Below are 57,671 nucleotides of genomic sequence, written 5' to 3'. Positions count from 1 at the left end.
CTCGTGCACAACGCCGGGTATTTTCCGCTGACACCGTTCGCCGAGATTACCCCTTCCATTCTCGACCGAACTCTGGCGGTCAACCTCTCGGCGCTGTTCTGGCTGACCCAGGCGGCCTTGCCGATGTTCCGCCGTCAGGGTCAGGGTTGCGTGCTGGTGACTTCATCGGTCACCGGCCCACGAGTAGCCTACCCGGGGCTGAGCCATTACGCGGCGTCAAAAGCCGGGGTCAACGGTTTCATCCGCAACGCGGCACTGGAACTGGCCGGACACAACGTGCGGGTCAATGGCGTCGAGCCGGGCATGATCGCGACGCCAGCCATGGGCAATCTGGGGGACGACCAACTGAACGAAAATATCGCCAGTCGAGTGCCCCTGGGACGGCTTGGCAAGGCGGCGGATATTGCCGGAGCCATGCTGTTTCTAGCATCGGATCTGGCAACTTACATCACCGGACAGACGCTGGTGGTCGATGGCGGCTCGACCTTGCCAGAGGTTTGATATAGCGTTTTTTCATGCTGAAAGGGGGCTTTGAAAAGCCCCCTTTTTCATCCAGAGAGTCAAGCCGCCCCCACCGCCTGTTGCAAATGACTGGAACGAAAATCCTTGGGTGACAACTCGAACTGCTTCTTGAACGAGCGGCTGAAATGCGCCGAGTCGGTGAAGCCCCACTTGTAAGCGATGGAGGTGATCGATTCGCTACGCAAGAACGGATTGGTCAGGTCATCGGCGCTGCGCTTGAGCCGCGCCCGTTGAATGTAGCGACAGACGCTATCGTCCTGCTCTTCAAACAACCGATACAAATGCCGCACTGAAATGTTCAATCGATTGGCCAGCCCGACGGGACTCAAGCCCGGCTGGGTCAGGGACTCGTCGATGACTTTCTGCACATAACTGCGCAGGTTGTTGCCCTGCAACGAAGTAACGTCATCCCCCGACACCTGATCCTGATCGAATGCCGAACCCAGCAACGATACAAAAGCCGATTGCAACGCCTCACCCTCACCGACTGCGCCCTCGCCCACCCACGCGTCCTTGCACAGCTGATCCACCAGCACATGCAGCATCCGCCCACAGGCCTTGCTCGAGGAAATCTTGCCGAACGTCCGGGACTGGCTGCCAAGCTGTTTGCACACTTCGTTGCGGGACAAGGAGACCGAGACATGCTCGATCAGCCCGAATGGGCTGATTTCAATGGAACCTGCCGAGTCCATCAGCAGCAGGTCCCCGGGAGCCAACTGGATGCTCTGTCCGTACTGGGTGATCTGGCAGTAACCGCTGCGCTGGCTGACCAGGAAACAATCCTGTTCGTTGTCGTGATCGGCGTTGGGCTTGTCGCGCTTGATAAGCCCTGCGTTGGTACGCAAGTTCGCCAAGGACAGACCGCCCCGGGAACACTCGGAAACCTCACCAATGAACAGCGAACGGTTGTAGGCCAATTCTGTGTCGAAATGACCACAGGCTGCTCGCAGATCCCGGGTCCAGGTTTCCAACCCGTCTTGCACAGACTGATGGATGCTCATGGGGCTCTCCACAATGGCTTTTTGTTTTTGTTGCGCAATAGTTAACATGTTATCTATATGCGCGCAACAAGTACGTGTCTGCCAAAGTGGGTAGCACTAATGATGCCAAAATCGCGAATCAGAACGTGCGCAACAGGCGCTGCAATCCAGTCAACGTGTCAAGCAGCCAAGTGCGTTGATCACGGCTCAAAGCGATGTAGCGACGAAAGGCCGGCATGCGGTTGACCACCTCGCTGCCACCCATATGCTCCAGCCGTACGCACCACTGATGCCCTTGCAGATCGATGCGCAAGCGTTTGAAGTCCAACGGCATCAAGGCCTGGTGCAGCGCACTGTCCTCCTGCAACCTGGCCTGCAACCTGGCTAATAGCGCGGCGTCTCCAGCACGCTGCCGACAGCGGATCCCGGTCCGTCGAACAGCCCCGCTATGGTGCAGTTCGAAGCTCGCCGCGCCCTCAGTCGAGGCAGGCACCCGGATCACGAACTCGGTCATGACCAGGTGCATCAACAGCTGCGACTCGGTGCGCTCGACGATCTCCAATTGCAGGCTGCCATCGTCCAGCGAAGCCCGGGCCGCTGTCGGCTCTGTCTGCTCGAAACTGGCCAGACCGAGGTTGCGCCGCAGGTGCTCGAGCGTCACCCCAGGTCGATAACCGGCTGGGGCGCGTCTGGCGCTGAACAGCTCAGACAGTTTTTGCAGCATGGTCGATATACCCGTTGTCAGGGTGCCCCGGTTCATTGGAGAACTCCTTGGCCAGCACTTCTTCCACCGAAGCAGGCTTGAATGGATTGATCTTCTGCACGACTAACGTCCAGAACAGCGCGTACACCGCGGTGCCACCAAGCATCACCGCGAACGGGACATAGATATCCGCGGGGTTCATGCCGGGCGGCGTGATAAACCACATGCCCAGCAGGATGCCGACGCTGGAAAGGATCTGTGGCAACGGGAAGAAGGGCGAGCGATAGGCCCGTGGCAGATCGGGACGACGGATGCGCAGCATTACCACCGACAGCGTCACCAGCAGATAGGCAAAACTCCAGGCACAAACGGCGGCCAACACCAGATGCATGATGTTGTCAGTGTTACCGCCCAGATACAGCGCATGCAGGCAAGGAATCAGCATCGCCACCAGAATGCACAGCAGCGGCGTCTTGAAGCGTGGGTGCAAGTAGGTGAAGACCTTGGGCAATGCGCCGTCGACTGCCATGCCGTAAAGAATCCTCGGCACACCCGCCATCAGCGTATTGATGGTCGCCGCCCCGGCAAACAGAAAGCCGATCCCCAGCCACATCGGACCGATATTGCCCATCACCTGCTCGGCGAACTTTGGAATGGCCATCGGTGTATCGAGCAGATGCACGCCACCGGCGGCATCAAGCAACACGTTCTCCACTTGACGCTTCATTGCCGCGCCATAGATGAACATGCACGACGCAACGCTCAACAACCCCAGAATCATCGCCTTGGGCATGACCTTGGCCGATTGGCGCAAGTCCGGCGCCAGAGGGGTGACGAACTCACAACCGACGAACATGAACATGGCCATGCCCACCAGCGACAGGATGGTGATCAGGTCAGTACCCACAAGGGATACACCGAACCAGCCATCCAGTTGCACCGCTGGCGCCGCGATCAACCCCATCACGCCAAACACCATCAACGTGGTCCACATGCCGAAGGTCAGAATGATCTCTGCCCTGCCGAAGGCGCTGACGCCGAAGGCATTGAGAATCCCGAACACCACGACGAACCCAACCCCAAGCAACCAGGAACCACCGGCAGATTCTGCCAAGGTATTGAGGTGCTCGAAGTTCACCAGGGCCATGACCCCGGAAAGAATGGTCTCGGCAGTGCCTGCGAACACATGCACGATCAGGTAGGCCGACAACGTGCCAGTGATAGCAAAGAAGCGGCCCATGCCGCAATTGATGTAGTCGTAGACCGAACCGGTAGTCGGCAGGATCGATGCCGCTTCAGCGAAGGTGGTCGCCTGGGCCAACATCATCACCACGGCAATCAGCATGGCCACCGCGAAGGCGCTGCCGCCGATGCCAAAGCCCATGGTCGCGGTGAGAATCACCGGGCTGGCCATGATCAGACCAATGGTACTGGCGAGCGCAGTGGGAAAACCGACCGTGCCCCGGTTCAAATGCTCGGTGAGTCTGTCATTGATCGACATAGTGCAGATCCTCGAAAGCGGATTTTTATAGTGGATGTATCGAGCCGTTCAAGGAGCTGGCGATAAAGCCCTCCCCAGCCAGTCCCTGAGCGAAACGGCGCCGTGTGCAGAGTGACTGTGCTCCTCTGCCACCCAGATCGTCTTGCCCATGTCTGCCGCCGTTCTTGTTGCTCCCTGCCATGCTTCACCGCGTGGCTGACAGGATCAAATGCCTGGCACGCAGGTGAAAGACTTCCCCCATCTCCAGTCGCCCTAATGCGCACTCGACCTATCGAACTGTCCAACAAAAGCTGGGGAAAACAACAATGGAGCAAACACTGAAAGCACGAGCGCTGCCCAAGGCCGTTGGTTTGGGGATCGCGCTCTTGATCGCCGACTCGTCGGCCCAGGCGTACGAGCTGTATGCCGATAACGACACCAAGGTCACGGGCAACTTCCTCGCGGTCTATGGGATGTTCAACAGTCGCAAGAACTATGACGGCACCACAGGCGGGTCTAGCTGGCGCGAAGGATTTATCAAGTATGGCTTGAGTGTCGAGCAAACGCTCGGCGGCCTGGGCAGCGCCTACGGCACGGCCAATCTGGTCAGTTCCGGCACCTGGGGCGATGGCGATGCCGCGGGCATCACCGACGGTACCGAACGAACCACAAAGTTTGATGAAGCCTTCGCCGGCTGGCGTTCCGGCGACCTGTTCCCGGTACTTGGCAAGGATGGCGTGGATGTGTCGTTTGGGCGCCAGGTCATTACTCTCGGTGACGGTTTCATCATCAACGACGACGGCCTGAACCTGGGTAAAGGTGTGGCGGATGGTGAGTTCAACCGAGGTGGTGCCTATTATCTCGCGGCGCGCCACGCATTCGACGAAACGGCCGTCCTGCGCCTGGGCGGCAAGGAAGGCGTGCACGGCAGCCTGATGTGGATCAAGTCGGACAACCGCGCCCAGGCCAAGACCGAGATGGCCGCCAGCACCCTGGAATACACCGCCGCGCCAGGTACCCTCGGGCTGACGTATATTCACGGCATTGACGTCGATGATCGTTATGCCAGCGACTTCCAGAAGCAACGTGAAGGCATGAACATCTATAGCCTGCGGGGCGCTGGCAATGCCGGAATAGAGAACGCTCACTTTTCCTTCGAATATGCCTGGCAGGACAAGGACGCCGGCCCGGAAAAAGCCTGGTACACCGAAGCCGGCTACACCTTTGCCGACCTGCCATGGTCGCCGGACCTGACGTACCGTTACAGCCGCTATTCCAAAGATTGGGATTCGATGTTCAACGGTGTCAACCGTGGCTACGGCACCTGGTTCCAGGGCGAAGTGGCCGGTAATTATTCGGGCCCGTTCAACAGCAACACCGCGATCCAGCATGTGGCGCTCAAAGTCAAACCACTGGAGCCAGTGACCGTTGGCGTGCTGTTTTTCGACTACAAGACCCTGCACAAGAACAATGCGCTGGACCTCGATGGTCGTGAACTGGACCTGTATGCCGAATGGGCGGTGAACGAGCACCTGATCGTCACCCCGTTGGTGGGCCTGTATAAGCCGGAAAAGGATGAAAGCAACGGCGGTAATCAGGTTGGCGGCAACGGCACTAATGTCTACAGCCAACTGACCGTGGCCGTGCCTTTCTAATCCATGTCAGGAGCTGCCTGGCGCAGCTCCTGACGCGGTTTACTGTTTGTGCTGATGCAACATCGTCTGAATCTGATGAGTCGCCTGGCGGGTATTTTCCGCCAGTTTGCGCACTTCATCGGCCACCACTGAAAACCCGCGCCCGACCTCCCCCGCCCTGGCCGCTTCGATGGCGGCGTTCAAGGCCAGCAAGTTGGTCTGGTCGGCGATGCCTTTAATGACTCCTACCACCGTCGCGATCTGGCCGTAGGTCGCCTGATTCTGCTCGAGCATTCGTTGATGGGTGGCCTCGGCTGAACGCTCATCGCTAATGTCGCGCACCGCGCCGATCACTCGGGTCAAGCGGGCCTGCTCGTCACGGGCTGCGCGACCACGCTCGCGACACCAGATGTAACCTCGGGTCTTGTGGCGCATCCGGTATTCAAAGACGTATTCACCACTGCCGTGGGTTGCGAGGATTTCCCGATCGAAGATCGCCATGATCTTCGGCAGATCGTCAGCATGGGTGATGTTGACTTGAGCATCCCAACCGTCGGGCAGCTCGTGCGGGGCATACCCCATGAGGAGGCGGAACTGACTGGAAAACCGCATGCAACTGGCTGGATCCTGCACATCACCGTTGACCACGGTGATGTCCCAGCAACCCTCGGTCAGCGTCGACTGCAACAGCTCCCAGATCTGCTCCTCCTGCCGGTGCTGGTGGGACAACTGCACGTGCAGGCTTAACTCGGCCTCCAGCGCCTGCTCGCGGAGCCGGGTCTGTTCCAGCTGTTGGCGAAGCGTTTCAAGCGCCTGCTCGCTGCGCTCCAATTGGCAGGCCTGGCCCTTGGACAGCTCCTCGGCGACCCGCAGACGTTGCACGATTTGGTTTTTTTCTTGTGTAAACCGTTCCAGTTGCAAGGCCTCGGTGAGCGCCTGCTGCTGTTTATGTTTCTTGAAGAACATCAGCCTGTCCTTTGTTCATCGAGTCGAGACACTGGATCTGATAGCAAACGGGAGATGATTGCTTGTACGTGGCTGCTGAGGCGTTTGCTCCTGTCTGCCACACACAAAAGGCCTTCCTGTAGCAGCCATCGTGCATCTGTAGGATAGCGATACTCTCTCAACCCGCCGATACTCGTCCTCAGGCCCTGCCCACGTCAAAACGACGTTTCGGTCCTTAATGACTTCGTGACGAAAACAATAAAAATGTCGCACAGAGGTACATACGAATGAGCCGTCATGATCATGGTCACGCCAGCCTCCTAGAGGCGTTCAGTGCAATGACACTGGAGCTTCAGCGCCTGGCACAGGACAAAGACATCGAGCATTTCCACCACGCCGCGCTGGGCTGCATCAACCAGTTGTTACCCTTCGACAGTGCCTGGTGGGGGCGTGCGGCGCTGATTGAAGGGTTGCCTGAAGAACACAACTCCTATCTCTACAAATTGCCCCGCAGCTATCTGTCGGACTGGCAATCGATTCGCCACATCGACGTGACCGTCGGCAGGGTCCACGACATCCCCGGGCAAGCGGTCATCGTCGACATGCGCGACCCTTCCAACGGTTCCGGACTCAACTGGCTCGGCGAATCCTATGGTATTGGCGAATTGCTGTGCATTGTGTACGTCGACCCACAAACCCACCTCAGCGATCACCTCACGGTGTATCGCGCTCCCGAAGCACCGCGCTTTTCCGATCAGGATTGTCGGTTGCTGAACAACCTCATGCTTCATCTGGTTGCTGCGGTATCGGCCAACCAGATCCGCACCCTTGTGGCCATGCGCGAAACCCTCACCCGCCCGCGCAATCTGGCGCTCGCCGTATGCGACCAGCGCGGCACACTGCACTGCGCGGAACGTGGTTTCGTCGACTTGCTGCTGACCGAGTGGACGGACTGGACCGGCCCTTGCCTGCCGGTGGCAATGGACGCTAATGGGTATGAAGGCAAGTATCTGCAGATCGAGGCCTCGACGGTCGGTGATCTGTTCTTGCTGGCAGCCCGCAGCCGCACTGTGCTGATGCAATTGAGTCCACGAGAAAACGATGTGGCTCAAGGCTTCGGCGAAGGCAAGACCTACAAGGAAGTCGCCCGCGATCTGGGCATGTCACCCAATACCGTGCGCCACCACATCCGCGCCATCTACAGCAAACTCGGGGTCAAGGACAAAGCCCGAATTGCCCATCTGCTGCACGCCCCGCCTGACTGATCTACCCCGCTGACTCGCGCTGACTTTTTAGCTGCCTTTTTGACAGCCACGGGACACTTTTGCCCTTTTTTCCCTATGCCACGTAGGGGCGATCCGTTCGCCGCACAACAACTCAAAGAAGAGACGCAATGCCCATGACCAGTACCTTCAACCGCAACACTGCACTGGCTCTTATCAGTGGTCTGTCGAGCCTGCATGCTGGCGCCGCCGACCTCAACGCCCGGGATTTTTTCGGCGCCCCTTCGGGCACCACCCTGGGCGTGCTGTATTTGCCGGCAAGCCGCGCCAATGATTTCCACGGCCCCGCCGACAGCACGGGCAAGGCCGACCTTAAGGTCAACGCCGTGGCTTATCGCCAGGTCTTTTTCACCGACATCTGCGGCACCCTCTGCACCCCACAATTCATCGTGCCCTTCGCCGACATCAGCGCCCACCTGCCAGGTGCCAGTCAGCACACCGGAGAAAGCGGTTTCGGTGACCCTCAGGTCGGCGGCACCCTGTTCTTCATCAACGACCCCACCTCGCGCACCTACAGCGGGTTGCTGACCCTGATTACCCTGCCGGTGGGCGAGTACCACAGCACAAATCCCGATGTGTCACCCGGTGCCAATCGCTGGGGGGCAACCTTCGTTTACAACTACACCCAGGGCATCGGTGAAAAATGGGTGCTGGAAGCCAACCTCGAAGCCCAGCTCTATGGCAAGAACGACGACTACTTCAGCAATGACCTCAAACAGGACCCTCTGTATCGCTTGCAAGCTTTTGCCTCTTATGACTTCACGTCGAGCACCTATGGCGCGTTGCGACTGATCCACGCCGATGGCGGCGAGTTGCGGATCAATGAACAACGCATCGATGACACCCACAAGCGCTACACCCAGGTGGGTTTCGAAGTCGGTCACTGGCTCGATAAACAGAATCAGTTGATGTTCAGCCTCTCGCAGAACGTCGTCACCGACAACGGCTACCACGGTACCGACGCATTGCTGCGTCTGGTCCATGTGTTCTGAATTCATTCATCGGAGCTTGAACATGAACACCCAGACCAAACCGCTGACCAATCACCGCTCGCTCGCATCATCCCAACTGGCATTGCTGGCAGCCATTGTGTTGTTCGCCGCCATCACCCCGACCATCCTCATGACCGCACCGGCTGTGGCGGCGCAACTGGCAACTCAATGGCAGCTGAGCCCGTCACAGATAGGCAATCTGTTCTCCACCGAACTCGGTGCCATGAGCCTGGCCACCCTGCCCGCTCTCTGGTGGCTCAAACGTATCGACTGGCGCCGCGCCGCATTGCTGGCCGGGATACTGTTCATTGCAGCCAACCTGCTCTCGATGCTTGCCCACGATTATTCGCTACTCCTGGCATTGCGCTTTTGCAGCGCCCTGGCCGGCGGTTCACTGATGATCATCTGTCTGTCCAGCGCCGCCTCGACGTCCAACCCCGATCGCGTCTATGGCTTATGGGTGATGGGGCAACTGGTGGTCGGGGCGATTGGCTTGAGCATCCTGCCACGCCTGTTCGAACACTACGGGCTGTCAGCCTGCTACTTGATCCTTGCAGGGCTGATGACGGTCTTTTTGCCAATGACCCGTTACTTTCCCCAAGGCAGCCCGCCGACTGAGAAAACCGCCGAGCGAGTAGCCCTCGCCTCGAAGTGGAAGGCGGCACTAGGCATTCTTGCCATCCTGAGTTTTTACATCAGCCTGAGCGGCGTCTGGACCTTTATCGGTTCCATCAGCACCCACGCCGGCCTCTCTGTCGAGTCCAGCGGCGAGATTCTTGCCGTTGCTACGGTGACAGGCATTGTCGGTGCGGGTTGTGCCTCGCTGATCGGCAATCGTCTGCCACGCCTGCTGTTGTTGCTGCTGGGTTACGGGCTGATGGCAGGCTCGGTGCTGCTGTTGCTGGGCCAACCTGAAATGCTGCGCTTTGCTTTGGCTGCGCTGCTTTTCAAGTTCACCTGGACCTTCATTCTGCCGTTGATTCTGGCCTGCCTGGCCGACCTCGACCGTTCCGGAAAACTGATGAATGCCTCCAACCTTGTGATCGGTGGTGGCCTCGCCATCGGCCCGACAGTGGCTGGCCGGCTGATCGAAGCCAGCGGCGGTTTCCAATCGCTGCTTATCGGAGGGGCCTGCATCACTTTGCTGTCCCTGGGGTTGATTCTGAGCTGCCGCCCTAGCGCGTGAGTGGTCCTTTTACCCTAAAGAAAATGGAAAGAACGATGAGCCGAAAAAGTGCGTTTTTCTTCGACGAACTCAGCCTCTGGCACAGCGCCGGACTGCACGCCTTGACCTTGCCGGTGGGAGGTTGGGTGCAACCGCCTGCCGCTGCCGGCCACGCAGAATCGCCGGAAACCAAGCGCCGTCTGAAGAGCCTGCTGGACGTTTCCGGCCTGACCCGACACTTACAGGTACGAAGCGCCAATGCGGCAGCAGATGAGGATCTGCTACGGGTTCATACGCCTGACTACCTGCAACGCTTCAAGGCCATGAGTGATGCCGGCGGCGGCGAATTGGGGCCGAACGCTCCCATTGGGCCCGGCAGTTATGAAATAGCCAGGCTGTCCGCCGGACTGGCCATGGCAGCGGTCGATGCCGTACTGTCCGGCGAGGTCGACAATGCCTACTCTCTGTCACGCCCACCGGGTCACCACTGCCTGGCCGACAGCGCCATGGGTTTCTGCTTCCTGGCCAATATCGCCATCGCCATTGAAGCCGCAAAAGCACACCGTGGCCTGGGCAAAGTCGCGGTGATCGACTGGGATGTGCACCACGGCAACGGTACTCAATCAATCTTTGAGGAACGCGGTGATGTGCTGACCATTTCGCTGCATCAAGACAGCTGTTTCCCCGCCGGTTACAGCGGTGAAGCCGATCGCGGCCGCGGCGCGGGATTGGGAGCGAATATCAATATTCCGTTGCCCCCAGGCTGCGGTCATGAGGCTTATCTCTATGCGATGGAGCGTATCGTGATTCCGGCGCTGGAGCGCTTCGAGCCCGAGTTGATCATCGTTGCCTGCGGTTACGACGCCAACGCCGTCGATCCCCTCGCCCGGATGCTGTTACACAGCGACTCGTACCGGCAGATGACTCGCTGCGTGCGCGAAGCCGCCGAACGGTTGTGTCAAGGCCGTCTCGTTCTGGTGCATGAAGGCGGGTACTCCGAAGCGTATGTGCCGTTTTGCGGGTTAGCGACCATTGAGGAATTGGCTGGCATCAGGACTGAAGTCACCGACCCCATGTTGGAGTTTGTGCAGCTGCAGCAACCGAAGGAAGCGTTTGCGGCATTTCAACGGCACTTGATCGATGAGTTGGCCGTAGCACGCTGAGCCTTGGCGCTGACAATGTTGCAGCGCAGTTCAACGGCCCGAGCGTGACGCAAAAAAAAAATCCGATGCCATTACCGGCATCGGATTTTTTTACCCCAAGATCAAACGGTCAGCAGTTGCTGATCAGTCGTTTCAACACGGTTTTGAACGTTTCTATCTGCGTCTCGCTGAATTCGGCAAAGACTTTCTCTTGTTGCGCCTGAGCGATCGCCCAAAGGTCTTCGGTCTGCTCGATACCGGCAGCCGTCAGACGTACACCGTTGTCATCGTCGTTCACCAACCCCTTGCGTTTGAGGTTGGCGACGGCCTCATCGATTTCCCGAACAGGCATCGCCACCTCACGCAATAGATCGTTGGGGTTCAGCCTTGCGTCACTTTCCAGCACCATCAGCATGCGCGCCTCGCTGGTGCGCAGGCCGGTGGACAGTTGCCGTGGCTGGTAGCTGGACTGGTAGGCCCGCACCGCCTGGGTCATCAGGTAATACAGATTATGGCTGAGGCGCCCCTGAAAATGGCTGCTCGGCGGCTGGCTTTCATCGCGTTTAGTCATGCGGGTATGGGGCAAGACCATGGAATAGGCGCCCTGGTGATAGAGCAAGGGCGAGCGACCGAAATCATCGAACGCCACCACCTTGCCGATCATGATCCAGTGATCGCCGCCATCCACCTGCTGGTACTTCTCGCAGTGAAAACGCGCCGAGCAATCGGCGAACACCGGTGCCCCGCCCTCGCCCGGTTCGAACTCGATCTCGGCGAAACGATCTTCCTTGGGCCGGGCGAAATTATTGGAAAGGTCAATCTGGTCCGCCGCCAACACGTTGACCGCGAAATGGCTGGCCTGCTCGAACACCTCGTGGCTGTTGGAACGCTTGTCGATGCTCCACAGCACCAGCGGCGGATCGAGGGATACCGAGTTGAAGCTGTTGGCGGTCACCCCGACTTTGCGCCCGGATGCGCTGGCGGCAGTCACCACCGTCACCCCGGTGGCGAAATTGCCCAGCGCCCGGCGAAAGGCCCGTGGGTCGAAGGTCGTTTCAGTAGCTGCACAAACGCTGTTATCAGACATGCAAGACTCCCGGACTGCTTTCAGGAGCAGTCCTGATTGTTGTTATGGGGACGCGGTGACGATCTGGTTCAGATCATGCTCGGGTCGGGCTCCAGCCCCATCAGCTCGCGGCCGAGGATCTGCGCGCAGACGTCGTAGTCGGTGTAGGCATGGGCCCCGGTCATGTGCGAGTCGCGGAACAGACGTTGCATCTCGTTGTGCTCGAACCAGGCATTGCCGCCGGCGGCCTCGAACAGACGGTCCACTGCCTGGATGCACATCTTGGTGGCGTAAGCCTGGTTGGTGCGCCAGAACGCCAGGGTTTCGCGGCTTGGGTATTCATGTCGTTCGCTGTGCTCGGCATGCTCCTGCCAGGTTTTTTCGAGAAAGGCCCGGGCCGCTGCAACCTGATGGGTCGACTCGGCCAGGCGCATCAATGCCGGGGTCGCGGCACCGACCGCCGCACCGGTGTAGGCACGCACGCGGGTTTTGGTTTTTTCACGGAACACCTCCAGCATGCGCTCGGCGACACCCAGGCTCACCGTGGAGAAACCGCTGGCAAAGTAAGGACGGTATGGCGAGTAGAAGATCTTGCTGTCCGGGTACAGACCGAAACCGGCGGACTTGCCTTCCATCATGTCTTTGGCTTTCTGGATGCGATGTTCCGGTACCAGCACATTGTCGATGATCAAAGTCTTGGTGCCACTGCCTTTCATGCCAGCGGCGAACCAGTCGTCACGGATCTGGTAGTCGCTGCGCGGCAGCACCGCGAAACAGTAATCCTGGGTCCCCTCGGCATTCTTGCGACGGAAACCGACAATCGCCCACTCGGCGTGATCGCAGCCACTGCTCCAGCCCATTTCACCGCTGAACAGCACGCCACCGTCGGTCTCTTCGGTACGGCCGAAAGGCGCGATGCTGCTGCTGGCGGTGGCATCCGGGTCAGTGCCCCAGACTTCCTGCTGCAATTTGGCTGAGAACATGGCCAGTTGATGACTGTGAGTACACAGCAGACTCATGGCCCAAGCCGTGCTGGCACAAGAGCCTGCAAGCAAGGCAATGCAGTCGGCGAATTGCGGTAGCGATATTTCCATGCCGCCGAACTTCTTCGGCTGAAAGGCACGGTGCATGCCGATGCTTTTGAGCAGCGCAATGTTCTCGTCGGGGACCTTGCGGTTCCGCTCGGCCTCAAAGGCATTGGCAGCGATGGTTGGCAGAATGGACTTGAGGTCTTCGAGGAGCGGGTTTGGCTTTTTCATGGACGGCCCTGCTTATTATTGGATGTCCGCCCGGTGCCCCGAATCGAGGCACGGCGCCGGATACAGGGCCAGTATGGAACCCGCCATCGCGGTAGAAAATGCACCTTCCAGAGCCAAGATTGTACTTTTCAAAGGCAACGATCCAATCATTCTGCCCACACTTGAAGCCGTTCTGGCACCCACGGGCATGTAGCACGGCAGGCACAGTCAAGCCACGCATGCCCCCACGGATTAACCTCGGGTTTTTCTCTTGTTCGCGATCAGGAAAACCCCCATGAGCGATATTGCGCTGCTGCCTCAAGTTGAAGCCTTCCTCCGTCGAAGCCATGCATTGTTTATCGACGGCGGCTACGTCCAGAGCCGTTCCAGCCAGACACTGGAAGTGATCAACCCTGCCACTGGCAAGGTCATTGCCCAGGTCGCCAATGCCGATCCAGCCGATATCGACGCGGCGGTGGAATCGGCCAAACGTGGCTTCAAACAATGGTCCCAGGCCACACCGGCGACGCGGGGCAATGTGCTGCTGAAACTGGCGGACTTGCTGGAGCGCAACCGCGAAGAACTGGCACAGATCGAAACCTGCCAATCGGGCAAGATCATCCAGATTTCCAGGGCTTTCGAAGTCGATCAGGCCGCTCACTTTCTGCGTTACTACGCTGGCTGGGCGACCAAGATCAGCGGCCAGACCATCACCCCGTCATTGCCCTCCTTCGCCGGCGAACGCTATACCGCCTACACCTTGCGCCAACCCGTCGGGGTGGTGGTCGGCATCGTGCCGTGGAACTTCTCCACCATGATCGCTATCTGGAAACTCGCCTCGGCGCTGGTGACCGGTTGCAGCATCATCATCAAACCCAGTGAGTTCACCCCGCTGACCATCCTGCGGATCGCCGAACTGGCCATTGAAGCCGGTCTCCCGGCCGGCGCACTGAACGTACTGACAGGGGGCGGGCTGGTTGGCAAAGGGCTGATCGAACACCCGGGCACCGACAAGGTGTCGTTCACCGGCTCGGTGCCGACCGGCATTGCCGTCGGTCAGAGCGCCATGGGTGCCGGCCTGACCCGCGCCACCCTGGAACTGGGCGGTAAAAACTCGGCGGGGTTCCTGCGCGACGTCGATCTGGATAAAGCGGTCAACGGCATCATCGAAGCCGGCTTCCTGCATTCCGGGCAAATCTGCGCCGCTGCCGAACGGTTCTTCGCCCATCGCTCACAGATCGAGCCAATCATGGACAAACTGGCCCAACGTTTGAGCACGCTGAACATCGGCTCGCCCCTGGACGAGCGCACCGAATTCGGCCCGGTGACCAACCGCCAGCATCAACTCAAGCTCGGCGCGTTTTTCGACAAGGCTCGTGCTGAAAACAACACCATCATCTGCGGTGGCAACCTGATCGACCGCCCCGGCTGTTATGTCGAACCGACGGTGATCCTCGCCAACACCGTCAACGACTCCCTGCTCAACGAAGAAACCTTCGGCCCGGTCGCCACCTTCTACCCCTACGACACCGAAGACGAGCTGCTCGAACTGATGAACAACACACCATACGGCCTGAGCGCGAGCCTGTGGACCAACGATTTGTCCAAAGCCATGCGCATGATCCCGAGCATCGAAGCCGGCACCGTCTGGGTGAACATGCACACCCTCCTCGACCCGGCAGTACCGTTCGGCGGCATCAAGTCTTCAGGCATCGGCCGTGAATTCGGCGGCGCGTTTATCGACGACTACACGGAGCTGAAATCCGTGATGATCCGCTATTGATTCGGAGGATTCCAAAGTCACCAGTGGATCCACTAAATCGTTAATAAACAGAATCAGTTTGACAAAACCTCAATAAATCACCATTAATGGATCCACTAAATAACAACAAACAACCTTGGAGAATCTCCATGTACCCCAAGAACACCTGGTACGTCGCCTGCACGCCCGATGAAATCGCTGGCAAGCCATTGGGCCGTCAGATCTGCGGTGAAAAGATGGTTTTTTACCGCGGCCACGAGGGTAAGGTGGCGGCTGTCGAGGACTTCTGCCCTCATCGCGGCGCGCCGCTGTCCTTGGGCTATGTGGAAAACGGTAATCTGGTGTGCGGCTATCACGGCCTGGTGATGGGGGGCGACGGCAAGACTGTGGAAATGCCCGGGCAGCGGGTTCGCGGCTTCCCGTGCAACAAGACCTTTGCCGTGGTCGAGCGCTACGGCTTTATTTGGGTCTGGCCCGGCGATCAGGCGTTGGCCGACCCGGCGCTGATCCATCACCTGGAATGGGCCGTCAGTGACGAGTGGGCCTATGGCGGCGGCCTGTTCCACATCCAGTGCGACTACCGCCTGATGATCGACAACCTGATGGACCTGACTCATGAAACCTACGTTCATGCGTCCAGCATCGGCCAAAAGGAAATCGACGAAGCGCCGCCGGTAACCACGGTCGAAGGCGACGAGGTGGTCACCGCCCGCCACATGGACAACATCATGGCCCCGCCCTTCTGGCGCATGGCCCTGCGCGGCAACAACCTGGCCGACGATGTGCCGGTGGACCGCTGGCAGATCTGCCGCTTCACCCCGCCCAGCCATGTGCTGATCGAAGTCGGCGTGGCCCATGCCGGCCATGGTGGTTATCAGGCTCCCCAGCAGCTCAAGGCATCGAGCATCGTCGTCGACTTCATCACGCCGGAAACCGAGACCTCGATCTGGTACTTCTGGGGCATGGCGCGCAACTTCAATCCGCAGGATGAAGCCTTGACCGCGAGCATTCGCGAGGGACAGGGCAAGATTTTCAGCGAGGACCTGGAGATGCTCGAACGCCAGCAACAGAACCTGCTCAGCCATCCCGCGCGCAATTTGCTCAAGCTCAACATCGACGCTGGCGGCGTGCAGTCGCGTCGCGTTCTGGAGCGCCTGATCGCCAGGGAGCAAGCCCCGCTGGAGTCAATGGCATGATCGAAGTGCTGGTGGTATCGCGCAACAACGAAGCCCACGACATCTGCAGCTATGAGCTGGCCAGTGTCGATGACCGACCGCTGCCGGCCTTCAGCGCCGGTGCGCATATCGATGTGCACCTGCCCGGCGGCTTGATCCGGCAATACTCCCTGTGCAACCACCCCGAAGAACGCCATCGCTACCTGATCGGCGTGCTCAAGGACCCAACCTCCCGCGGTGGTTCACTGGCCATGCACGAGCAGATCCACCCCGGCACGCGCCTGCCGATCAGTGAACCGCGCAACCTGTTCCCGTTGGTCCATGAGGCCAGGCGCAGCCTGCTGTTCGCTGGCGGTATCGGGATCACGCCGATCCTGTGCATGGCCGAACGCCTGGCACACAGTGGCGCGGATTTCGAGCTGCATTACTGTGCCCGATCACGGGACCGTGCAGCCTTTGTCGAACGCCTGCAACGCTCGCCTTTTGCCGACCGGGTGTTCCTGCATTTCGATCAGGAACCCGACACCGCGCTGGACGCGGCCAAGGTTCTGGCCACGCCGCTGAACGACGTTCATTTATATGTGTGTGGCCCCGGCGGCTTCATGCAGCACGTGTTGGACACGGCCAGGAAGCAGGGCTGGCAGGAACAATACCTGCACCGCGAGTACTTCGCCGCCGCGCCCGTCGACACTGGCGCCGATGGCAGTTTCTCGATCAAGCTCGCCAGTAGCGGTCAGGTCTTCGAGGTGCCGGCCGACAAGAGCGTGGTGCAGGTGTTGCAAAACCAAGGCATCGAGATCGCCATTTCCTGTGAACAAGGCATTTGTGGCACTTGCCTGACTCGGGTTCTGGAGGGGGTGCCGGAGCATCGCGACCTGTTCCTCACCGAGGATGAACAGGCCTGCAACGACCAGTTCACCCCTTGCTGCTCGCGCTCGAAAACGCCGCTGCTGGTACTGGATATCTGATAAACCGCGCTTATTCCGAGCGGAGAATGACCTTCATCCGCTCCTCGGCCGTCGCTGAGCCGAAGACCTCGGCGTAGCGCAACGTGGCGTTGGCGTGTTCGCGCATGATCGCTTCGGCACGCGCGCCCTGGCGGTTGACCAAGGCATCGAACACCGAATGGTGTTGCATGTGGGCATAGTTGAAGCGTCGGTATTCCCGGACCATATCGTTGCGGTCCACAGCCAGGGCGGTCACCGAAGCGAAGGGCAAATGATCGTTGCGCGCCAGGGCATCGGCGATCGCCGGGTTATGGCTGCCTTCGACGATCACCTCATGAAAACGCATGTTGAGGTCGTGATAGACCTCCAGGTCTTCTATGGTCACGTACCCTTTATCGAACAGCTGATCACCCTGCATCAGGCACTGTTCGAGGGTCGCCCGGGCTTCGTCCGAGAGCCCGCGCTCGGCGGTCTGACGCGCCGCCAGGCCTTCGAGTACGCCCCGTACTTCGACCGCACCGGCAATGTCATCGGGGCTGACCGAACGCACCTGAAACCCGCGCCCGCCAAAACGCACCAGCAAGCCTTCCTGCTCCAGCGTGCGGAACGCCATGCGCACCGGCATCCGCGAAACACCGAACAGCTGCGCCGTGGGGATTTCCATCAACCGCTCGCCCGCCGCCAGTTCGCCCGAGGCGATCATCTTGCGCAATGCGACCAACACCGTTTGACCGGGCTTACTCATCCAGGCAACTTCCAGAAAGGTGGGCCTGCATAGTAACGCAAGAGAGAGACGCCAGGTTTGGGCAGAGGTCGCGGTGTTCAGCCTTGATAGGCAGGATTCTCGATCAGCAGCGCCATACCCTGCCCTCCGCCAACACACGCGGCGGCAATGCCATAACGCAGATTGCCCTCGCGCAGTTGCCTGGCCAGGGTCAGCACCAGACGCAACCCGCTGGCGGCCAAGGGATGCCCCAGGGCGATGGAGCCGCCCCGCCGGTTGAGGCGGTCGCCATCCAGTTCCAGCACCTGCGCCACGGCCAGCACTTGTGCCGCCTGGGCTTCGTTGATTTCCAGCAAGCCGATGTCCTCAAGGGCCAGACCGCTGCGTTGCAGCAGCAACTGGATCGCCGGCGCCGGGCCGATGCCCATGAACTCCGGTGCCACGCCCACCACGGCACTGGCCAGCAAATGGGCCAACACCGGACGCCGCGCCGCAGAAGCTCGCCCCACCAGCGCGGCCGCCGCACCATCGACCACCGCGCAACTGTTGCCGGCCGTTTGCACACCGCCGGCATGCACCGCGCGCAAACGGTCCAAAGCGCTCAGCTCGGTAGGTCGCGGATGGCTATCGCGCGTCACGCGATCCACGCCCCGTGGCAACTGAATACTCCGTGGTTGATAGCCAGCCAGCTCAAAACGCTCATTGCCGATCGCTACCAGTTCCGGTTCGAACCAGCCATCGGCTTGCCCCTGCAATGCCAGTTGATGACTGCACAGAGCGTAGCGATCCACTTCGTCGCGGCTCAGGCCATGCCGCCGGGCCAGGTTGTCGGCGGTGGTGATCATGTCTACGCCTGGGGCCGGGTCGTAGAGGGCTTCCCAGAGAAAGTCCTTGAACGCCACCTCGGCACCGAGCCGGAAACCGCTGCGGTGGGTGTAAGCGGCAATCGGGTTGCGTGACATCGATTCGGCTGCCACACACAGGGCCAGCTGCACGCCGTCATCCAGCTGCCTGGCGGCCTGCCGCAAGAGTTCGAAACCGGTGGCGCAGATGCGCTGCACCCCCAGCGCCGGAGTCTCTTGCGGCACACCACTGTAAAGGCCGATATGTCGAGGCAGCAGGTACGCATCAAAACTGGCCTGGGCCACGGAGCCGGCGAGCACGCTGTCCACCGAGGACGGATCGAGAGCAGCGCGAGCCAATACCTCGCGCCCGACCTTGATCCCCAGATCGATCGGCGAGACCTGAGCCAAGGCCCCGCCAAGGTCGACCCAAGGCGTGCGCAGGGCTTCGAAAATCGCCACATCGCTAAAGCTCGAATACTGCCCCGCACCGTTCATGGCAGAGGTCCGGCGCGCAGGATGGAAGGCTCTTCACCGCGATACAGCGCCTCGACTTTGTCGGCACGCCACTGCAACACCGCACGCTGATTGATCGAGCCCTTGTCGGTGATTTCACCACGGTCGATGGAAGCTGGTTCGTCAAGCAGCGCGATCCATTCCAGGCGGCTGGCATTACCGGTGGCGTCGCGGTTGAGCCGCTGCAGCCAATCGCCGAACCACTGACGCACCTGCGCGCTGGCCAAAACCTCGGCATCGCTGGCGTGGGCACTCAAACCCGCCAGACGTCGGCATTCATACAACCGGGGAAAGACCAGCGCCCCCAGGCACTCGCGGTCCGGTGCGGCCACCACCAGGTCCTGAACATAAGGAGAACCTTCGAGCACCGCACGATTGCGTAGCGGACCGACGCTGACAAACACGCCGGAGCTGAGCTTGAAGTCCTCGGCAATGCGCCCGTCGAACATCAGCCCGAGTTGCGGATCACGGGGGTCAGCCAGTTTCAGCGCATCGCCAGAACAATAGAAACCCTGTTCGTCGAACACCTCGGCGGTCTGCTGCGGCGCGCGCCAGTAACCGGGCATGATGTGCGGCCCGCGAAAACGCCCTTCCAGCTTGCCGTCCACCGGCACCAGCCGCACTTCGCAACCGGGTGCCGGCAGGCCGATGTAGCCGGCCATGGACAGCGGCCCGGTGGTGAACGTGCAGGACGGCGACGCCTCGGTCATGCCAAGCCCGGCCATCATGCGAATGCGTTCGCCACAATGCTGTTCGGCGACCCGGTCCAGGCGATCCCAAACCCGTTGCGACAAACCGGCGGCAGCGAAAAAGAACAGCTTCATGCGCGAGAAGAAACGCTCGCGCAACTCGCCATCCTGCTCCAGAGCGTTGACCAGCTCTTCCCAGCCCTTGGGTACGGTCAGGTAGGCGGTGGGCGATACTTCCTTGAGGTTGCGCAGGGTTTCAGCAAACCCCTGAACGGTCGGCTTGCCGTCGTCCAGGTAAAAAGTGCCGCCGTTGTACAGCACGATGCCGACGTTGTGGCTACCGCCGAAGGTGTGATTCCACGGCAGCCAGTCCACCAGCACCGGAGGTTCTTCACCGAACACCGGGAAGGTTTGCAACAGCATCTGCTGGTTGGCGCAGAGCATGCGCTGGGTGGTGACCACCGCCTTGGGCAGTTTGGTGGAACCGGAGGTAAACAGGAATTTGGCGATGCTGTCTGGCCCGGTAGCCGTGAAGGCGCAATCGGCCTCGGCACCGCCGGGCCGTTCCAGCAGGCTGGCAAAACTCGCCTGACGGCGGCCCGGTACTTGGCCATGCACGGTAACCAGCGGCGTTTCGGCCGGCAGCACCGCGTCGATCGCCCGCTGATAGGTCGCGGCGTCGCTGACGAACACCAGCCCCGGTTGCAGCAGATCGCAGACATGCCGCAGCTTGGCGAAATCCTGGGACAACAACGAATAGGCCGGGGAAATCGGGCTATAGGGAATGCCGGCATACATAGCGCCCAGGGCAATCTGCAAATGCTCGATGTCGTTGCCCGAGAGGATCACCAGCGGTCGATCGGCCGAGAGCCCGTAACTCAGCAGGCTCTGGGCAATGGCGCGGACGCTGTTCAGCATCTCGGCGTAACTCACCCGGCGCCAGTCACCACCGTCCTGGCGAGCGGCGATAAAGGTCTGTTGCGGACGCACCCGGGCCCAATGCACCAAGCGATCGAGCAAGCGTACGGGCAACTCGGCCAAGGGTTCCAGGGAACGCATATGCAATATGCCCTGCTCCTCGCTGACCTCGACCGCAGGACGGCCTATGGATACCTGGCGATAGCGCGGCGCACTGGCTTCGGTCTGGGCTGGCGATCTGAATTCGGAACTCACGTGCTTGTTCTCCATCAAGGCACGCCACCGGTCCGCTGGAAAGCGGTCAACTGGGGGCATGGCAGCCTTGTTATTGTTATATCTGGCCTGCACGCGGGCGATGAGCGCTCTCAAGCGTACGTCGCCCGACGCTGCAACAGCTGCTCAGATCGGGTAGTGCCGCGGTCCGTTCTGCAAGGTCACCCAGCGCAATTGGGTGAAGTGCTCGATGGACGCCTTGCCGCCAAAACTGCCATAGCCGCTGGACTTGACCCCGCCGAAAGGCATCTGTGCCTCGTCGTGCACGGTCGGGCCGTTGATATGGCAGATGCCCGACTCGACTCGCTGAGCCAAAGCCAACGCGCGACCGGTGTCACGACTGAAGATCGCCGCCGACAAGCCGAACTCGGAATCATTGGCCAGACGCAGCAGCTCTTCATCGCCCTTACCGCGCAGCACCACCGCCACCGGGCCAAAGGATTCTTCGCGGTACAGGCGCATGGCATCGGTGACGCTATCGAGCAAAGTCGGCTGCAGAATACTGCCCTCCAACCGGCCACCCGCGACCAGGGTTGCGCCCTTGTCGAGAGCATCGTCGATCATCAGTTTGATCCGTTCACCAGCATTGCTGTCCACCAGGGATCCGAGCACCGAACCTTCCGCATTGGGGTTGCCGGCGGGCAAGGTGGCGATCTTCGCCGCCAGTTTGGCGACAAAGGCATCGGCCACCTTGGCATCGACGATCAAGCGCTCGGTGGACATGCAGATCTGTCCCTGGTTGAAGAAGGCACCGAAGGCTGCGGCCTCGACTGCCGCATCCAGGTCGGCATCTTCCAGCACCAGGAACGGCGCCTTGCCGCCCAGTTCCAGCAACGCCGGCTTGAGATGACGCGCCGACAGTTCACCGACGATGCGCCCGACATGGGTCGAGCCGGTGAAGTTGACCCGACGCACCGCCGGGTTGGCAATCAGCCGTTCGACAATCGCCGCAGCATCCTGGGGCGCGTTGCTGATGACGTTGACCACACCATCACCGAGGCCGGCGTCCTGCAATACCTGGCCAATCAGCCGGTGCACCGCTGGGCTCAACTCCGACGCCTTGAGCACCACGGTGTTGCCGCAGGCCAGCGGCATGGCGATGGCGCGGGTGGCGAGGATGACTGGGGCGTTCCACGGCGCGATGCCGAGCACCACGCCACACGGTTGACGCAGGGCCATGGCGAAGCTGCCGGGCACATCCGAGGGAATGACTTCGCCGGTGATCTGGGTGGTCATGGATGCCGCTTCACGCAGCATGTTCGACGCCAGATGCACATTGAAACCGTACCAGTTGGCCATGGCGCCGGTCTCGCCGGCGGCGGCGATGAATTCTGCGCTGCGGGCCTGCAACTGCTCGGCGGCGCGCAGCAACCGGGTGCGTCGTTCATTGGGGGCCAGGGCCGCCCAGGTGGGGAATGCCGCTTTGGCCGCAGCCACGGCGGCGTCGGCATCTTCCAGGGTGGCGGCGGCAACCCGCGACACGATTTCGCCGGTCACCGGATTACGCCGTTCGAAGGTTCGACCGTCTCGGGCGGGGCACGACTGGCCGCCGATCAGCAGGGGCACGTCCAGCATGGTGATTCCTCTTTATTGTCTTTATCGGGAATACAGTCGAGGGGTTCACAGTAGCGCCTGGGCGCCGGGGCGAACAGCTGGCGGACGCTCGATCGCCCGGCCAGCTCGCCTGATGCAACGCCAGGCTTCAGCGTTTGTAAGCCTGCAAACCGGGCTTGATGCTCTTGTCGTCGAGGAACTGCTTCATGCCCTGCTCGCGGCCACCTTCGGTGTCCAGCAGGCGCGACTGATCGAGCTTGGCGTACAGGTAATCTTCGTTCTGCTCCCAGGTCAGTTCGCGGCAACGCTTGAAGCCATGCTTGGCTGCGCGCAGCACCACCGGGTTTTTCTCCAGCAGGTTACGCGCCAGTTCGATCGTCACCTCACGCAGTTGCGCCAGCGGCACGCTCTCGTTGACCAGGCCCATCTCGGCGGCTTTCTGCCCGCCGAAGGTCTTGCCGGTCATGATGTAGTACAGCGACTGGCGATGGCCCACGGTGTCGGCCATGGCCTTGCTCACCAGGTTGCCCGGCGGAATGCCCCAGTTGATTTCCGACAGGCCGAAAGTCGCTTCATCGGCGCAGATCGCCAAATCGCAGGCCACCAGCGGGCTGAAACCGCCACCGAAGCACCAGCCGTTGACCATGGCGATGGTCGGCTTGGCGTACATACGCAGCAGTTTCCATTGCCATTGAGAGGCTTCGCGGCGGATTTTTTCCTGAAGGATTTCCGGGCCGGCGTCCACTTCGCGGAAGTATTCCTTGAGGTCCATGCCTGCAGTCCAGGCTTCGCCCGCCCCCGTCAGCACCAGGACACCGGCGTCCGGATCCTGCTCCAGGGTTTCCAGAACGTCGATCATCTCGCGGTTCAGGGTCGGGCTCATGGCGTTGCGTTTTTCCGGACGGTTGAGGATGACCCAAGCGATGCCTTCCTCGATTTCCACTTTGACCGTTGTCCAGCGACCTTCGTAATTGCTCATGGCGATGCTCTCTTGTTCTTGGCTTGACGATGGGTAAAAACTAAACCGCAAATATAGTTATGTCAATTAACTATTAATAAAATTAACCGAGTTGTTTTCGTGCCTGAAACGGGCGCAGCGCCTAGAAATCTGAAAGAGGTCGTGGCTATCCCCGGGCAATCTCGGCAAACTAGATAGCCTTCTTAACCGCCAGCCCGAGGATTCACCCTGCAATGGCCAAGTCTTCCAAGATTGCCGCCGCCCCCGAGGCGCCTGCCGACAGCCCCGAAACCCAGGCGTCGCTGGACGCAGCCCTCGACGACCTGATCGGTTACGCCATGCGCCGGGCGCAACTGAAACTGTTCCAGAACCTGATTGGCCGGCTCTCGGCCCACGACTTGCGCCCGGCGCAGTTCTCGGCCCTGGCGATCATCGACCAGAACCCCGGGCTGATGCAGGCCGACCTGGCCAAGGCACTGGCCATCGAGCCACCGCAAGTGGTGCCGCTGCTGAACAAACTGGAAAGCCGGGCGCTGGCGGTGCGAGTGCGCTGCAAACCGGACAAACGCTCCTACGGGATTTTTCTCAGCAAGACCGGCGAAACCCTGCTCAAGGAGCTGAAACTGATCGCTGCCGAGAGCGACATGGATGCCACGTCCGCCCTCGACAGTCAGGAACGCGAAGAACTGCTCAGGCTGCTGAAGAAGGTCTATCAGGCCTGAAACGACTTACCAGATCGGCACGGTGTAGAGCACCAGAAAGCGGGTCTGGTTTTCATCGCGAAACGCCGCGCCGGTGGGGAAGTCATTGCGATAGATCGACTTGCGCGCCATCAGCCCGACGTTCTTCAGCGGGCCACTCTGGATCACATACCCCAGCTCCATCTGGAACTCCCGCTCCTTGCGGTCGTCGGCGTTCAGCGCCGCCAGTTCGATATGGTCACCGCGCACATAACGCAGCCGGCTCTTCAGGCCGGGCACCCCGGCGGCGGCAAAGTCATAGTCGTAGATCGCCTGCCAGGTTCGCTCCTTGGCATTGAGAAAGTCCGAGCTCATGGTCAGCTCACTCATGCCCATCAACTCGGTGCCCGACACATAAGGCGTCGCGGTGTCACCACTGGAGTGCATATAACCCAAGCTCAGGCGATGGCCGCCAAAGCGATAGCCGAACAACGCCGAGAGGTTGCGGTTGTCCACCTTGCCGGCCTTCGCGCTACCGTCCTCGTCGCTGAAAAAACTGCGCAAGTCAGTGGTCAGCGTGCCCTCGCCCACCTGCAGCGTGTGCAGCAAGGCCAGGGTGTTCTGCTGGTAAAGGTCCGCCACTTCGGCGTGATAGGCACGCAGGCTCAGATCCTTGTTCACCTGGTAATCGCCGCCGACATAGGCCATGTGCGATGAGGTGGCCGCACCGTTGAAACGTCGGTTCGGCGAGGCGATGCTCATCGGCTGGTAGTTGGTGGAGTCGCGCTTGTTGATGCGATCGATGTAGCCAGTGTTGAAGGTCAGCCCGTCGATGTCCTTTGAACTGAGGGTGGTGCCACGAAACGTCTGCGGCAGCAGCCGTGACGGACTGGCGAAAGCGAACGGCAGGAAGATCGATACATCGCCGGTCTTCACCGTGGTCTGGGCAAAACGCATCTTGGCGGTCATGGCCAGGCGCGAATACTCGTCCGCCGCACGCTTGTCGCTGGCGGACACCGGCAACAACTCGGTGCCGCTGCGGTCCGGCGACGAATCCAGCTTGACCCCCATCAGGCCGCGAGCATCAAGGCCGAAGCCGACGGTCCCCGGGGTAAAGCCCGACTCCATATTCATGATGAAACCCTGAGCCCATTCCCGGGCCGCGGTCTTCGCCCGGTCATCCTTGTAGTCCCGATCCAGGTAGTAATTGCGCAGGGTCAAGGTGCCGTGACTGTCATCGATAAAGCCTTCGGCCAGCGCCGGAGTGGCAATCACACTCAAACCCAACAGGGCCAGATGACGTGCGCGAACAGGTAAGGTTGAGATCGCCACGAGGGCGTCCCGAGGGAGATTTGGCATGTTCGATGTCCACTTATTGTTGTTGTTTTTTTGAACGGGATCGTCGGGTTGCCCCAAGGATCTCCGGTCAGAGAATGGAAACGCCTGAGAGTGGAGTCAATCCGCAATGACCGATAATCGAACATTAATATTATTATCTATTTTTTAAATACATCCTAAACCCTATGACATCACATTGATTTAAATGAATTTAATGGAATTTTTCAGCAAAAAACCTAGGCCATTCATTTTTTAGTTATCTTTGTTAATCTTAATTTCAGCCTGTTATCGCCTACAGCAATCAGGCTCGCGTTCCCCCGTAAGCCCCAACAAAAACAATAATGAGGTTCGCCATGGACACCCCATCACGTCGCACGACGCTGACCATCGCCCTGTGTTTTATCGTTGCACTGATCGAAGGCTTCGACCTGCAAGCCGCTGGCACTGCCGCCGCAGGCCTGCGCCAGACCTTTGCCCTGGACCCGAAAATGATGGGCTGGGTATTCAGCGCCGGCATTATCGGTTTACTGCCGGGCGCCTTCTTCGGCGGCTGGATCGCCGATCGCATCGGCCGCAAGAAAATCCTCATCGGCGCGGTGCTGCTGTTCGGCGTGTTCTCCCTCAACACGGCCTATGTCAGCAGTTTTTCCGGCCTGCTGCTGGCGCGCTTCATGACGGGCCTGGGCCTGGGTGCCGCCCTGCCCAACCTGATCGCGCTGTGTGCCGAAGCCGTGGGTGAGCAACGTCGCGGCACCGCGATCAGCATCATGTATGCCGGCGTGCCGTTGGGCGGCGCACTGGCGGCGGTGGTCGCCATGCTGTTCGCCGAGCATTGGCAGATGACCTTCATCATCGGTGGTCTCGTGCCCTTGCTGGTGGTGCCGTTGATGGTCCTGCTGCTGCCTGAGTCCAGCGCCTTTCGCCAGCAACAAGGCAGCGTCAACGTGGCGCGTGCGTCAACCGGCCAGGCGCTGTTCGGCGAAGACCGGACCCGCGTCACCCTGGCGTTGTGGCTGAGCTACTTCTTCACCCTGACCGTGATGTACATGCTGCTCAACTGGCTGCCATCGCTGTTGCTGGAACAGGGTTTCAGCAAACCCCAGGCAGGCCTGGTGCAGATGCTGTTCAACATTGGCGGCGCCCTCGGTTCCCTGCTCGGCGGGCTGCTGCTGGATCGCTGCAACGGCATCAAAGTGGTGCTGTTTGTCTACGCCGGGTTGCTGGCGGCGCTGGCTGGAGTCGGCCTGTCGGTGGGCATCGTCCCCATGGCCATCGCCGGTTTTTCCGCCGGGTTGTTTGTGATGGCCGCGCAGCTGGTGCTGTACGCCCTGGCACCGCCGTCGTACCCGACCTCGGTGCGCGCCACCGGCGTCGGCGCTGCGGTGGCGATCGGTCGCCTCGGATCAGTAGCCGGGCCGTTGGCCGCCGGGCAGATTCTGGCGGCTGGGGCCGGCACCACCGGAGTTTTGCTGGCGACCTCGCCCGGGCTGCTGATTGCAGCACTGGCAATCATCAGCGTGATTGCCCGTTCGGCCGAGCCGCCGTTGCGTACGGCGAACCCGATTGCGGATAAAACCTGACCGGGGCGCCCTCCTTGTAGCAGCTGCCGAGCCTGCGTGACCGCGTTCGGCCGTAGCAGCTGTCGAGCTTGCGAGGCTGCGTTCGGCTGCGAAGCGGTCGTCAAACCAGAACTTGCGGTACGTCTGGCAGACCGCATCAGCCGGATTCACGACTGCTACGCAGCCGAACGCAGCCTCGCAGGCTCGGCAGCTGCTACCAATCGTGTTACGGCGTGGTGCGCAGGCACGCATTCACCGGCGGTACGCGCTGCCGCCAGGGCTGAGCCTGCTCCAGTTGTGCGGCCAGGCTCAGCAAGGTCGCCTCTTCGCCGAAGCGGCCTGCGAAGTGCGCGCCCATGGGCAAGCCTTGCGGGCTCCAGTGAAGCGGCACCGACATTGCCGGTTGCCCACTGGCATTGAACAACGCGGTAAACGGCGAGTAACTGTGGAAGCGCTCGATCAATTCATCGAGACTCAAGCGGTCGTCCCGCAGGTCCAGCTTGCCGATCGGTACCGGTTCACGGGTCAGGGTCGGGCTGAGGATCAGGTCGTAATCCTGCATGAACAGCGCCAGTTGCCGGCCCAGGGCATGAATCCACTCCACCGCTGCCGCGTATTGCGCGCCACTGACCCCGCCCTTGTCGCGCAGAATGATCCGCGTGCGGGCTTCCAGCTCCTCGGGCTGTACAGGCGCGCCACGCAATTGGCCCAACAGGTCGACGTAGTTTCGCGTGCTGGCACCGATGATAGTGAACACCTGGTCAAGAAACTCAGGCAGCACCACCGGTAACCGGGCGGGTTCTACCCGATGCCCCAGCGACTCACACAGGCTCGCAGCCTGACGCACCGCCTCCAGGCTTTGTGTGGAAGTCGGCCAAGACCCGATCTGCTCCACCAGGGCGATACGCATTGGCCGCGGAGTCTGTTGTACAGCAGTCACATACGGTTGCGCCGACAGCGGCGCAGCATAGGGCGCACCCAAATCGATTCCCGCCGTGGCGTCGAGCAAAGCCGCGCTGTCACGTACCGATAAGGTGATGCAGTGGTTGGTGCCCATGCCCGCCCAGCCCTCGCCTATCATTGGCCCGGAGGGCAGCAAGCCACGGCTTGGTTTGAGGCCAAAGACTCCGCAGCAGGACGCCGGCACCCGCAACGAACCACCGCCGTCATTGCCATGGGCAAACGGCACTACCCGCGCAGCCACCAGGGCCGCCGCCCCGCCGCTGGAGCCGCCAGCGCTGTGCTCGGTGTTCCACGGATTGCGGGTGGCGCCGAAACGTGTCGACTCGGTGGAATAGGATGTGCCGAACTCTGGTGCCGTGCTGGTGCCGACGATCAGGCAACCGGCGCGGCGCAGGCGGATCACCACCTCGGATTCGAAATCGGCGCGGGCCCCGCCCAGCGCCAGCGAACCATTGGTCATTGCGGCACCCTGCACCGGCGCGAACAGGTCCTTGATCAAGGTCGGCACACCGGCAAACAGTCCGTCCCGAACCTGAGGTTCGAGCGCTGCCTCGCGGGCCTTGTCGTACAGCCGCTCGGCCACTGCGTTGAGTTGCGGTTCAACCCGCTCCAGTCGCTCGATCACTGCGTCGACCAGCTCCACGGGCTGCACTTCACCACGCCTGACCCAAGCGGCCAGGCCGGTGGCGTCTTCCTTGTCCAACAACTGCTGGATGTCTTGCATGTTTGATACTCCGGATCTATTTCAATGACGAATGGGTGGATGGCACGGAAGAGTTCGAGCGGCGGCGCGATAACCCGGCGATCGCCCAAAGCAGCGCGGCAGCAAGACTGGCGAAGGCCAGCCATTCGATGGCGTGACGCAGGTCGCCGGCAAACGCACCCAGCACCGCCACCACCAAGGGGCTGACGAACTGACCGAAATACAGGCACGCGGTGAAGCCTCCCAATCCCCGACCACGGGTTCGAGCACTCAAGGCCTCCATCATCGGCGCCATGACATTGGGCACCAGCAATCCCGCGCCCAGGCCATGGATCACCACCGCCAGCACCACTTGGTTGTAGCTTTGCCCGCGCATCAGCAACCACAACCCGAGCGCCAGCAACAGCAGCAACACCGCATTGGTACCGGCGATCCCCAAACGTCGACGCAGCAGCGGCCAGGCCAGGGAACCGCCCAGGGTGGCCAGCAGGCTCAAGCCGGCGGACAGGCCAATCAGGGTGCTGGATGTGACCCCGAGACCCACCAGCAAAATGGGCGTCTGTACCGGCACCACAAAGCTCAGCACCATGCCCGCGAGGATCAGCAGATAACCCAACACCAGCGGCAGAATCGCCACCCGCTCCGGTCCCTGAACCTCAACGGACGGCTGCGTACGAACCGGCTCCCAGAGCACCTTCACCATGGCCGGCACCAGCAGCAGCGGCAGCAAATAGAGGAGGAACGGCAAGCGCCAGGAGTGCTCGCCCAAAGCGCCACCAACGACGAAGAACAACGCACCGACCAAACCGATGGTGACCACCTGACGATTGATGTAGCGCAACCGTTCCTCGCCCTGCCAATAGTCGCCGATCAGGGTCGCGCAACAGGTCATCACCGCCGCCTCGGCCACCCCGAACAGCAGGCGCACGGCGACGATGGACTGCAGGTCTCCCAGCACCGCCGGCAACGCGCCGAGCAAGGCATAGAGCAAGGTGGCGATCACCAGCAACGCCTTGCGCCCGACTCGATCGGCGAGCCAACCGGCCAAGGGCGCGCACACGGCAATCGCCAGCGCCGGTCCGGTGACCGCCAGTGGCACCAGCAGGTCGGCCCGGGAAGTGAGCGGCCCGAACTCGGCACCGAGTTTGGGCAGGATCGGCGCGATCATCACCGAGCCCATGATGGTCAGGCTGCTGCCCAGCACCAGCACCAGCCCTTCGCGGCGTCCCGTGGCCTGACGCACGACAGGCGTCGCCAGGGTTGAAGCGCAATGCACAGAAGTCATGGTCCGGTCCTCAGAAACTTTGGGAAACGCGCAAGGCGACGGTGTAGCCCTCGGCGCGGTTGCTCGCGCCCTGCTCTTTGTAGAGGTGCAGCCAGACCGGCGGCAGGCCCGGTTTGACGTAGCTCACCGCCGGTCCCACGGCCAGCACCCTGGCGCGATTGCCACTCGTCAGGCCCGGGGCGTCGTCATCGGTGAACTGACGGTAGTAGTACCCGCCGATACCGGCGGTCCAGGGGCCGAAGTGCTGGCCCACGGCGAACTCATGCCGGTACTCCACGCCGTTCTTGTAGTCAGTGGCCGGGTTGCGCGTGTTGATGTCCACCTCGAAGCTCGATGACACCTCGAAGCCGGTGTCACTGATGTAAGTGGCATTGACGATGGGGGAAAAAGTCCAGTGATTGAGCCCGGGGGAAATCAGCCGGTTCTTGTCGTAGTCGCCGGTGGGGGTCTGGATCTGAAACTGGGTGTTGACGAACAGGTTGGGCGACAGGTTCCACTGCAGGATCAGCGGCAGAAACTGCACGTCTGCCAGGCGGAACGGATCGGCCTCAAGTTTCAACGGACCGCCCGGCGTCGGCACCTCCAGGGAAGCATCCATCTTGAAGAAAGGCACCACCGTGCCGAAACCGTATTGGGCGCCGAGGACGGTGTAGTCCGTCATGCGCATATAGGCCAGGCCGATGGACAGCACGTCCAGGGAGAGATTGTTGTCCAGAGAACGACCGTGGCGGTCCTTCTGCACGTTGGCCGAATAGAAGGCCGTGCGCAGGCCCAGGGTGCCGAATGGCGTGGCCGGCGGCATCATCCCGGCGCCGAAGTCATAGACGCCCACTGCGGTGGTCGGCGCCCCGTTTTCAGTGGCCTGTGCGCCAGCGCACAGGCCGAACAGCCCCAGGGTGAATACAGTGACGCGGCTGATGCTTGAGTTGTTGTTCTTGTGATTCATCGAATGCCCCTCCCAACCAAATGGTGTGGGCCATCCTAGTAACGACTCCGGTAGGCGGGTTATCCGTTTTCAGCACAGTTAATGGCGACGCAAGGTCTGTGAGGGCGTCTCTCCGAACAGTGTGCGGTAATCGCTGGCAAAGCGACTCAGGTGCCAGAAGCCCCAACGCGCCGCCACCTCTTGCACTCCATGTTCATGGGGGCTGTCACGCAGTTCACGACGCACTGCATTGAGGCGCAACGCCCTTAAATACGCCACCGGATTGATACCCAGGGTTTCCTGGAAACAGTACTGGAGTTTGCGTCGGCTGGCGCCGATGTGATTGCACAGATCGAGGATCGATAATGGTTCGTCCAGATGCCCCAACGCATATTCCCTGGCACGATCGACCATGCGTTTGCGCGCCGTCGGGTTAAGGGGCGCGGCCTGATCCGGCGCGACCAGTTCCAGCAGTTGCACCATCACGGCATCGCGAATGCCATGACGGATCGCCTCATAGCCCAGCAGGCTGTCGTGGCCTTGATCGGCAGCGGCCAGCTCGTCGAACAGCGCCGCCAACTCAGCCTGCACCGAGGAAGCCCCCAGACGGTAACACTTGGGAAGATCGGTAATTTGAAACCGGGCGCCCTGGCGCTCCAGCACATGTTCAAGGGCCTGGACATCAACCGCCACCCCCAACAGATCCAGATGTTCGGGCGTGCGCAGATCGGGCAAGTGATCACCATGGGCCACCAACAGGCTCGCCTCATGAATCGGATGCCCCGCACAAAACACCGCCCCCTGAGCGCTCAGCGGCACGCTGAAGGTGATGGCTCCCTTCCAGGCGCTGCCACTCTTGAGCATCGCCTGATTAGAGCGGTCGCGCGCCAGTTGCATCCATCCGGCGCGAAACTCGATCAACTCGCCTTCAAAGCGCCCGGGCGTCAGCTGGTCATAGCGTACCTGCCAGCCGTCCATGTTCTGTGCGTGCTGATCGATGTCGTTGGTGCGATAACGATGAATCGCCGCAGTCATGTCCGGCGTACCGGTGGCGCCATCCACGCTTGGGTTATTGTTATTCATGGACCTTTCCTGTTGGGCACACAAGGCTTGCAGGCCGTTGGGGAGGCAAGTTCCATTCCGCCGTAACAGGCATTGGCGTAATTGTGCCGAAAACGGCTAGTCGGTCCTCACTGTCCCCGTCCTCGTGTAGCGCTTGCCGAGTCCTCAGCCCTCCTTGAGCAACAGCCCATGCCGGCTCGCTTCAGGCTTTTTTGCGAAGACCTTCTGCGGCAGCAGCAGCCAGGCCAGGGCCGGCAGCAGGATCAGGGCACCGAGCATGTTCACCAGGAACATGAACGCCAGCAGAATCCCCATGTCGGCCTGGAACTTGATCGGTGAGAACGCCCAGGTCGACACCGCGACCGCCAGGGTCATGCCGGTCAGCAACACCACTTTGCCGGTGAACAGCAGCGCCTGGTAATACGCCTGTGCCAGGGTGTCGCCGGCACGCATGCGGGCCAGAATCACACTCAAGACGTAGAGCGCGTAGTCGATGCCAATGCCCACGCCCAGTGCGATGACCGGCAGGGTCGCGACTTTGACCCCCATGCCCAGCCCCACCATCAGCGCCTCGCAAAGAATCGAGGTGAGCATCAGCGGCAGCATCGCGCAAAGGGTTGCGCGCCAGCTGCGGAAGGTCAGCAGGCACAACAGGCTGACCGCGCCGTAGACCCAGAACAGCATCTCGCGCATGGATTTTTTCACCACGATATTGGTCGCGGCTTCGATCCCGGCGCTGCCGGCGGCGAGCATGAATTTGACCTCTGGCATCTGATGCTCGCTGATGAATTTCTCGCTGGCCTGCACCACCCGATTCAGGGTATCGGCCTTGTGATCGGCCAGGTAAACGTACAGCGACAACATCGAACAGCCCTGATTGAACAGCTCCCGCGGAGCACGGGTTTGCACGGCGCCCAGCGCACCGTCATTGGGGATCAGCTCATACCATTTGAAGTTGCCTTCGTTGTAACCGGCCGTGGCGATTTTGCTCAGCGCCGCCATCGAGGTGGTCGACTCCACGCCGGGCAATTGCTCCAGCCGCCAGGCCAACGCATCCACTGCCGACAGGCTCGCGTAACGGGTGCACTGATCTTCCGGAGTCTTGATCATGACCACGAAAATATCCGAGCTGGCCGCATAGTTTTGGGTCATGAACAGCGCGTCGCGGTTGTAGCGCGAGTCAGCCCGCAACTCCGGGGCGCCGGGATCGAGATCGCCGATCTTCAGGTGCAGGCTCACGGCAAAACCGAACGCTGCCAGCAGCAGACCGCCCAGCATGGCGCAAATAGCCCAGCGCCGCTGGGTGAACAAATCGAGCACGCGCCACAACGGATGCTTGATCTGTGCCTGCAGTTCGGCGTTTTCCGAACTCAGGCTGCGTTGCGCCGCTGCCGGGCTGACACCGATATAGCTGAGCAGGATCGGCAACAGAATCAGGTTGGTGAAAATCAGCACCGCCACGCCGAGGCTGGCGGTGATCGCCAGATCCTGAATCACCCGGATATTGATCAGCAGCAGCACCGCGAAGCCCACCGCATCACAGAGCAAGGCGGTCATGCCGGCCGCGAACAGTCGGCGGAAGGTATAACGCGCGGCCACCACCCGGTGGGTGCCGCGACCGACGTCCTGCATGATGCCGTTCATCTTCTGCGCGCCGTGGCTCATGCCAATGGCGAACACCAGAAACGGCACCAGCGCCGAGTAGGGGTCCAGCTCATAACCGAGGACGGCGAGCAGACCCAGCTGCCAGAGCACCGCCACCAGCGAACACGTCACCACCACCAGCGTGCTGCGCGCGCAACGGGTGTAGCCAAACAGCACCAACACTGTCACCAGTACCGCCACCACGAAGAACAGAAGCACCTGGGTCAGCCCCTCGATCAGGTCGCCGACAATCTTGGTGAAACCGGTGATGTGAATTCGCAGGTCGTCGCTCTGGTACTTGTCCCGCAGGGCTTCCAGTTGCCGGGAAAACTCGCCGTAGTCCAGAGCCTTGCCGGTCTGCGGACTGATGTCCAGCAACGGCACGAAGATCACGCTGGACTTGAAGTTGCCGGCCACCAATTGACCGACCTCACCGGAACGGGCGACGTTGGTCCGCACCTGTTCGATACTGGCTGCCGAGCCATCGTAGTCGTCGGGGATCACGGTGCCGCCATCAAGCCCCTCCTCGGTCACGGCGGTCCAGCGCGTGGTCGGGGTCCATAACGATTTCATGTAGGGCCGGTCGACACCCGGCAGCAGATAGAGCTCGTCGTTGAGCCTGGCCAAGGTGTCGAGATAGTCCTTGGTGAAAATGCTGCCTTGTTTGACCTCCACGGCGATCCGCAGCGAGTTGCCCAGGCCGCTCAACTCACTGCGATTCTCCAGAAAGTTGGCGACATAGGGATGCCCCGTGGGAATGGTTTTCTCATAACTGGCATTGATGCCGATGCGCGTGGCTTGCCAGCCGAGCACCAGCGTCACCAGCAGACACAGCAGGATCACCAGCGGTCGATGGTTGAAGATCGCCCGCTCGGCGAAGTTGCCCGACGCCTGGTCGAAGTCTGCCAGGCGGCCGATCACGGTTTGGGTTTTGTCGTCTTTCAAGTCTGACTCCTGTTGCACGGGCCGTGGCCCGATAGCGCTGCACCGTGAAGATTCAAGGTTTGCCAGAGGCTCGTGGATCCTGGTCAGCGGCCACACCGCTCAAACCAACGCTGGCCAGGCTGCCATCGGCCGCCTGTTGCACGGCAGCGACAGTCCCGCCGCTGCGGCTCTGGCGTTTGTCGAAGCTACGACCCTGGTCATGGCTGAATAAAAGCTCGCCGCCCTGGCTGGCCAACAGCAGGCTGCCATCGCGCAGTTCGATGGCGCTCGACAGTGTTGATTCGATGCCGGTGTCGAGGCGTCGCCAACTGCCGCCACGGTCGTCGGACCACCAGGCGTTACCGCGCAAACCATAGGCAATCAAGGCGCCGCCGTGAGTGCCGAGCAAGCCGAAAAAGCTGCCTTCATAAGGTGACTTCAAGGCCTGGAATGAATGCCCGGCATCGGTCGAACGCAACAGCAAACCGCGCTCCCCCACCAGCAGCAAATCGTTGCCCGAGACGCGAATGCCATACAGGTTCAGGCCCTGCGGATTGTCCACATGCTGCATCCACGGCTGCCAGCTTCGCCCGCCGTCGTCGGTACGGTAGATCTGGTTGTAGGCGCCAACGACGTAGCCGTGCAGGTGGTCACTGAAGTACAGGTCGAGAAACGGTTTGTCCGGTCCGTCGTCGAGCATCTGCCGGGCCTGCGCCAGGTTGCCGGCACCGCCCGGTTGATCGGCATCGCGCTCAGCGGCCTGCACCGCCAGCGCGGCGGCGCGTTCACCGTCGAGTTGCTTGTGCCAGGTTTCACCGCCGTCCTCGGTGTGCAACACCACGCCCAGATGACCGACCGCCCAACCCTGCTCGGCATCGACGAACTGCACCGCCGTCAGGCTGACGCTGACCGGCACACTGGCCTGGCGCCAATTGCTTCCAGCGTCATCCGAGAGCAGCACAATCCCGCGCTCGCCGACCGCCACCAGCCGCTCGCCGGCCCGGGTCAGCCCGAGCAATGCCGCGCGCTGGGCCTTGGCGGTCGGCAGTGCCGGCTGCTGCAGTACTGCAAACGTGCTCGCCTGGGCGTTGAACATACACGCCATCAAACCCAATGCCAGGACGCAGGCGCCCCGGCGCAGGCCGAAGCCCGCATAGCGTTTTTGCCCCATCATGTCGGTATCCCACTCGCAAAGTCACAGGCGACCGCAGCGCGCACCCTCACCCGCCGCGGCCTCCCTCAGGTTCAACGCATGTTTTCGTTGGCCATGGCATCCGGCGTGAAATAGGACGCCGAAGGTTTCGCGACTTTCTGGTACTGGACCGCCAGATCGTTGCTCGAGGAGTTGAGGAAGTAGGCGCCGGTGTCGAGGTTGTAGCTGCCCCACATGACCTGCGCGGTGAGGGCCGGCAGGTCCGGCGCCAACAGCGTCAGCGAATACATCTGCCGTCCGAGCTTGCCCTGCGCGTCATACCCGTCGGCCATCAGGATCTGCCAGGAGTCTTCGTCGATGTAGTAGGTGCGACGCGGCACCACATGGCGCTTGCCGGATTTGAGCGTGGCCTCGACCACCCAGACCCGATGTTTCTCCCAACGCACCAGGTCAGGATTGAGGAAGTTCTGCTTGACCAAGTCGTCGCTCTTGGCCAGGCCGGCGCGGTTATTGTTGTAGGCGACGATCAGTTCTTTCTTGCCCATCAGCTTGAGGTCATAGCGATCGGTAGGCCCGAACAGCATGAACGCTTCGTCGAACAGACCGACCCCCGAGGTCACGAAGTCCGGGGTGTCGTAGGCAATGTTCGGCGCCCGACGCACCCGGCGCTGGCCGACCAGATACTGCCAGGCCGCACGGTTGGCCGGGTCCAGGTCCCAATGGGTCATCAGGCCTTCGCCGGCCTTGGACGACGGCAGTTCGGTCAGCAGCTTGCCCACCAGGTACTTGCCGGAAAAGTTTTCCAGGCTGCCGCCTTCAACGTAGTAGGGAAACTGGTAGGTGTACTGGGCGCGGGTCGCCTGGACTTTCTTGCCGCCGGCGGTCATCAGCCAGGTATCGAAAGGCGAACTGATGGTGTCGCCACCCTGCCAGGACAATCGATAATTCCACAGCACTTGCGTACCGTTTTCCGGGATCGGGAACGGAATGCCGCCATAGGCGCCGGTGACTTTCTCGCTCGCCACGTCCAGCGTGGCGCGGGTGGCATTCTTGCCGGTGTTGTCATACACCCATTGCGGGGCTGCCGCCGAGCGATGGGTCGGGTAGACGTCCAGGCGATAGTCCGGGTATTTCTTCAGCAGCAGTTTGGTGCCTTCGGCCAATACATTGGCGTACTGCTCCATGTTCGAGGCCTTGATCGAATACAGCGGTTTTTCACCGGCGAATGGATCGGGACGTTTGTCACCCGGTTTGTAGCCCGGCGCGACCTTGGTGTAACCGCCCAGCCAGGCCGGGATGCTGCCATCGGCGTTGCCGGCGCGCTCGCCACCAAGGGGTGTCAGTTCAGTCTTCAAGCGTACAGCCTGCTCAGGCGACACGGCCGCCTGCGCCAGGCTCATGCCGGCAAGGGCCAGGGTGAGGACGCAAGTGTTGAGAAATGCTTTGTTCTGCATGGCGAATCCACCTTATTAGAATGAGGTTTTCACGTAGAGCGAGACGAAGTCGCGGTCGGCCAACGACTGCCCGTAACTGAAATTGCCGTCCTCGCGCAGCCCGGCTTTCGGGGCACCGAAGAAGTTCACGTAGTTCAGGCCGACATCCCAGCGCTGCAGGTAGGTGGCCTTGAGCCCGACACTCCAGTCGCCGGAATGGGTATTGCCGAAGCCCGATTTGTTGACCGCCGAAGAGCGCCCATCGAGTACCACACCCATGCCGATCGGCACGGTCAGGTCGATCCCGTCGACAATCTGGAAGTACGCCGGCTCCACCAATACCCGCAGTGCCGTAGCATCGCGGGTGGTGTTGGCATCCAGCGCGGCGGCGTTCTCGGTCACGCTCAGGGTGCGGTTCCAGGCCAGCTCGGCCAGTGCCGAGCCGCCATCCCAAAATGCGGTGGGCGATAACAGGTAAATCGCCGACAGGTTGGCGTGAGCGGTTTTGCCCCTGGCAAACAGTGAGTTATCGTCGCCATCGGCCGCCACGCCAGGGGCCACCACTTGCAGATTGCTCACCAGCGGCGCGTTCCAGCGCACGGAAGTTTCACCGGCAAAGTTGAACGGCCCATAAGCGGTGGAGAAGCTGACGCCAGCAGTCTTGATGTCTTCGGCGTAGACCTGACGATAGGAACTCAGGATCGGCAACCCGGTGGCGGCCGCAGCCGCACCGTCGAGGTAGGCGTACAGGCCGGTCGGGGTTTTGTCGTGATACTGCGCAGCGTAGAAACCCAACTCCAGCTCGGTGCCGGTCGGCTTGAAGCGGATCTGCATACCGCCCTGCCCCGAATTTCGCGGTTTCAAATCGCCGCCATTCACCGTGTCGTTGCCGAACACTTCGCGCAGTGAACCGCTGCCGTAACCGATGGCATCGATATCGCTCAGGTAGCTGCCGGCGCCGGGCACATTGGAGCGTTCCCACTCAAACTGGTAGTAAGCGCCCACCGACAGCTGCGGGTTGATCTGCAACTGCCCGGAGATCTGATTGACCGGACGCAGGATCTCCTTGAACTGGGTCCCCGGCACGCTCAGCAACTTGACCACATCGGTCGGGCCCTGGGCATTGGCAATGCCGTTGCCACCGTAGAACAGGCTTTCGCCGTAGATCAGGCTGTGTCGGCCCAGACGCACCACGCCTTGGGAGTCTTCACCGAGGTCACCGCGCAGGAACACGAAGGCGTCGAGAATTTCCGCGTCGCGACCGTGGAGCTTGCGGGTTTCGCTGAGGAAATGCGTTTGCTCGCTGCTGTCGGTGCCCTGGTTGTAGATATCGTCGTACCAGGCTGCGCCGCTCACACGCAGGCCATAGTTTTGCCGGCTGAGGTCCATTTCAGAAAACAGGTCCAGACGATTGGAGACCAGGCCACTGCTGAAGTTTTTATCGCCCTGACTCTGGATCGACGGGTACAGGCCGTTGGCGGTCGGTGCGTTGACCAATCGGCTGTCCTGCCCCTGAAGACGCCAGGCCTGGCTGTACTTGATGGTGTTGTCCCAACGCAGTTTCCAGTCGGAATCACCAAGGTCCATTTGCATGGCCTCGACCCTTTCGACCATCACACCGGCGCTGCATAACGCCAGAAACAGGGCGCAATGCTTGAAACGAAAGCAACGTTTAACGTTGTCCATGGACGCTCCTCATTATTTTTATTTTTTGGCATGGCTTTGCACTTGTGGCGAGGGGGCTTGCCCCCGCTGGGGCACGCAGCGGCCCTAAAATCAGCCGGTTTACGACTGCTTCGCAGCCGAACGGGGGCAAGCCCCCTCGCCACATGGTTTCAGATGTAGGTAGAGGCCAATCCGCCATCGACTGCCAGGTTGACGCCGTTGATCCAGCGCGACTCGTCGGCACACAGGAAAGCGATCACCGCCGCTACCTCATCGGCATAAGCGGGGCGTTTCATGCGATGGGCATCGGCCTGGGTTCGGGCCTCACCGAGCATGCTCACGAAGTCGCCGAGGATCGGTGTGAAAACCGGACCTGGCGCGACGCTGTTCATGCGCACTGAATGTTCGAGAAACCAGGGTTGGGCCTGCAGGTAATTCCAAACGATCAAGGCTTCCTTGAAATACTGGTAGCAGGTCTGGTCCGGTACCGGGTGCTCGGCCAGCCAGGCCTGCCCGGCGGCGAAACCTTCGATGCGCGCCAGCGCCTTGTGCTGTTCCAGACGTAACGGCCACTCGGCGCCGAGGATCGAGGCGATATTGACGATGCTGCCGCCAGCGTTGATGCGTGGCAGCAACGCGCTGCTCAAGTGGCGCAATCCCAGGTAGTTGACCCGCGCCAACAGTTGCGGGTTTGCAGTGCCCGGCACCCCGGCGATATTGCACAGGCTGTCGATCCGCGCCGGTAGCTGCGCCAGCAACCGGTCGATGTTCTCGGCACTGCTCAGATCGCCCTGAACAAAACCATCCAGGGTCATGTGCGGCGCCTTCAGGTCCACGCCAATCACGTGGGCGCCGTGGCTGCGCAGCAGGCTTGCCGTGGCCGCGCCGATACCCGAAGAGACGCCAGTCACCAGCACAATCTTGTTGTCGAGTTTCATGTTGAGTCCTCTTATTATTTTTGTGTACTCGGTGAGCCGACCTACCTTGTCGGCCCGGCAAAACCGGCCCGTCAGAACGGGTAACGCGGCGCCTTATCCTTGACCGTCACCCATTGCCATTGGGTGTATTCATCCCAGTCGGCCGGGCCGCCTACGCTGCCGGCATTTCCTGAGCTGCCGCGTCCGCCGAAGGGGTTGATGCATTCGTCGGCCACTGTCTGGTCGTTGATGTGCAGCAGCCCGCAATTGAGTTGCTCGCCCATCGCCATCGCGTGCCCGACCGAAGGCGAAATGATCCCCGCGGACAAGCCATACTCGGTGCGGTTGGCCAGGTCGATGGCCTCATCGTCGCTGGCAAAACTCACCACCGTGGCCACCGGGCCGAAGATTTCCTCGTCGAACGCGCGCATGCCCGGGCGCACACCGGAAAGCACCGTGGGTTGGTAGAAGAGCTGCTCATACTCGCCGCCGGCTTGCAGAGTTGCCCCGGCCGTCACACTCTCCGTGACGATTTCATGCACTCGCAACAGCTGGCGTTTGTTGATCAACGGCCCCAGCACCGCCTCACCGCGAGCGGCATTGCCAACCGTGATTGCCCGTGCCTTTTCTGCCAACCGGCGGACCAGTTCTTGTGCAATCGACTCATGGGCCAGGATGCGTCCGGTGGCCATGCAAATCTGCCCCTGATGCAGCCAGGCACCCCACGCGGCGTTGCTGGCCGCCAGTTCGAGATCGGCGTCTTCGAGCACGATCAACGAGTTCTTGCCGCCCAGCTCCAGGGCGACTTTTTTCAGATGACGCCCAGCCAGCTCCGCGACTTTGCGCCCCGCTGCGGTGGAGCCGGTGAACGCGATCATCCGCACATGCGGATCGCGGCACAGCGCTTCTCCGGCTGGCGCTGCACCCGGCAACACCTGCAGCAAGCCCTTGGGCAGACCGGCCGCCTCGAACAACCGGGCAATGATGAAACCGCCACTGACCGGGGTCTGCGGATCGGGCTTGAGCACCACGGCGTTGCCCGCCGCCAGCGCCGGCGCCACCGAACGCAGGGACAACACCAAGGGAAAGTTGAACGGCGAGATCACCCCGACCACGCCATGGGGCAACCGGCGTGCATAGGACAAGCGCCCCGCTTCGCTCGGCAGAACCAGACCATGGGGTTGCGACAGCAGCCCGGCCGCCTGATGCAGCAACACGATCGCCTCACGGACCTCATGTTCACCCTTGAACAGACTGCCGCCACTTTCCCGGGCGATGTACAACGCCAGTTCGGCAAAGTGTTGCTGGGCCAGTGCGGCAGCTTTACGAAAGATCTCTGCGCGTTCCCGTGGCCCCAATGCCGCCCAGGCCGGTTGAGCACGAGCGGCGTTCAGGCTGGCAAACGCGATGTCCGCTGCATCGGCCAAACCGGTGACGGTCAACACCTCGCCGGTGGCCGGTTCAATGACGCTATGGCTGCCGCCCAATGGACGTAGCCAGTCACCATTGAAGATGCGTTCACGCCATGGCTCGTCCCGCAGAAAATCAGATGGTTCACTTACCGACATTTCGGTCTCCCGGCTCTTGTGTTTGTCATTGCCTGACGCGGCCTTGCTAAAACGATGCAAGGCGTCTGCGTGGTGAAAGCGCTAGAGCAAGGGCTGTGCCGACTTCCTGCGTCGCGCCGCATTTCAAGTGGCGAAGGCTCTGGCTTGCGGGCTGTAGAGGGGTGTTTGCGAATAGGACAAGGTGCTTGGCGTACAGCCGGCAGCTCGCCACTTGTCCAAATGATAAAGTTATGTTTAATAACTGTTTTGCTAGTTGATCATTTCGATCAGTCGACTCGCTCAGGGGCATAACAATGAACAATCCCCATTCGCTGCTTCCTCATCTTGCCGTGCAGGAGGAGCATTTCTCGCCCCGAGGTGACAGTACCCAACTGGCCGAAGGCAACTCACCGACCCTGGCCGAGTTGACCGAATGCCTGTTCTTTTCCCCTGTTGACGGACGTATCTGGCTCAACGACCAGCGCATGCTGCTATTGCACAGCTCATCCTTCGGCGCGCTGCGACGAGAAATTATCGAGCGCCAGGGACTGGAACAGAGCCGCGGCCTGTTTACCCGCACCGGCTATCTCTCCGGCGCGCGCGATGCGCGGCTGATCCGCGAGCGCTGGCCAGACGCCGACGCCGCGGCGGTTTTCTCGGCCGGCACGCGTCTGCATACACTCGAAGGCATGACCAAGGTCGAACCCCTGCACTTCAAATTCGACGCCGACTCAGGCTTCTATGAAGGTGAATTCCTCTGGCACCACTCCTGTGAGGCCGACGAACATATCGCCGCCTACGGGATCGGCCAGGATCCGGTGTGCTGGACCGAACTGGGCTATGCCATCGGTTATGTCAGCGGGCTGTTCGGTCGTCTGGTGATCTTCCGCGAAACCGAATGCCGGGGCATGGGCCATGAGAGCTGCCGGGTGATCGGCAAGACCGCCGAGCAATGGGGCGATGTCGAGCAGGACCTGAGTTATCTCACCGCCTCGCCCTCAAGTGCCGCACCCAAACAGCCTCAAGCCCCGGCGCCCGCCCCCCAGGATGACGACAGCGAAAAACCCGGCGGACCAAAACCGATTGGCGCCAGCGCGGCCTTCAATGCCGCGACCCTCGCCTTGCAGCGCGTGGCGCCGACGCCCGCCACGGTGTTGTTCAGCGGTGAGTCAGGGGTCGGCAAAGAGTTGTTCGCCCGTCAGTTGCATCAGTTCAGCCCACGCCATCAAGCACCTTTCGTGGCGCTCAACTGCGCCGCCATCCCGGACAATCTGATCGAGGCTGAGCTGTTTGGTGTCGAGCGCGGCGCCTACACCGGCGCGACCCATTCGCGCCCCGGACGCTTCGAGCGCGCCCAGGGCGGCACGCTGTTTCTCGACGAAATCGCCAGCCTCAGCCTGCCGGGTCAGGGCAAGTTGCTGCGTGCATTGCAGGAGCGAGAGATCGAGCGCATCGGCGGTGGCCAGCCCATCAAGGTCGACGTCCGGGTGGTGGCGGCCACCAATGTCGACTTGCGCAAAGCCGTGGCGGCCGGAGAATTTCGCGAAGACTTGTTCTACCGGCTGAATGTCTACCCCATCGTGCTGCCACCGCTGCGCGAACGTCGCGACGACATTCCGTTGCTGGTCAACGCGTTCCTGCGGCGCTTCTGTCAGGCCTACGCCCGCAAACCCGCCGGCCTGACCATGCGCGCACTCAAGGTGTTATTGCGCTATGACTTCCCCGGCAACGTACGGGAACTGCAGAACCTGGTGGAGCGCGGCCTGATCGCCAGCGAAGACGGCCAAGCCATTGATCTGATCCACCTGTTTCGCAACGAACCCATGCCGCAGGATGCGTACTCTCTGGACGACAATGGCAGCCTCGCCGCAACCGACCAGAGTCCCGCCGGCACACAGCCTCGCCCTGCCTTGCTGGAGACCCTGGCTCGCCTGGAACACGGCTTCTCCATTGAAGGGCTGGAGTCGCGCCTGATCGATGAAGCGCTGCAAAAAAGCCAAGGCAATCTGGCCGCTGCCGCGCGACTGCTGGGTTTGAGTCGTGCGCAGTTTGCCTATCGACTGAAAAAATACCGACAGGCATCGGCTTGATTCAGGCGGGTCAATGAATGGTGAACAGCGCTTAAAAGATTAATGAAATTAACTATTAAGCCTGAGGACTCTCGCCATCAGCCAACGAGACTTTTCGCTTCCGGGATAAACGCGCACTACAGAAATTAGCGCTTTAAAAGTTTTACCCGATTAAGTATTTTGCATGGATGATTGGGCGACATGCGCCCCCTTTATTCATAGCGACAAGGGATCAACCGTGAGCGGACTGCGTGAACGTCAGAAAGTCGAACGACGCCAAGCCATCAGCAAGGCAGCGATCGAACTGTTCGAGCGTCAAGGTTTCCAGAACACCACCATCGAACAGATCGCCAACCAGGCTGGGGTGTCGGCGCCCACCGTGTTCAAGTACTTCGGCAACAAGCAGGAAATCATCCTGGAAATCCTGCACGACGCCGACCAGCGCGCCCTCAAGGACACCCGCAACCAGATCCCTGAAATAGAAGATCCGGTCGAGGCCCTGTGCTACCTGGAACGCCTGCTGACCGGTTACGCCCTGGAAGTCATGCATCCCAGTCTCTGGCGTGAACTGCTGCCGTTGATTCTATTTGGTGGTGATAACGGACTGCCCGAAGGTTATCGCGCCATGAACGATGCGCTCAGGGCCGAAATCAGCGGTTTGCTCAGAGAACTGCAACAGGCCGGCAAGCTACGCGCCGACCTCAACGTCGACCTGGCCGCCTTCCTGTTGAACGACTACTCACACCTGCAGTTGTTCAGGCTGGTCAACCAGGAGCAGCCGGACATCGAGTCACACTCCGCCCAGGTAAGGCGTATCACCGAGCTGCTCTTTTACGGAATGCGGGCCTGAGAACGCCAGCCTCCTCCCAGACTGGCTGCATGCTATAGCCCAGACGCGTCATTGCTGGCGAGCCCGGCGTCACGACGCCGGGCCACGATGATCAGCGGTTGGTCTTGATGGTGGTCCAGGTGCGGGTGCGGATCCTCTCCACGGCTGCCGGCATGGGCTGCAGAGCGAACAGTGTTTTGCGCGCTTCGTCCGGCACATACATGTTGGGGTTATTACGGATCTCGGCGTTCACCAGTGCAGTGGCGTCCTTGTTCGGATTGGGGTAACCGATCTTGTTGCTGATCCGGGCAATGACGTCAGGGCGCAGGATGTAGTTGATGAACTCATAGGCCTCTTTGGTATGGGGGGCGTTGGCCGGCACCATCATCACATCCGACCACATCGGTGCGCCTTCCTTGGGTAACGCCATCTCCACCCTGACGCCCTTGCCGGCCGCATCGGCCAGTTGCTTGGCCAGCGCCACACCACCCGACCAGCCGACAGCTACGCAAATGTCACCGTTGGCCAGGTCCATGCCGTAGCGTGAGGAGTTGAAGTAGGTGATGTGCGGGCGAATCTTCATCATCGCCGCCTGGGCCTGCGGGTAGTCCTCGCGCTTCTGGCTGTTGGGGTCGAGGCCCTTGTAGTGCAAGGCGATGGGCACGATTTCATTGGCCGCGTCGAGGAAACCGACACCGCAACTGGCCAGCTTGGCGAGGTTCTCTTCCTTGAAGATCATGTCCCAGGTGTTCATCTGCACATTGGCGCCCAAGACTTGCTGAACCTTGTCGACGTTGTAGCCGATCAGCGTGGTGCCCCATAGGTACGGTGCCGCGTAACGGTTGCCCGTATCACCGGCAGCTTCCAGGGTTTTCATGAACTCCGGGTCCAAGTGTCGCCAGTTCGGCAGCTGGTTGCGGTCCAGCGGCTGGACGGCACCGGCGGCGATCAGGTGACTCAGGTTGGCGCTGCCGGGGTACACCACGTCATACCCGGAATTGCCGGTCAGCAGTTTGGACTCCAGGGTTTCGACACTGTCAAAAACGTCGTAGACCGGACGGATGCCCGTTTCTTCCTGGAAGCTCTTGAGCACCTCAGGTGGCAGATACTCGATCCAGTTGTAGATCCGCACCGTGCGCTCTTCAGCCAGGCACACACCGCTGGCCAGCAACGACACTACAGCGCCCAACAAGGTGTTACGCAAAAACGTGTTCATGGTGAAGCACTCCTGCGCGGCCGCGAAGGCTCGCGGCACTTAATAGCGGTAGGTGAAGTACAGTTCCAGCGCACTGAATTTCTGGTCATCGCCGAACACCTGCTTGGCAGCGGCCAGCGGCTTGACCCAGTTATAGGAGAGCGACGTATAGAACGACGGCGTCGGGGTCCAGTCGAGGAAAACCACACTCTCGTCCGCAAAGCGCCGATCGCTGACCTGCGCACCCATGTAGTTTTTCTCGTCCAGCCAGAACTGATAGTGGATCGCGCCGAGGGTCAGCGTTTCATTGAGGTGGGTCTTGAGCGAGAACTGCTGGACGTTTTCGTTGCTGTTGAACAGCAGGTAGTTGCCGACGACATCCCCCACCAGCCAGGTGCTCCAGTCGACGAAGCCCTTGCTCAGTGACTCCCAGGCTTTCTGCCGGTTGTCGGCGAGGTTGTCGTCGCCGGAAAAACTGGCGTAGCGATAGCCGATCACCGGGGTCAGCGGCAACGTGTTGAAGGCGTAATCCGCCTGACCGTACCAGGCGTTGGCATCGTAATCCACGCCTTCACCACTGCCCCGTTCCACGGCGTATTCGGCATTCAGGGTCAGGTCCGGCACGCCCGGTACTTTGGCCTTCAACGCACGCACGTTGTACACCTGCATCCCGTCCCGGCGTCGTGGCAGTGTACTGCCCTTGGGCCCCAGCGCATTGACCTTCATCGCCATGGCCCCCAGTGTCACCTGGTCGTCGAGGTTGTAGTCCAGGTTAGCGCCGGTCATGCGGAAGTCACCCAGATCGTCATCGACCCGCAAGGTGAAGGCCTGGGTTTTCAATGCGCCATGATCCCAGGCCAGAATGGCCGAATCCTTGAAGGCGGTTCTGGGGCCAAGCCAGTAGGCGCCGTCCTTGAGTTGGTCGAGGTTACCGTCCATGACGATGAAACCCGTCCCGATCATGTAGTTCTGGCGACCGGCTGTGAGCGTCCACTCCCCGGCCCGGAAACCACCGTAGAGTTCTTCGGTGGCTACATCACCATCAGAGCTGCGGGTGAAGCCGCCGGCATCGCCGTCGCCAAAGGTGGACGCCGCCACCAGCGAGCCACCGGCCAACAGGCTGAAGTCTGGCTGCAGGGAGTATTCCAGCTTGACGCCGGGCTTGACGTAGAGCTCCTGCCAGTCGATTTTCGTACCGCCATTCTTGCCACTGCGCGCATCGACGCGGCCGCTGCCGAAGTTGACGTTACGGGTGGACAGGGTCGCACCGCCGGCAGTGAAGTTAACCTCACCCTTGAGGTTGCCATCCTCGAAGGTGTAGCCCGCCAGCGCGACTTGGGCGGTCAGGGGTAAGCCGACCGCTAAGAGCGTTCGAGAGAAACGCGTCATGAGAACCATATGAAGCTCCTGTGTGATTATTGTTGTTACAGGGCAGTGAATGGCGGCGCAAAGCGCCGCCAACACCTGGTCGAGCCAGGCGAATAGGTCGCAAACTTCTTGTCGTTATGAGGCGTTTCAGTGAGTAAGGTGCGCGGCGATGGCACGCAGCAGGCGCACGCTGTCAGCATCGAACGGGCTGACAGCCTCGGTCAGCGATGACTGCTTGACGATCACCACACCGGACGGCTTATCGACGAACAGGTATTGGCCGTGGATACCACCGGCCATGATCGCCTGGCTGTGGTCGTTGAAGACGTACCACTGGCTGCGGTAGGAAGCGTCAGGGGTCCATTGGGAGAACTCGGAGTTTTTGGCGTAGATCGCTGGATCGGAGCCGGCGCAAATGCGTGCAACCGTCTCGGTCGACAGCAATTGCAGCCCATCATGGCGACCGTCGTTGGCCAGCAGCCGACCGAACCGCGCCATGTCTCGCAAGGTGGCGTTGAAACCGGCACCGGCAACACTACGCCCCCAAGGATCGGCCATGAAGTAGCCGTCGCGCTCACACCCCAACTGGCTCCAGATGTCTTGCAGCAATTGATTGCAAGCCTTGCCCGAAGCGCGCTCCATGACCCAGGCCAGGGCTTCGGTGGTGGCGGTCACGTAATGGAAAAAGCCGCCGTGACTGCCGCGTTTTTTCAGCGACGGCAGGTACTGATACAGCGACTCGAACTGAGCGTACTGCGCAGGTGCCGGCTGGAAACCGCAGGCATAGCCGTACTGCGAGCTCTCGGAGTTGGGATCGTCATAGACTTCGCTGTAGTCGATGCCCACGGCCATGTCGAACAGCTGGCGCACCGTGGCATCGCCAAACGCGCTACCCAACAGTTCGGGCACGTAAAACGCCGCCGGCAACTCCGGATTGAGGATGCCATCGCAGACCAGTTGCTCCCCCAGGGTGCCGATCAGCGACTTGGTCACCGAGAACATGACGTGCCGGTCCCGGGGACGCTGGCCGTTGAAGTAACGCTCGAACAGCACGGTGTCGCCCTGCATCACCAAAAAGGCGTCGGTCTGACTGACCACCAGATGATCGATGACACTGACGCTCAAGCCACATTCACTGTCGAAGTGCAGTTGATCCAGCGCTTGTGGCGCTTCCTTCAAGACGCTGACCGGTCCGCCACCCGCCTCCACATCAATGGAGGGACGCAGGCGCGCCAGATTGCGGAACCCCCACTGATTGAACGGTGGACGCATCCAGTTGTTCCAGGTGACGCGGCGTTTCGGCTCGGCCGGAGAACCCTGCATAAACAAAGGCGCCAAGCGCCTGTGGAGTGACGATTCATTCGTCTCGATGTAAAGACTGGCCAGCAACGGCACGGTGTTCTGACTCATCGGGTTTCCCCTGCAAAATGACTCTGCGTGAAAGCAGATGCAGGGAAATAATTACCCGGTATTTTTTTTTAGTCAATAAAACATTTATCAGATAAAAATATTTTTAGCGCTGTGCTTTGATGGGGGGGCAAACACGGCGTTCAGCGCCCGTTACTCCTGCGACAGCCCTGCCAACCGGGGGGGTAATTGGGTGCTAAATGCCCTCGCAGGGTGCTGATACCAGGCGTAGGATCAATACGATGACTGCTTATCACGCATCGTTGGAAGGTGACTTCCAACCCATCTGCATTCACGCGCAAACGCAAGACATTTACCGCCGCACTGTAAGGCCGCGCGACCCTTCGCAGTACAAGGGCCGTGTTCTCACAACAACAAAAGCGAGGTGAAATCATGTCTGGTAATCGTGGTGTCGTGTATCTCGGCGCAGGCAAGGTCGAGGTGCAGACCATCCCCTATCCGAAAATGGAAGACCCGCGCGGCAAGCGCATTGACCATGGCGTGATCCTGCGCGTGGTTTCGACCAATATCTGCGGCTCCGACCAGCATATGGTGCGTGGCCGGACCACGGCCCAGGTCGGGCTGGTGCTTGGCCATGAGATCACCGGCGAGGTCATCGAGAAGGGCCGTGACGTGGAAAACGTGCAGATCGGTGACCTGGTATCGGTGCCGTTCAACGTCGCCTGCGGCCGTTGTCGCAGTTGCAAGGAGCAGCACACCGGCGTCTGCCTGACGGTCAATCCGGCGCGCCCCGGCGGTGCCTATGGCTATGTGGACATGGGTGACTGGGTTGGCGGCCAGGCCGAATACGTGCTGGTGCCGTATGCCGACTTCAACCTGCTGAAGCTGCCCGACCGCGACAAGGCAATGGAGAAAATCCGCGACCTGACCTGCCTCTCCGATATCCTGCCGACCGGCTACCATGGCGCGGTGACCGCCGGTGTCGGCCCTGGCAGCACGGTGTATATCGCCGGTGCCGGTCCGGTCGGACTGGCTGCCGCCGCCTCCGCCCGTCTGCTGGGTGCGGCGGTGGTGATAGTCGGCGACGTCAATCCGCTGCGCCTGGCGCATGCCAAGGCCCAGGGCTTCGAGATCGCCGACCTCACCCTGGACACTCCGCTGCACGAGCAAATCGCCAACCTGCTCGGTGAGCCGGAAGTCGATTGTGCGGTCGATGCGGTCGGCTTCGAAGCCCGTGGCCACGGCCATGACGGCGCGCAGCACGAGGCCCCGGCCGATGTGCTCAACGCGCTGATGGGCGTGGTGCGGGTCGCCGGCAATATCGGTATCCCCGGTCTGTATGTCACCGAAGACCCGGGTGCGGTCAACAAAGCCGCCAAGCATGGCAGCCTGAACATCCGTTTCGGCCTCGGCTGGGCCAAGTCCCACAGTTTCCACACCGGCCAGACCCCGACGATGAAGTACAACCGTCAGCTGATGCAGGCGATCATGTGGGACCGGATCAAGATTGCCGAGGTCGTCGGCGTGCAGGTGATCAGCCTGGACGACGCGCCGCGTGGTTATCACGAGTTCGATGCCGGGGCGCCGAAGAAATTCGTCATGGATCCGCACAGGCTGTTTACCGCAGCCTAAGGAATGGGTTGGGACAAGGGCAGCTTTGAGCTGCCCTTTTTTATGGCCGTTTATAACGTTAGAAACAGCGCCGAGGTCCAGACTCGGGATTGATCGCGCTGCCGGGCGCAGATGAACAATGGATGTTCACGCCCCTGCTCCAGATTCAATCGGGCAAGCTCGATTTGCCCTTGCAGTTCACGAGGCAGCGGCGCAGCGGTTGTCCTTTCGAGGGACACCTTCAACTCCGCGCCCGGCAGCTCTTCGGTCACTTGCGATTGCACCAGCAACTCATCGCCGGACAACTCCATCACCACCGTCGGCGCATGCACGTAAGGTTGCGGTTCAGACGGGTCGCCGACCTTGATGTAGTTATCGATGCGGCTATGAACCTGCAGCGTGGCGCCGGCCAATTGCGACAAGTCGATTTCGATGCTGTCGGTGTCGCCGTTGGTGTCGGTGCGAAAGGCCAGAACCGTTGCATCCTTGCGCCATACAGTTTGTTCGGGGTGATCGAGACCCAAGGCGCGAAAGCCGTTGATGACCGCACCCGTCACGCGAATCTCGCCGGTCCAGTAGGCGCCGCGATAACGGTCCTTGATCCTTGCGCCGCCCAGGCGCAGACGAATACGTTGGCTGGAAAAACCCAATTCCTGATGCAGGTTGCGCGACCAGATCAGCTTGTCGCCATCGAACAGATCGACCTGCTCCCAGCCCGCCTCTCCGAGCAGTCGATAGTCCAGCGTGGCATTTGCATCGGCGGTGAACACTTCACCCATGAAATGCTGGCCCTGGCGCAGGCTGGCAAATGAACGCTCGCCGGTGGTGGCAAAAGTGCGACGGGCGCGAAGTGCCTTGCCAACACTGGCTCGATCGAAGGCCTCGGCCACCACGCCAGTCAGCCCGCCGCGAGAGCCGAACACCGCCGTGGCCGGAACACCACCGCCACAACGCCCCTGATGCTCATCGCTGTTCGCCGCGGCACCCACTCGATAGCCACGCTGAAGCGCTTCGGCGTAGACCCAATGGAACTGCCCCCAGGCCGAGCCGACCTCGATCAGGCGCTCCAGCTCCGGATGGTGCCAGTCGAGGTTGCAACGGCGCCCACCGACGTGAGGCATCATCAAATGCCCTTCGGGGTCCTTGGCATAGGCGGCATACAACTCATCCACCGGCCAGGCACCCGGCTTGATGGTGCCGGCGGTGAATTCGTTCCATTCGAAGGAACGCACCAGCCGACCTTGATTGTCGAAGGGAAACTCGGGTTTGCGGTCATGCAGGAACACCACATTACGGTCGCCGCCCGCGCAAGAGTTGCCGCACCATTCGGTGCCGGGATAGCAAACAAATCGTCCTGGTTCATTGAGTTCGTGAATCAGGTTGACCGCCTGATCCCAGCGCTGCTCAGTGATATTGAAATCATTGGCGGTGTAACCGAGGACATCGAGCCCGGCGACATCGCGACCGTAGCTGAGGTTGTACAAGGTGTCGTTGGTGCCCACCGTGTCATCGGAGTGCACATGCAGGTCGGCGTACAGCGGGCGCAATGCAGTGCCGGCCGGATCGACAGTGACAAACGCCCGAGCGGCACGCACAAAAGGTGCCGCCACCTCGGCCGACAAGCGCCACTCCCCCACCGCACCGAGATCAAAACCCTCAAGCCGGGCAGTCGCCCAACCTTCAGCCGCCAGGGTGAACGGTTGTTGTCGCTCCCCCCCTTCGGGATCAACCAGAGTCAGGACACCTTGGAGCGGCAAGTTGCGGCAGGTGTTGCCCCAGGCATCATCCACCCTGAGCAGTACGTCGAACGCCTCACCCGCGCTGACCAGGCGAGGCACGATCAACTGCACGCTTTGCGCCGGTCCCGGCACGATGTTCAGCAGCGGGTCACCCGGCACCTCGGCAAATTTCGAGCTGCCCAGCGGGTCGATGAACAAACGGAAACGGAAGTCCTTCTCGACAAAACTCTGCACCCGCGTACCCGCGCCGCCCTGACGACGATCGCCCAGGCGAATGATTATTTTGTCTCCCGGATTCAGGTAACCGTCGATGATGTCGATGATGATCGCTTTCTGAAACGGCCGTTCATGCCCCTTCTGGTCGAAGCGCACTTTCAGATGCTGCACAGAGGCCTGGCTCTGGCCAGGGACCAGCTCGCCTGCCTGATATTCGGCGCTGACATAGTTGGGGCCAGTCGGATTCGAGGTCTGGAACAAGGCCCAGTCGGAGTAGAACTTGAAGGCCAGTTTCAGCCAGGCGCCGTCCGCAAGGCCGCTGCCGCCGACCTCGTAGACCAAGGTGATTTCATCCCATTGGCCAGCAATCAGCGTGTCACGATCACAGTGGATGCTGCCCAGAAACGGGCGTTGTTTGTTGCGTTCGTAGAGGCCTTGAGGGGCAATGTAATACCCGGCTTCGCGGGGATCGAAAACGTTACTCACATGACACCTCGTGCAGTGGTCCACTGAAGGTTTGAAGGGGGTTGAAGTCAAATGACGATGCTTACTGCACTCGCCATTTCTGGTAATGACGCTCGATACGCCTGAACACAAAACTCTCCATCAGCCAGGCAATCAGGCCGATCACGACAATGCCCAGCAGCACCTGACTGCTGTTGCCGATCTGCCCACCCGTCGACACCATCCAGCCGATGCCCTGGGACGCACCGATCATTTCCGCCGCGACCAATGCCCTCCAGCCCTGGCTGAAGCCGATGCGCAACGCCGCCGTCACGAAGGGCAGCGAGGCCGGCAGGTAAACGTGGGCCAGCAGTTGCCAGCGGTTGGCGCCCAAGGTGCGTGCCGCACGGACTTCACCGCCGCGGATACTCTGCACGCCCTCCTGAATGGTCACGGCCATGGGGAACATCGCGGCAATGAAAATCACCAACACGATGGAGACATAGCCCAAGCCAAAAATGATCATGATCAGCGGCGCCCAGGCGATCGGCGGGATGGCCATGAACAGGCTGTTGAGCGGCGAGATGAAATCGCGAAAACGCGAGGACAGGCCACCGGCAGTACCCAGCAGCACCGCAACGACCACCGCCGCGCAAAAGCCGCCAACCTCTTCAAGGACGCTGGCCCGCAGGTGCTGCCACAGCGAACTGTCGCCCAGCCAGCGCACAGCCTCGCGGGCAACATCCCATGGCTGCGGCAGGATGTAAGTGGGAAAGCGGCTGGCCAGGGCCATCCAGATCAACAGCAGGAATGGCAGAGACGCCCATCCCCAATTCGGTTTTGGCAAGGACATGACAGACTCAGCGCGAGGCTTTTTGCAGGTAGGAGGTATCCACGATCTGTTCGGTCTTGAGCGTGGTATCGATAAAGCCCAGGTCGTGGGAGTAATTCATCAGGCGCTGGATGAATTGAATATCCGCAGACTGCAAGTCCGCTGACCAGCCCAACCGGGTACGTGCCTGGGCGACGATGGCTTGCGGGGCGATAGTCTTGCCGTCTACGCCTTGCACCGCTTCAAGCTTGAACGCCTCGGCGATGATTCGATTCGACTCATCGGGGTGCTCGTTGAGAAAGGCGATGGCCTTGCGGTGCGCACGCAGCAGCCTCACCACATCGTCCGGTCGCTCCTGCAAGGTTTTGGGTAAGGCGATCACCACGTACCAAGGGTAATTCGGCAGCGCCTGATTGACGTCGAGCAGGATCCGGCTCGACCCGCGCAACAACGACTGGCTGACAAAGGGTTCCCAGGAAAACGCCGCATCGACAATGCCGCGCTCCAGCGCCGCGTTCATATTGCCGGGTGGCATGTCGATGATGTCCAGATCCTTGTCAGGATTGAGACCGGCCTTTTCTTTCAGCACATAGCCGCGCAGCAGCACATCCATGCCACTGCCCTTCTTGACCCCGGCCAGTTTTTTCCCCTTGAGTTCATCCAAGGCGGTAACCGGACTCTTGGCGTCGACAATCACCGCAGCCTGACCGTAATTGACCTTGGCCAGAATCCAGCTTTGCAGCCCCCGGGAAAACCATTGATACACCGGCGGCGTACCGACATAGGCCACATCCAGCTCGCCAGCGGCCAGCGCCTGCTGGATTACCGGACCATCGCCCAAGGCCTTGAGATCGACATTCAAGCCTTCCTCGCGGTAGTAGCCCTGTTTGTCGGCGATCAACGCCGGGGCGTTGGCCATGGCGAATACGTAACCCACACGCAAGGGTTTCTCTTCGCCAGCCATGGCGAATACGCTGCTTGCCAAGGCGGCAACAGACAAGGAAAGGGCAAGCAGCGAATGTTTGATCATGCTGTCAACTCAGGTTGGCGGGTTGGGTAAGCGGAGGCTGCAGGCACTTCCATGACCTGGGAAATACGCTCCATCAGCTCATTGCGGTAATCGAGAAAGGCCGGCAACCGGCGGGTTTTGAGGTTGGAGCGAGGGCGCGGCAAATGAATATTCAGTTCGCTGTGGATACCGCCGGGGGCGATGTTGAGCACGATGACCCGATCCGCCAGAAACACCGCTTCGTCGATATCGTGGGTAATGAACAGCACCGTCTGACCCAGTTCGGCCCAGATGCGCAAGGTCTCTTCGTTCATGCTGTTGCGGCTGATGGCATCCAGTGCAGCGAATGGCTCATCCATCAGCAACACGCTGGGCTCCAATGCCAGGGTCCTGGCCAAGGAAACCCGCTGCTGCATGCCGCCAGACAGCTGATGCGGCAACCGATGCGTAGCATTCTCCAGACCGACCAGGCGAAGGTACTGCAAGGCTTGAGAACGCTGCTGCGATTCGTTGATCCGAGCCGCCATTCGCAGGCCGAAACGGACGTTTTCCAAGGCGCTCAACCAGGGAAACAACTGCGGCGCCTGGAACACATAACCCAACTCCGAACGCTCTGGACGAACCGCCGTCTGGTTGATACAGATCTGACCACTTTGCGGTTGCACAAAACCTGACAACAAGTTCAGCAAGGTGGTTTTCCCGCAGCCGGATGGCCCCAGGATCGCGACGAACTCACCGGGCCTGGCGTTCAGACTGAAAGAGGAAAACACGCGATGCCCATTGGGGTAGCTGAAGCTGATGTCATCGACCGTCAGCGCATCGGCTTGCTGCTGTGCGTAAGGGAGGGTTTTGAACATGGCAAGTGTCGTCAGGTCGTTTACAATGGGATTACCTGACATAATACGTATTAATACAAGCAGTCCCAATAACCTATTTTTATAACCTTAGAAGTGAAGGCGCACCGCCCTCCTCCAAGGCCATGGAAACCGACAGTGTCTACGTCTATTCTTCGCGACAGCACCACCTCACTCTACGAGCAGATCGCCCAGCAATTGCTGGAAGAGATTCAACGCGGCGACTTTGAGCCCAGCGGCAAGCTGCCGTCAGAAGCAGAGCTGGGTAAACGTTTTGCGGTGAGCCGCGTCACCGTTCGCCTGGCGGTGGGCAAACTCAGCGACGACGGCGTAGTGGAGCGCAAACAAGGCAAAGGCACCTTCGTGGCGGCCAAACAGGTGCGGCACGGCCTGGACGCGTTGCGTAGTTTTCATGAAGCCTTGTTGCTGCAAGGGCTCGAACCGAGCATGCGCGTCATCAGCCATACCCTGCAGCCGGTTCCAGAGGCGTTGCGTGGTTTGTTTGAAGAAGCGGACGACTGCCTGCTTCTGGAACGACTGCATTTCGTCGATGACGAACCCATCGCGCTGGGCCGCAGCCATTTACCGGCCGAATTGGCCAGCGTGGTCTGGACTGAAGTCGAGCATCAACCGATTTACTCCATTCTCGAGTCGATCACTGGCATGGCGGTCACCCGAGCCGATCTGGCGATCCGCGCGCAAGAAGCCGATAAACACCTGGCCAGTGCCTTGCACATCAAACGTGGCGCGGCACTGCTGGTCATGGAGCGCACCTCCTGGTTTGCCGACGGCCGCTGCTGCGACCGTACGACCTTCTACATCCGCCCAGAACGTTATGCCTTTGTCTTGAGTGGTGTCTTCAAGTCCAGACCCGCCAGCTGAATCAGTGCACCCGCAGGAATGCCCGCCTCAATCGCCAATTCAACCCGACGCAAGGCGGTCAATGGGGTTTCCATCTCCGGTTTGATTCTCACCGTGCCGTGGGTTTCATTGGCCCGGGAGCTCAAGACTTTTGAGAAAGCCTGCGACCAGCGCGTTGAACACCTCGCCTTGATCATCGTGTACATAGTGACTGGCGCCTGCGACCTCCACCGTCTGGACGTACGGATTGCTGGCGCTCATCGCCTGCAGCATCGCGGGTGGCAGAAAGTCCGAGCGGCCGCCGCGAATGAACAGGGTCGGGCAATCCAGCGCGCGCACCGCCGGCCATAGGTCCGTCGGCTCGATACTCAGGCGCGCCTCGGCAATACCCTGCTGATCATGGCGCCAAGTGATCACGCCATCGCTCTCTTTCATCGAATGAGTGAGCCTTGATGCCAGGCCCTGTTCCGACAACCCAGGGCGCGAAGCCTGCCAGAATGTGCGGGCCGCCTCCCAGCTATCGAACTGCAAAGGCGTCTGGCTCATTTCGCGGCGAATACGCGCGGCGCCATCGCCCTGGATTGAGGAGCCGGGGCCGATGTCCTCGATCATCAAGCCAATCAATCGCCCCGGATTTTGCCGCGCATATTCAAGGGCGTTGGCGCCCCCTAATGAGTGCCCCAGCAATACAAAACGCGACAAGCCAACATGGGCGACCAAGTCCTCGAGGTCCTCGACATACGACTGCGTGTGGTAGCTGCCGGGCGCGGCCCAGTCACTCAGTCCTCGACCGCGCTGGTCCAGGGCATAGATGCAGTAGCCTGCACCCAGAGATTGCACCAGCGATTCCCAGGTTTGGGCATAAGCCCGCAAGCCATGCAATAGCACCAGAGGCACACCGGTGGATTCACCCCAGCGCAAAAAGTGCAGGCGCAAGCCAGATCGGTTGGTAAAGAAACAGCTGTCAGAAGGCATCGTTTGGTTCCTTATATGCGTGGCTTCGACCGACCTAGAAACGATCGAACCGATAAGGGCTTGGATCAATGATCGGCGCATGACCGCTGACGAGATCCGCGGCGAGGTGACCTGCCGCCGGCGACGTGCCGAAGCCGTGCCCCGAGAAGCCGGTGGCCACGGTCAGCCCCGGAATCTGCGCGACCGGCCCAATGACCGGGTTGGAATCCGGCGTGACGTCAATAGTGCCTGCCCAGGCCTGGGCAATCCGCGCCTGTTCAAATACCGGCCAGGCCGCAATGAGGTTGTTCATCGCATCGTTATTGAGCCGCGGGTTGGCGGCCGGGTCCTGCACCCTGACGCGCTCGAACGGGCTGACACTGTCGGATTTCCAACGCCGGGCAAGCGCCAGGTCATTGAAAAAAGGCTTGCCCAACGACACGTTCAGAACGCTGCGTTGCGCACGGAACTGCGGCATGTATTGCTTGGCGAGCAACAGGTGGTCGAGGGTCAGGAAGGCATCCAGTTTGCCGCGCTGGGTAATGATGAAGCCGCCGTCCTTGTGCTTGCGAAACGAAAAATCCGGTGCGCCGACAGCAATTTCCGTCGGCCCCTCCATTGGGTGAGTACGTAGCACCGAGCAGGTCAAGGGCAAGGTCGGCAACGACACTCCGAGGTTGCCCAGAAAACGCCGTGACCACATCCCCCCAGCCAGCAGCACATGATCACAGCGAATCTCACCTTGCTCGGTGACCACGCCACTGACCGTGCCGGCGGACATCTGCAGCGTCCGTACCGCGCACTGCTCGATAATCACCACACCCAGGGCCATGGCGGCCTTGGCGATAGCGCTGCTTGCCAGCGTCGGTTCTGCACGCGCATCGGACGGCGTGAAGATGCCACCGGCCCATTCACCCACGCCACCGGGCACCAACGCGTCAATCTCGCGCTTGCTGAGCAGCCGTGAATCCAGCGACAAATGCTCCACCGACTTGAGCCATCCCTCATGCATCGCC

Annotated in this window: 46 protein-coding genes (2 of these 46 running past the window's edge); 15 read left to right on the top strand and 31 right to left on the bottom strand. The window is 60.9% G+C overall.

Annotation, left to right across the window (positions count from 1 at the left end):
* Positions 1-501, top strand: the 3' portion of a protein-coding gene (locus AF70_RS19355; protein ID WP_028940817.1) for an SDR family oxidoreductase. Its footprint begins 282 nt before the window's first position; only the last 501 of its 783 coding nucleotides appear in the window; its start codon lies off the left edge, out of view; its stop codon occupies positions 499-501.
* Between the two features lie 59 nt (positions 502-560).
* On the opposite strand, the gene feaR is transcribed toward AF70_RS19355, so the two are convergent.
* The 3 genes from feaR to AF70_RS19340 all read right to left on the bottom strand — a co-directional run bounded on the left by feaR (position 561) and on the right by AF70_RS19340 (position 3,706).
* Positions 561-1,523, bottom strand: a complete 963-nt coding sequence (feaR, locus tag AF70_RS19350; RefSeq protein WP_018927908.1) for a transcriptional regulator FeaR — start codon at positions 1,521-1,523, stop codon at positions 561-563.
* Between the two features lie 118 nt (positions 1,524-1,641).
* Complete coding sequence (locus tag AF70_RS19345) at positions 1,642-2,226, bottom strand: DUF3156 family protein (protein WP_028940818.1); 585 nt, start codon at positions 2,224-2,226, stop codon at positions 1,642-1,644.
* A complete protein-coding gene (locus tag AF70_RS19340; RefSeq protein WP_028940819.1) occupies positions 2,207-3,706 on the bottom strand; it encodes an APC family permease in 1,500 nt (499 codons plus the stop codon). The genes AF70_RS19345 and AF70_RS19340 overlap by 20 nt, the downstream gene beginning before the upstream one ends.
* Positions 3,707-4,011: 305 nt before the next feature.
* Between AF70_RS19340 and AF70_RS19335 the strand changes: the two genes are divergently transcribed.
* On the top strand, positions 4,012-5,340 hold the full coding sequence (locus tag AF70_RS19335; RefSeq protein WP_018927905.1) for a hypothetical protein: 1,329 nt from the start codon (positions 4,012-4,014) through the stop codon (positions 5,338-5,340).
* A 39-nt stretch (positions 5,341-5,379) separates the two neighbouring features.
* Here AF70_RS19335 and AF70_RS29970 read toward each other — a convergent pair whose 3' ends face one another.
* Positions 5,380-6,285 carry a methyl-accepting chemotaxis protein gene (locus tag AF70_RS29970; RefSeq protein ID WP_028940820.1) on the bottom strand — a complete coding sequence of 302 codons (906 nt, stop codon included), beginning with the start codon at positions 6,283-6,285 and terminating at the stop codon, positions 5,380-5,382.
* A gap of 266 nt (positions 6,286-6,551) precedes the next feature.
* Between AF70_RS29970 and AF70_RS19325 the strand changes: the two genes are divergently transcribed.
* From AF70_RS19325 to AF70_RS19310, 4 genes are all read left to right on the top strand, one after another.
* Positions 6,552-7,529 carry a helix-turn-helix transcriptional regulator gene (locus AF70_RS19325; protein WP_018927903.1) on the top strand — a complete coding sequence of 326 codons (978 nt, stop codon included), beginning with the start codon at positions 6,552-6,554 and terminating at the stop codon, positions 7,527-7,529.
* A 128-nt stretch (positions 7,530-7,657) separates the two neighbouring features.
* On the top strand, positions 7,658-8,539 hold the full coding sequence (locus AF70_RS19320) for a transporter (RefSeq protein WP_178114252.1): 882 nt from the start codon (positions 7,658-7,660) through the stop codon (positions 8,537-8,539).
* Between the two features lie 22 nt (positions 8,540-8,561).
* Positions 8,562-9,725 carry an MFS transporter gene (locus tag AF70_RS19315; protein ID WP_028940822.1) on the top strand — a complete coding sequence of 388 codons (1,164 nt, stop codon included), beginning with the start codon at positions 8,562-8,564 and terminating at the stop codon, positions 9,723-9,725.
* A gap of 35 nt (positions 9,726-9,760) precedes the next feature.
* Positions 9,761-10,867: a class II histone deacetylase gene (locus AF70_RS19310; protein WP_018927900.1), complete on the top strand. Its 1,107-nt coding sequence runs from the start codon at positions 9,761-9,763 to the stop codon at positions 10,865-10,867.
* Positions 10,868-10,976: 109 nt separating this feature from the next.
* Here AF70_RS19310 and AF70_RS19305 read toward each other — a convergent pair whose 3' ends face one another.
* Positions 10,977-11,933, bottom strand: coding sequence for a p-hydroxyphenylacetate 3-hydroxylase reductase component (locus AF70_RS19305; protein ID WP_018927899.1), 957 nt, complete (start codon positions 11,931-11,933; stop codon positions 10,977-10,979).
* A 68-nt stretch (positions 11,934-12,001) separates the two neighbouring features.
* Positions 12,002-13,171 carry a p-hydroxyphenylacetate 3-hydroxylase oxygenase component gene (locus AF70_RS19300; RefSeq protein WP_028940823.1) on the bottom strand — a complete coding sequence of 390 codons (1,170 nt, stop codon included), beginning with the start codon at positions 13,169-13,171 and terminating at the stop codon, positions 12,002-12,004.
* A 274-nt stretch (positions 13,172-13,445) separates the two neighbouring features.
* Here AF70_RS19300 and AF70_RS19295 point away from each other — a divergent pair, with 274 nt between their 5' ends.
* The 3 genes from AF70_RS19295 (at position 13,446) to AF70_RS19285 (ending at position 17,055) form a co-directional block, all read left to right on the top strand.
* Positions 13,446-14,933: an aldehyde dehydrogenase family protein gene (locus AF70_RS19295; RefSeq protein ID WP_018927897.1), complete on the top strand. Its 1,488-nt coding sequence runs from the start codon at positions 13,446-13,448 to the stop codon at positions 14,931-14,933.
* A gap of 128 nt (positions 14,934-15,061) precedes the next feature.
* Positions 15,062-16,108, top strand: a complete 1,047-nt coding sequence (locus tag AF70_RS19290; RefSeq protein ID WP_028940825.1) for an aromatic ring-hydroxylating dioxygenase subunit alpha — start codon at positions 15,062-15,064, stop codon at positions 16,106-16,108.
* Positions 16,105-17,055, top strand: coding sequence for a PDR/VanB family oxidoreductase (locus tag AF70_RS19285; RefSeq protein WP_019578626.1), 951 nt, complete (start codon positions 16,105-16,107; stop codon positions 17,053-17,055). Before AF70_RS19290 ends, AF70_RS19285 begins: the two co-directional genes overlap by 4 nt.
* Positions 17,056-17,065: 10 nt before the next feature.
* Here the strand turns inward: AF70_RS19285 and AF70_RS19280 are convergent, their stop codons facing one another.
* From AF70_RS19280 to AF70_RS19260, 5 genes are all read right to left on the bottom strand, one after another.
* Positions 17,066-17,779: a GntR family transcriptional regulator gene (locus tag AF70_RS19280; protein WP_019578625.1), complete on the bottom strand. Its 714-nt coding sequence runs from the start codon at positions 17,777-17,779 to the stop codon at positions 17,066-17,068.
* A gap of 77 nt (positions 17,780-17,856) precedes the next feature.
* Positions 17,857-19,098, bottom strand: a complete 1,242-nt coding sequence (locus AF70_RS19275) for a thiolase family protein (protein ID WP_019578624.1) — start codon at positions 19,096-19,098, stop codon at positions 17,857-17,859.
* Positions 19,095-20,978: a feruloyl-CoA synthase gene (locus tag AF70_RS19270; RefSeq protein ID WP_028940826.1), complete on the bottom strand. Its 1,884-nt coding sequence runs from the start codon at positions 20,976-20,978 to the stop codon at positions 19,095-19,097. Before AF70_RS19270 ends, AF70_RS19275 begins: the two co-directional genes overlap by 4 nt.
* A 144-nt stretch (positions 20,979-21,122) precedes the next feature.
* Positions 21,123-22,571, bottom strand: coding sequence for an aldehyde dehydrogenase (locus tag AF70_RS19265; protein ID WP_028940827.1), 1,449 nt, complete (start codon positions 22,569-22,571; stop codon positions 21,123-21,125).
* 127 nt (positions 22,572-22,698) lie between these two features.
* Positions 22,699-23,529: a p-hydroxycinnamoyl CoA hydratase/lyase gene (locus tag AF70_RS19260; RefSeq protein WP_007895816.1), complete on the bottom strand. Its 831-nt coding sequence runs from the start codon at positions 23,527-23,529 to the stop codon at positions 22,699-22,701.
* 212 nt (positions 23,530-23,741) lie between these two features.
* On the opposite strand from AF70_RS19260, the gene AF70_RS19255 reads away from it, so the two are divergent.
* Positions 23,742-24,230 carry a MarR family winged helix-turn-helix transcriptional regulator gene (locus tag AF70_RS19255; RefSeq protein ID WP_018927890.1) on the top strand — a complete coding sequence of 163 codons (489 nt, stop codon included), beginning with the start codon at positions 23,742-23,744 and terminating at the stop codon, positions 24,228-24,230.
* A gap of 6 nt (positions 24,231-24,236) precedes the next feature.
* Here the strand turns inward: AF70_RS19255 and AF70_RS19250 are convergent, their stop codons facing one another.
* A complete protein-coding gene (locus tag AF70_RS19250) occupies positions 24,237-25,547 on the bottom strand; it encodes an OprD family porin (protein ID WP_028940828.1) in 1,311 nt (436 codons plus the stop codon).
* Between the two features lie 332 nt (positions 25,548-25,879).
* Here AF70_RS19250 and mhpT point away from each other — a divergent pair, with 332 nt between their 5' ends.
* Positions 25,880-27,106: a 3-(3-hydroxy-phenyl)propionate transporter MhpT gene (mhpT, locus tag AF70_RS19245; RefSeq protein WP_018927888.1), complete on the top strand. Its 1,227-nt coding sequence runs from the start codon at positions 25,880-25,882 to the stop codon at positions 27,104-27,106.
* Positions 27,107-27,311: 205 nt separating this feature from the next.
* Here mhpT and AF70_RS19240 read toward each other — a convergent pair whose 3' ends face one another.
* From AF70_RS19240 to AF70_RS19195, 10 genes are all read right to left on the bottom strand, one after another.
* Complete coding sequence (locus tag AF70_RS19240; RefSeq protein WP_028940829.1) at positions 27,312-28,772, bottom strand: amidase; 1,461 nt, start codon at positions 28,770-28,772, stop codon at positions 27,312-27,314.
* 16 nt (positions 28,773-28,788) lie between these two features.
* On the bottom strand, positions 28,789-30,036 hold the full coding sequence (locus AF70_RS19235) for an MFS transporter (RefSeq protein ID WP_019578619.1): 1,248 nt from the start codon (positions 30,034-30,036) through the stop codon (positions 28,789-28,791).
* Between the two features lie 10 nt (positions 30,037-30,046).
* Entirely contained in the window at positions 30,047-30,982 is a 936-nt protein-coding gene (locus tag AF70_RS19230; RefSeq protein ID WP_028940830.1) for a transporter, read from the bottom strand.
* Between the two features lie 78 nt (positions 30,983-31,060).
* Positions 31,061-32,044, bottom strand: coding sequence for a helix-turn-helix domain-containing protein (locus AF70_RS19225; RefSeq protein WP_019578617.1), 984 nt, complete (start codon positions 32,042-32,044; stop codon positions 31,061-31,063).
* A 144-nt stretch (positions 32,045-32,188) separates the two neighbouring features.
* A complete protein-coding gene (locus AF70_RS19220) occupies positions 32,189-34,612 on the bottom strand; it encodes an RND family transporter (RefSeq protein WP_028940831.1) in 2,424 nt (807 codons plus the stop codon).
* Positions 34,613-34,664: 52 nt separating this feature from the next.
* Positions 34,665-35,765 carry a YCF48-related protein gene (locus AF70_RS19215; protein ID WP_028940832.1) on the bottom strand — a complete coding sequence of 367 codons (1,101 nt, stop codon included), beginning with the start codon at positions 35,763-35,765 and terminating at the stop codon, positions 34,665-34,667.
* Between the two features lie 71 nt (positions 35,766-35,836).
* Complete coding sequence (locus tag AF70_RS19210) at positions 35,837-37,198, bottom strand: DUF1329 domain-containing protein (protein ID WP_028940833.1); 1,362 nt, start codon at positions 37,196-37,198, stop codon at positions 35,837-35,839.
* Positions 37,199-37,213: 15 nt separating this feature from the next.
* Positions 37,214-38,863, bottom strand: a complete 1,650-nt coding sequence (locus AF70_RS19205; protein WP_028940834.1) for a DUF1302 domain-containing protein — start codon at positions 38,861-38,863, stop codon at positions 37,214-37,216.
* Positions 38,864-39,012: 149 nt separating this feature from the next.
* Positions 39,013-39,780 carry a coniferyl-alcohol dehydrogenase gene (locus tag AF70_RS19200; RefSeq protein ID WP_019578612.1) on the bottom strand — a complete coding sequence of 256 codons (768 nt, stop codon included), beginning with the start codon at positions 39,778-39,780 and terminating at the stop codon, positions 39,013-39,015.
* 71 nt (positions 39,781-39,851) lie between these two features.
* Positions 39,852-41,327: a benzaldehyde dehydrogenase gene (locus tag AF70_RS19195; protein WP_018927878.1), complete on the bottom strand. Its 1,476-nt coding sequence runs from the start codon at positions 41,325-41,327 to the stop codon at positions 39,852-39,854.
* Between the two features lie 293 nt (positions 41,328-41,620).
* Between AF70_RS19195 and AF70_RS19190 the strand changes: the two genes are divergently transcribed.
* Together AF70_RS19190 and AF70_RS19185 are read left to right on the top strand one after the other, a co-directional pair.
* The gene (locus AF70_RS19190; RefSeq protein ID WP_019578610.1) at positions 41,621-43,396 is read left to right on the top strand and encodes a sigma-54-dependent Fis family transcriptional regulator; all 1,776 of its coding nucleotides are present in this window, start codon (positions 41,621-41,623) and stop codon (positions 43,394-43,396) included.
* Positions 43,397-43,613: 217 nt separating this feature from the next.
* Positions 43,614-44,225 (top strand): TetR/AcrR family transcriptional regulator, encoded by a 612-nt coding sequence (locus AF70_RS19185; protein ID WP_028940835.1) that lies wholly within the window; start codon positions 43,614-43,616, stop codon positions 44,223-44,225.
* Positions 44,226-44,316: 91 nt separating this feature from the next.
* Here the strand turns inward: AF70_RS19185 and AF70_RS19180 are convergent, their stop codons facing one another.
* From AF70_RS19180 to AF70_RS19170, 3 genes are all read right to left on the bottom strand, one after another.
* Positions 44,317-45,420, bottom strand: coding sequence for a polyamine ABC transporter substrate-binding protein (locus AF70_RS19180; RefSeq protein WP_028940836.1), 1,104 nt, complete (start codon positions 45,418-45,420; stop codon positions 44,317-44,319).
* A 39-nt stretch (positions 45,421-45,459) separates the two neighbouring features.
* On the bottom strand, positions 45,460-46,797 hold the full coding sequence (locus AF70_RS19175; RefSeq protein WP_028940837.1) for an alginate export family protein: 1,338 nt from the start codon (positions 46,795-46,797) through the stop codon (positions 45,460-45,462).
* A gap of 117 nt (positions 46,798-46,914) precedes the next feature.
* Positions 46,915-48,177, bottom strand: coding sequence for a serine hydrolase (locus tag AF70_RS19170; RefSeq protein ID WP_028940838.1), 1,263 nt, complete (start codon positions 48,175-48,177; stop codon positions 46,915-46,917).
* 390 nt (positions 48,178-48,567) lie between these two features.
* On the opposite strand from AF70_RS19170, the gene fdhA reads away from it, so the two are divergent.
* A complete protein-coding gene (gene fdhA / locus AF70_RS19165) occupies positions 48,568-49,767 on the top strand; it encodes a formaldehyde dehydrogenase, glutathione-independent (protein ID WP_019578605.1) in 1,200 nt (399 codons plus the stop codon).
* Positions 49,768-49,817: 50 nt separating this feature from the next.
* Here the strand turns inward: fdhA and AF70_RS19160 are convergent, their stop codons facing one another.
* From AF70_RS19160 to AF70_RS19145, 4 genes are all read right to left on the bottom strand, one after another.
* Entirely contained in the window at positions 49,818-52,187 is a 2,370-nt protein-coding gene (locus AF70_RS19160; RefSeq protein WP_019649016.1) for a hypothetical protein, read from the bottom strand.
* A 61-nt stretch (positions 52,188-52,248) separates the two neighbouring features.
* Entirely contained in the window at positions 52,249-52,998 is a 750-nt protein-coding gene (locus AF70_RS19155) for an ABC transporter permease (RefSeq protein ID WP_007941346.1), read from the bottom strand.
* Positions 52,999-53,005: 7 nt separating this feature from the next.
* Complete coding sequence (locus AF70_RS19150) at positions 53,006-54,007, bottom strand: ABC transporter substrate-binding protein (protein WP_028940839.1); 1,002 nt, start codon at positions 54,005-54,007, stop codon at positions 53,006-53,008.
* Positions 54,004-54,843: an ABC transporter ATP-binding protein gene (locus tag AF70_RS19145; protein ID WP_028940840.1), complete on the bottom strand. Its 840-nt coding sequence runs from the start codon at positions 54,841-54,843 to the stop codon at positions 54,004-54,006. Before AF70_RS19145 ends, AF70_RS19150 begins: the two co-directional genes overlap by 4 nt.
* Before the next feature lie 135 nt (positions 54,844-54,978).
* Here AF70_RS19145 and AF70_RS19140 point away from each other — a divergent pair, with 135 nt between their 5' ends.
* Complete coding sequence (locus AF70_RS19140) at positions 54,979-55,722, top strand: GntR family transcriptional regulator (protein WP_019578600.1); 744 nt, start codon at positions 54,979-54,981, stop codon at positions 55,720-55,722.
* Between the two features lie 105 nt (positions 55,723-55,827).
* Here the strand turns inward: AF70_RS19140 and AF70_RS19135 are convergent, their stop codons facing one another.
* Positions 55,828-56,676, bottom strand: a complete 849-nt coding sequence (locus AF70_RS19135) for an alpha/beta fold hydrolase (protein ID WP_019649019.1) — start codon at positions 56,674-56,676, stop codon at positions 55,828-55,830.
* A gap of 34 nt (positions 56,677-56,710) precedes the next feature.
* Positions 56,711-57,671, bottom strand: the 3' portion of a protein-coding gene (locus AF70_RS19130) for an FAD-binding oxidoreductase (RefSeq protein WP_028940841.1). It continues 332 nt past the right edge of the window; 961 of the gene's 1,293 nt are visible here — the last part of the coding sequence; its start codon lies beyond the right edge, outside the window; its stop codon occupies positions 56,711-56,713.

The sequence above is a fragment of the Pseudomonas sp. KD5 genome (assembly GCF_012932895.1).
GTDB lineage: Bacteria > Pseudomonadota > Gammaproteobacteria > Pseudomonadales > Pseudomonadaceae > Aquipseudomonas.
This window is presented reverse-complemented; position numbering and strand designations above follow the sequence as displayed.

Bases quoted from the DNA above. Each gene is read 5' to 3' on its own strand.
- feaR (WP_018927908.1), bottom strand. From the start codon at position 1,523: ATGAGCATCCATCAGTCTGTGCAAGACGGGTTGGAAACCTGGACCCGG.
- AF70_RS19345 (WP_028940818.1), bottom strand. From the start codon at position 2,226: ATGCTGCAAAAACTGTCTGAGCTGTTCAGCGCCAGACGCGCCCCAGCC.
- AF70_RS19340 (WP_028940819.1), bottom strand. From the start codon at position 3,706: ATGTCGATCAATGACAGACTCACCGAGCATTTGAACCGGGGCACGGTC.
- AF70_RS19335 (WP_018927905.1), top strand. From the start codon at position 4,012: ATGGAGCAAACACTGAAAGCACGAGCGCTGCCCAAGGCCGTTGGTTTG.
- AF70_RS29970 (WP_028940820.1), bottom strand. From the start codon at position 6,285: ATGTTCTTCAAGAAACATAAACAGCAGCAGGCGCTCACCGAGGCCTTG.
- AF70_RS19325 (WP_018927903.1), top strand. From the start codon at position 6,552: ATGAGCCGTCATGATCATGGTCACGCCAGCCTCCTAGAGGCGTTCAGT.
- AF70_RS19320 (WP_178114252.1), top strand. From the start codon at position 7,658: ATGCCCATGACCAGTACCTTCAACCGCAACACTGCACTGGCTCTTATC.
- AF70_RS19315 (WP_028940822.1), top strand. From the start codon at position 8,562: ATGAACACCCAGACCAAACCGCTGACCAATCACCGCTCGCTCGCATCA.
- AF70_RS19310 (WP_018927900.1), top strand. From the start codon at position 9,761: ATGAGCCGAAAAAGTGCGTTTTTCTTCGACGAACTCAGCCTCTGGCAC.
- AF70_RS19305 (WP_018927899.1), bottom strand. From the start codon at position 11,933: ATGTCTGATAACAGCGTTTGTGCAGCTACTGAAACGACCTTCGACCCA.
- AF70_RS19300 (WP_028940823.1), bottom strand. From the start codon at position 13,171: ATGAAAAAGCCAAACCCGCTCCTCGAAGACCTCAAGTCCATTCTGCCA.
- AF70_RS19295 (WP_018927897.1), top strand. From the start codon at position 13,446: ATGAGCGATATTGCGCTGCTGCCTCAAGTTGAAGCCTTCCTCCGTCGA.
- AF70_RS19290 (WP_028940825.1), top strand. From the start codon at position 15,062: ATGTACCCCAAGAACACCTGGTACGTCGCCTGCACGCCCGATGAAATC.
- AF70_RS19285 (WP_019578626.1), top strand. From the start codon at position 16,105: ATGATCGAAGTGCTGGTGGTATCGCGCAACAACGAAGCCCACGACATC.
- AF70_RS19280 (WP_019578625.1), bottom strand. From the start codon at position 17,779: ATGAGTAAGCCCGGTCAAACGGTGTTGGTCGCATTGCGCAAGATGATC.
- AF70_RS19275 (WP_019578624.1), bottom strand. From the start codon at position 19,098: ATGAACGGTGCGGGGCAGTATTCGAGCTTTAGCGATGTGGCGATTTTC.
- AF70_RS19265 (WP_028940827.1), bottom strand. From the start codon at position 22,571: ATGCTGGACGTGCCCCTGCTGATCGGCGGCCAGTCGTGCCCCGCCCGA.
- AF70_RS19260 (WP_007895816.1), bottom strand. From the start codon at position 23,529: ATGAGCAATTACGAAGGTCGCTGGACAACGGTCAAAGTGGAAATCGAG.
- AF70_RS19255 (WP_018927890.1), top strand. From the start codon at position 23,742: ATGGCCAAGTCTTCCAAGATTGCCGCCGCCCCCGAGGCGCCTGCCGAC.
- AF70_RS19250 (WP_028940828.1), bottom strand. From the start codon at position 25,547: ATGCCAAATCTCCCTCGGGACGCCCTCGTGGCGATCTCAACCTTACCT.
- mhpT (WP_018927888.1), top strand. From the start codon at position 25,880: ATGGACACCCCATCACGTCGCACGACGCTGACCATCGCCCTGTGTTTT.
- AF70_RS19240 (WP_028940829.1), bottom strand. From the start codon at position 28,772: ATGCAAGACATCCAGCAGTTGTTGGACAAGGAAGACGCCACCGGCCTG.
- AF70_RS19235 (WP_019578619.1), bottom strand. From the start codon at position 30,036: ATGACTTCTGTGCATTGCGCTTCAACCCTGGCGACGCCTGTCGTGCGT.
- AF70_RS19230 (WP_028940830.1), bottom strand. From the start codon at position 30,982: ATGAATCACAAGAACAACAACTCAAGCATCAGCCGCGTCACTGTATTC.
- AF70_RS19225 (WP_019578617.1), bottom strand. From the start codon at position 32,044: ATGAATAACAATAACCCAAGCGTGGATGGCGCCACCGGTACGCCGGAC.
- AF70_RS19215 (WP_028940832.1), bottom strand. From the start codon at position 35,765: ATGATGGGGCAAAAACGCTATGCGGGCTTCGGCCTGCGCCGGGGCGCC.
- AF70_RS19210 (WP_028940833.1), bottom strand. From the start codon at position 37,198: ATGCAGAACAAAGCATTTCTCAACACTTGCGTCCTCACCCTGGCCCTT.
- AF70_RS19205 (WP_028940834.1), bottom strand. From the start codon at position 38,863: ATGGACAACGTTAAACGTTGCTTTCGTTTCAAGCATTGCGCCCTGTTT.
- AF70_RS19200 (WP_019578612.1), bottom strand. From the start codon at position 39,780: ATGAAACTCGACAACAAGATTGTGCTGGTGACTGGCGTCTCTTCGGGT.
- AF70_RS19195 (WP_018927878.1), bottom strand. From the start codon at position 41,327: ATGTCGGTAAGTGAACCATCTGATTTTCTGCGGGACGAGCCATGGCGT.
- AF70_RS19190 (WP_019578610.1), top strand. From the start codon at position 41,621: ATGAACAATCCCCATTCGCTGCTTCCTCATCTTGCCGTGCAGGAGGAG.
- AF70_RS19180 (WP_028940836.1), bottom strand. From the start codon at position 45,420: ATGAACACGTTTTTGCGTAACACCTTGTTGGGCGCTGTAGTGTCGTTG.
- AF70_RS19175 (WP_028940837.1), bottom strand. From the start codon at position 46,797: ATGGTTCTCATGACGCGTTTCTCTCGAACGCTCTTAGCGGTCGGCTTA.
- AF70_RS19170 (WP_028940838.1), bottom strand. From the start codon at position 48,177: ATGAGTCAGAACACCGTGCCGTTGCTGGCCAGTCTTTACATCGAGACG.
- fdhA (WP_019578605.1), top strand. From the start codon at position 48,568: ATGTCTGGTAATCGTGGTGTCGTGTATCTCGGCGCAGGCAAGGTCGAG.
- AF70_RS19155 (WP_007941346.1), bottom strand. From the start codon at position 52,998: ATGTCCTTGCCAAAACCGAATTGGGGATGGGCGTCTCTGCCATTCCTG.
- AF70_RS19150 (WP_028940839.1), bottom strand. From the start codon at position 54,007: ATGATCAAACATTCGCTGCTTGCCCTTTCCTTGTCTGTTGCCGCCTTG.
- AF70_RS19145 (WP_028940840.1), bottom strand. From the start codon at position 54,843: ATGTTCAAAACCCTCCCTTACGCACAGCAGCAAGCCGATGCGCTGACG.
- AF70_RS19135 (WP_019649019.1), bottom strand. From the start codon at position 56,676: ATGCCTTCTGACAGCTGTTTCTTTACCAACCGATCTGGCTTGCGCCTG.